Below are 55,909 nucleotides of genomic sequence, written 5' to 3'. Positions count from 1 at the left end.
GCTGGGGATGCTGGTCTACAACCTGTTCATCTACCTGAGCGTGCGCGACACCAGCTACCTGTATTACATCCTCTATATCGCCTCGTTTGGCCTGTACCAACTGTCGGTCAATGGCGTGGCCGTGCAGTACTTCTGGCCGAACAACCCGTGGTGGGCGAATGCGGCGGTGCCGTTGCTGATCGGTTCGGCGGCGCTGTTCGGCAGCCTGTTCGCCCGCAGCTTCCTGCATACCGCGCAGCACAGCCGCTGGCTCAACCGGCTCTTGCTGGCACTGGCGGTATGCGGCGGCGTAGTGATGGCGCTGGCGCTGCTGACCAGCTACGCCCTGGCCTTGCGCCTGGCGACCGGCCTGGCGCTGGTATTCACCGTGACCATCTTCGTCGCCGCCATCAAGGCCTGGTACTGCGGCCAGCGGGTGGCGCGGTATTTCATTATCGCGTGGTCGGCGTTCCTGCTGGGCGGGGTGGTGAACACGCTGATGGTACTGGGCTACCTGCCCAATGTGTTCCTCACCATGTACGCCAGCCAGATCGGCTCGGCGATTGAAGTGGCGCTGCTATCCCTGGCCCTCGCCGACCGTATCAATGCCATGCGTGAGCAGCAGGCGCAGATCCTGTTCGATGCCAGCCAGAAGCTCGAAGTGCTCAACCAGCAACTGGCCCGCAGCAACCGTCTCAAGGATGAATTCCTCGCGACGCTGACCCACGAACTGCGCACGCCCATGAACGGTGTGATCGGCTCCCTTGAGCTGATGCAAACGGTGTCGCTGGACGACGACCTGGCGCAGTACCAGCAAACGGCCGCCGGTTCGGCACGGGACATGATGCGCATGGTCAACGGCATCCTCACCCTCACCGAATTGCAGGCCGGGCGCCTGAGTGCCCAGCCTCGGGTGTTCAGCCTGCGCGGCGTGCTCGACACCTTGCGCCAGCAATTTACCACCAGTGCCCAAGGCAAAGGCCTGGCATTTTCCATCGATGTGGCCGATGAGCTGCCGGACCGCATGGTGGGCGACGCCGACAAACTGCTCCAGTGCCTGGATTGCCTGTTGGACAATGCGTTCAAGTTCACCCGCGAAGGTTCCGTGCGCCTGCGGGTGGTGGGTGTGCCTCACAGTGACGGCGATGTGCGCCTGAGCTTCATTGTGACCGACACCGGTATCGGCTTCGCCTTCCTTGACGAGGCGACCTTGTACCAGCGCTTTTTCCAACTCGATGGCTCCATGACCCGCGAATATGGCGGCCTGGGCATCGGCCTGGCCATCTGCCGGCAATTGATCGAGCTGTTGGGCGGGCGCCTTACCCATCATTCCGAGCCGCACAAGGGCAGCCGCTTCCAGCTGGACGTGAACGTCAGCCCGGTGCCGCCGGAAGCAAAACCGGCGCCCGGCCGGCAACGCGCGCCCCAGGATTGCGCGGTATTGCTGGTGGATGACAACAGCGTCGGCCAGTTGGTGGTGCGCGGCATGTTGCTCAAGCTGGGTTACCGGGTGAAAACCGTGGACAGCGGCCCGGCGGCGTTGGCGGCCTTGCAGGGGCAAAGCTTTGACGCGGTCTTGCTGGATGTGCCCGAAGGCGGCTTCTCGTTGTGTTGTCAGATTCGTGCACTGCCGGGCTGCGGTGAATTGCCCGTGATCGCCTTGAGTACGTCGCTGAATACGTCCGAGCGCGAGCGCGGTCATGGCATCGGCATCACCGACCGCCTGGCCAAGCCGGTGCGCTTCGAGGCGCTGCAGGCGGTACTGGAGCGCCACTTGTTGAGCGCGCTCGAGGGCGAAAGCGCCGGGCATTCGGCGGGTATGCCACTTTTTTAACCCGGATGACGGTGCTTAACTGAAAAAACCGGCCTCAATCGATCTGCGCCTTTCTTTCTGGGTAGGTGTGCATTCGACAGGGCCTTTTTCCAGGAGGCCCGTCATGAACCTGCATCAGTTCGCCGAAACCCACGACGTCACCAACCAGCCGCCCTCCCTGGACGGCACCAACCTGTACCGCATCGACGTGCCCCTGCAAGACTGGTCGCGGCGCTTTGGCGCCGGCTGGGCGCAGGCGCGCATCGATGCCTACGGGGCGTTGGCCGGCGGGCCGCTGATGGCGGCCGGGTTCCTGGCCAACCAGAACAAACCGGTGTTCAGCAGCCATGACCGGTATGGGCATCGCATCGACCTGGTGGAGTTTCACCCGGCCTACCACGAGCTGATGCGCTCCGCGGTCGAGCATGGCCTGCCGTCGTTGCCGTGGGCCCATCCACAGTCCGGTGCCCATGTGGCGCGTGCGGCCATGACCTACCTGCACAGCCAGGCTGAGGCCGGCACCGGCTGCCCGCTGACCATGACCTTCGCTTGCGTCCCGGCCCTGCGCTTGCAACCGGACCTGGCGCAGACCTGGCTGCCGAAAATCCTCAGCACCCACTATGACCCGCGCAATGTCGGCATTGCCCACAAGGCCGGTGCAACCATCGGCATGGCGATGACCGAGAAGCAGGGCGGCACCGACGTGCGCGCCAACACCACCCGCGCCTATCCGGTGGGCGCCGGCGGGCCCGGGCAAGCCTATGAGCTGGTCGGTCACAAGTGGTTCTGCTCCGCGCCGATGTGCGATGCCTTCCTGACCCTGGCCCAGACCGACAAAGGCCTGACCTGTTTCCTGCTGCCCCGGCACCGCCCGGATGACACCCGCAACGAGTTCTATATCCAGCGCCTGAAAAACAAATTGGGCAACTGCTCCAATGCGTCCAGTGAAGTGGAGTTTCGTGGGGCCCTGGCCTGGATGATCGGTGAAGAGGGGCGTGGCGTGGCGACCATCATCGAGATGGTCGCCATGACGCGTTTCGATTGCATGGTCGGTTCCAGTGCGTTGATGCGCCAGGCGCTGACCCAGGCCAGCCATCACTGTGCTCATCGCCGGGTCGGTGGCCGTGTGCTCAGCGAGCAACCGCTGATGCAAAACGTGCTGGCCGACCTCGCTCTGGAAAGCGAAGCCTCGCTCGCCTTGAGCATGCGCATGGGCTGCGCCCTGGACAATCTGGGCGATGAGCGGGAAGCCAAGTTCGCTCGGCTGGTGACGGCGGTGGGCAAGTATTGGATCTGCAAGCGCGCCCCGGCAATGATCAACGAAGCCGCCGAATGCATGGGCGGCGCGGGCTACGTGGAGGACAGCATCCTGCCGCGCTTGTACCGTGAGGCACCGGTGAATTCGACATGGGAAGGTTCCGGCAATGTGCAATGCCTGGACGTGCTGCGCGCACTCTCCAAGGAGCCCGGTGTGCTGGAAGCGCTGTTTGTCGAACTCGGTGACGGGCATGGAGATAAGCAGCTGGCACGGCATATCGAACACCTGAAGTCGGCGTTCATGGACACCCAGGACATCCAGTACCGCGCGCGGCAGTTGACCGAGGATATTGCCGTGGCGCTACAGGCCAAGTTGCTGCTGGAGGCCGGTCATGCGGCGGTCAGCGATGGTTTTATCGCCAGCCGTTTGGGCCAGTCGTCTGGCCGCGTCTACGGCACCTTGCCGCGTGGCGTCGATGTCGGGGCCATCGTCGCGCGCTCAAGCCCCAATGTATCTGAATAAACACGGTCCAAATGTGGGAGGGGGCTTGCAGCCATCTTGAGAGGACACTCCAATTCAAGGTTTGCGTCTGACAGGGATACAGGCAAGATAAAGGCCTGCAAGTCAGAACACAGGATGCTTACCGTGACCGAAGCTTTTGTTGTCGTTCAAACCGCCGAAGAGGCCGTGGATCGGCTGGCGGCCCTGCATGAGCGGGCTACCGGCGCGCTCAATCAAGCCCTCAAGCAATACCTCAAGGACCGCGTCGAACCCGACGCCGAACAACGCGCGCTGTTTCGCTATCCGGAACTGCGCCTGACTTACCACTGCCACGGCGAAGTCCCACAGACTACCCGGGCGTATGCCAAGGTCCAGTTACCTGGGACCTACAGCGTAACCGTCACGCATCCGGCGGCGTTCCGTAAGTATTTGCTGGAACAACTGGTGCCGCTGATGCACGACTTCACCGTGACGGTGGAAGTGGGCGTCAGCCAGCAAAACATTCCATACCCTTACGTAGTGGAGCAGGGCGACGAACTGGCCGGCTCCGGTGTGACCGCCGCGACCTTGGCGCGCGTGTTCCCCAGCACCGACCTGTCGGCCGCCACTGACGGCATCGCCGATGGCCTGTATGACTGGGAAAACACCGACCCGCTGCCCCTGGCGCTGTTCGATGCGGCGCGCGTGGACTTTTCCCTGCGTCGGCTGGTGCATTACACCGGCAGCGACTGGCGCCATGTGCAGCCGTGGATCCTGCTGACCAACTACCACCGCTATGTCGACCAGTTCATCCTGCATGGCCTGGAACAATTGCGCAGCGACCCGCGTTTTATCCGCATGGTGCTGCCGGGCAACGTCATCATCGACAAGAGCATGGACCACGGCGAAGCCTCGGCGATTGCCGCCGGCGTAGTGTGGCACCGCTACCAGATGCCGGCCTATCACCTGCAGGCCAGCGATGGCCACGGCGTGACCCTGGTGAACATCGGTGTCGGCCCGTCCAACGCCAAGAACATCACCGACCACCTGGCGGTGCTGCGTCCGCATTGCTGGCTGATGATTGGCCACTGTGGCGGCCTGCGCCAATCCCAGACCATCGGCGACTACGTACTGGCCCACGCTTATATGCGCCGCGATGGGATTCTCGACCGGGTGGTACCGCCGAACATCCCGATCCCGGCCCTGGCCGAAGTGCAGATGGCCTTGCAGCAGGCGGCGGCGAATGTCACCGGTGAGAAAGGCGAAGAGCTGAAAAAACGCCTGCGTACCGGCACCGTGCTGACCTACGACGACCGCAACTGGGAACTGCGCTGGGCCCAGGAACGGCCGTTGATCAACCTGTCCCGCGCCGTGGCGGTGGACATGGAAAGCGGCACCATCGCTGCCCAGGGCTACCGCTTGCGCGTACCGTACGGCACGTTGTTGTGTGTGTCGGACAAGCCGCTGCACAGCGAGATCAAGCTGCCGGGTTCGGCCAACGCGTTCTACGAACGTGCGGTCAGCCAGCACTTGAAGATCGGCATCGAGGCGGTGGACCTGTTGCGTACCGAACTCAACTCGCTGCACTCGCGCAAACTGCGCAGCTTCGACGAGCCGCCGTTCCGCTAAGCGGTTGGGATGGTCATTTAGCGGTCAGGCCACTAGCATTGTCGGTCCTGACCGTTAGATGTTCCTTTGCCATGTCCCGTCCCACCCGTCCCGATTCGCGCCGCCCTGGCGTGAAACCTCCGTATTCTGCCGCGCGCCGTGTTGCCAAGGCGCCACCGGCCGAGCCGAAGTTGGTGCTGTTCAATAAACCCTTCGATGTGCTGACCCAGTTCAGCGACGAAGGCGGGCGCGCGACGCTCAAGGACTTTATCGACATCCCCGGCATCTACCCGGCAGGCCGCCTGGACCGTGACAGCGAAGGTCTGTTGTTGCTGACCAACGACGGCCAGTTGCAGGCGCGTATTGCCGACCCCAAGCACAAGCTGGCGAAAACCTACTGGGTGCAGGTGGAAGGCGAACCCACCGAAGCATTGCTGCAACGCCTGCGCGACGGGGTGGAACTCAACGACGGCAAAACCTTGCCCGCCGAGGCCCGGCGTCTGGATGAACCGGCGTTATGGCCGCGCAACCCGCCGGTGCGCTTTCGCAAAAACCTACCGACGTACTGGCTTGAACTGGTGATTCGAGAGGGGCGTAATCGCCAGGTTCGGCGCATGACCGCCGCCGTGGGCCTGCCGACCTTGCGCCTGGTGCGGGTGCGTATTGGCGATTGGACAATCGACGGCCTGGACCAAGGCCAATGGAAGGAAGTACCTGCGCGTTTATAAAGCGCCAGACTCGATGAGGCCGATCACCACGCTCTTGATGATGAACGCGGCCACGCCCAGGCCCAATACGAAAAACAGGATGAACGAACCAAAGCGCCCGGCCTTGGATTTCTTCGCCAGGTCCCAGACGATAAAGCCCATGAAAATGATCAGGATAGTGACCAGGCCGGTCATCATCCATTCTTCGAACAGGGCGGGGTCGATGTTGTTCATGGGCTCTTCCAACGGGGCAGGCGGCAAGTATACGGCAGCGTCACAGGCGCAACATTGACCTGCGTCGGTGCGTCGCACGCAGACTTCACTGTTGAAACACAGGCCAAATGTGGGAGGGGGCTTGCCCCCGATAGCGGTGTGTCAGGCTGTGTATCTGGTGACTGATACTCCATCGGGGTGTAAGCCCCCTCCCACATTTGATCTTCATTGTTCATGGGATCAGGTGCGCAGGTGGGTCAGCGGCAGCTCGGTGCTGTTGAGCACCTGGTTCAGCACAAAGCTCGAGCGCACGCTGGTCACGCCTTCGATCCGAGTGAGGTGGCCCAGCAGCAGTTTCTGATAGTGGTCCATGTCCGGCACCACCACTTTCAACTGATAGTCAGCATCCATCCCCGTCACCAAACTGCATTCCAGCACCTGGGGCAGGGTGCGGATGGCTGCTTCGAAGTTCTCGAAACGCTCGGGGGTGTGGCGGTCCATGCCGATCAGCACATAGGCCGTGAGGCTCAGGCCGAGCATCTTGCGGTCGAGCAGGGCGACCTGGCGCGCGATGTAGCCGTCGTCCTCCAACTGCTTGACCCGGCGTGAGCAGGGCGAAGGCGACAGGCCGATACGCTCGGCCAACTCCTGGTTGGAGATCCTCGCGTCGCGCTGCAATTCCGCCAAAATACTCAGGTCGTATCGGTCAAGCTTGCTCATCGGGTTGGCCTTTGTCGTAACTATTGCGGTGAATTATCCATGAAGGGTTAAAAATTGCGCAAGCACTGTTTATTGACGCAATCTTCGCAATCATCTGTCCGGCGCTGGCCTGTATCTTTATCAACAGAATCACCGCCTGGACAACAGTCCACAGCAGCTCGCCCAATCAGGCGTGCTGCGGCCGCCACCCCAGCAGGGTCGAGCCGGCCTCCAGGCTGCACACTGTCCACAAGACGGCGTGAGGTGAGCCAACGTCAAAAGCGTTGAGCATGGACGAAGTTCTCAAGGGGTGGCCGACGGGTCACCCCTTTTCTTTTGCCTTAAGAAAATTGTTCTTGTGACTGATAACCTGTCTCAGAACCGGGTGAGGCTTTTCCAGTCTTATCTATGAGGCCGGACCTTCCAGGCCCTTATCCGCAGTGAGGAATAGCATGAAGCGCATCTGGCGTATGGCAGGTGTAGGTTTGCTGATAGTCACCGTCGGCACGCAAGTGATGGCCGACGAGCCGCGCCCTGAGGGGGGCGGCCAGCATGAAAGAGGGCCGGAGGGTAACGAACAGCCGCGCCCGCAGAATAACCAGCCGCGTCCACAGAACAATCAACCCCGGCCGGAAAACAATCAGCCCCGTCCACAGAACCCGCATTTTGATCGTGCCGAGCAACCGCCCCACGGCGGGCAATGGCAAGGTCGCCCGCCAGGTGCCGAACAGCCTCGGCCAGCCCCGCAGCCTGCGAATAACCTGCCGATCCAGAGTCGCCCCGATACCGTGCGCCAGACCCAGGAGCCGCGTCAGGGTTACTACCGTGACATTCCTCGACGCAACGACGACAACCGCAATTGGGAGGCCGGCGGCCCAGGTTCGCGGCCGGGCTACAACGGGCATCCCAACGATAACCGCTGGCCAGGTCGCCCCGATGGCCATGGCAACGGCTGGGGCCCTGGCCCGCAATATCGTCCCGGTTATACCGTCGACCGCTTCCCCGACCGCAATTACCGCGTGCCGTACCGTGGCCAGGATTACTTCTTCTCCGGCGGCTACTGGTACCGCCCCCAAGGCCCGCGCTATGTGGTCGTGGCGCCGCCGTATGGCATCCGCGTGCATTACTTGCCCGACTACGCGCGTGAAGTGTGGGTGGGTGGTTCGCTGCTGTTCCTGGCCGCCGGCGCCTACTACGCCTACGAACAAAGCACCCAGCAATACGTAGTGGTACAACCGCCGACGCAAGTGCTGGCACCGCAGCCAGCACCCCAAGGCAATGGTTATGATGTGGTGGCCTATCCCGCCAACGGGCAGTCACCGGCGCAAGTGCAGCAGGACGGCTACGACTGTTATCGCTGGGCAGTGCAACAAAGCGGCTTCGACCCGCAGGCCGTCACCTACGCGCCTGACCCGGCGGTGGTGCAAACCTACCGCCAGGCCCAGGGCAACTGCCTGAGCAGTCGCGGGTATCAGGTGCAATAGGGGCAGCTGCAAGCTTCAAGCTTCAAGCTTGCGGCTTATAGCTTGCAGCTTGTACCTGATCCGCAGGATCCGCATGCACCAGCACTTCGGCGCGCGGGTAGGCTGCGTGAATGGCATCGGCGGCCTGGTCGCTGATGCCGTGGGCCACTGACAGCGTCAGCTCCCCCGGTAGTTCCAGGTGCAACTGCACGAACCAGTGGTTGCCGGAGATGCGCGTGCGCAGGTCATGGGCACCCAACACCCCCGGTACGCTTCGCGCCAGTTCCAGCATGTGCTGGCTGACGTCCGGCGGCAGTTCCTCGTCCATCAACACCGCAAAGCTTTCCCTGGCGATCTGGATTGCGCTCCACAAAATGTAGGCGGCGATGCCCAGGCCGAACCAGGCGTCGACTTGATGAAAGCCTATGCCCGCCAGCACCAGCGCCACCAGGATGCTGCCGTTGAGCAGCAGGTCCGAGCGGTAGTGCAACGAGTCCGCTCGCACGGCATTGGAGCCGGTTTCGCGCACAACCCGGTGTTGCAGCATCAGCAGCGCCACGGTCAGTACCAGGGAAAACACGATCACCCCAATGCTCAGCCACGGCGCGCCAACCGGTTCCGGATGCTGCAGGCGCTCGTAGGCCTGCAAGGCGATCAACACCGCACTGCCACCAATGAACAACGCCTGGGCCATGCCCGCCAGCGACTCCGCCTTGCCATGGCCGTAACGGTGATCGTCATCGGCCGGGCGCAGGGCGTAATGCACGGCCAGCAGGTTCAGCAGCGAGGTCACGCCATCGAGCAGTGAGTCGGTCAACCCGGCGAGCATGCTCACCGAGCCGCTGAGCCACCAGGCAATCGCCTTGGTGACGATCAACGCACAGGCCACGCCCACCGAGGCGCGGGTGGCCAGGCGTAATAGCCGGGCGTGTTCGGGACTGCTGGTCATAAACGATCCTTAGGCGGCGGGTTGCAGGCCCAGGAGCGCAAGTTGTTGCACGCTGCCCTTGAACTGGATCATGCGTGGATCGTCCAGCGGCAGGGTGCGACCGGTTTCCTTCTGGATGATGCTTTGCAGCTTGGCGTTGTCGACCTTGCCGTCGGCGCCGATGGCTTCGTGGAGTTTTTCCGGGTCAACCTGGGCAGTCTTGCCGGGTTCGAAATAGATCGCGCCCGTGGCGAAGTCGACGCCGAATGCGATCAGGCCAGGGATCACGTAGAACAACAGGCCCACGGCATCGAGCACGGCAATGGTCGGGTCGATCTTGCCATCGATCTGGCCACGGCGGTCGGGGTAGAAAATCGACCCGCAGGCGGTGAGTTGGCTCAGCAGGGTGACGGCGAGGACACCGCCGATGACACGGGAAGCGATACGCATGGAAAATCTCCTGTAAGAGCGAGCTTGCTCGCAAAAGAGGCTAAAAATAACGCTTGGGCTTGAATGTGCGTGGTGCTCTTGGACTTATGCCGTCGGCATCAACATCTGATACTTGGAACGCCGTAAACAATCTGAAACGTCACAAATAATTATATGCAGTAGCAATCTACTGCTTGCTTGGTATGCAGGCCGTGACATATATTGCTGCAACATTACAGAAGAGCTCTACAGCGTTGACCTTATGAAGCTTACCAAAATTCGCACCGCAGTGGTTTTTAGAAGCAACCCACCTCAGGAAAATCCAGACGGCAATGTGCGTGCGGTAGCGATCAGAGACCTGGTATCAAGCAAGCCACTGCATTGGCATGAACTCCCTCGCGTGTGGCTGGATGAAAAATATCTGTCCCATTGCCTGCGTCCAGGCGACGTTGTCCTGCCCTCACGCGGAGACTATTACAAAGCCTGGTTTTTTGAGGGCGCTGAAGAGCCTGTGTTTCCAATGGGGCAGTTGAACGTAATTACCCCCGAAGCCAACTTGAATGGTCGTTTCCTTGCCTGGTATCTCAATCAGCCCGCAACGCAGGTAAAGATAAGTGTGATGTTGACGGGTACCAGCATTAAGGCACTCACCAAATCGGCCCTGCTTTCCTTGGAAATCGAAGTTCCGGCGATGGACAGGCAAAAGCAAATTGCTGAAATGGACGAGACCACGGAAAAGATGGCCGCTATCAGGCACCGTTTGAGCGAGCTTGATCGATTGGAAACGACATTTCTCACTAACCTCATTTTGCGAGAGGGGGTTCGCCATGCTTGATCAAGACAGGAAAGGTGAAATTGACGAGGCTGTTTTGCGAAGTGCCGATGTCTTTCGCGGGTACGGTGATCCGATTGAAAGCGTCAGCTTCACCATGGCGCTGCTCTTGCTCAAGTACTTGTCCGATGTGCTTCTTGACGAGCCTCGCAAAGAACATAAAGCGATGGAGGACGCGCGCTTTATTGTGCCTGAGAAAGCGGACTTCTATCGATTACTGAGCAATGCTCGCGAGCCGGGAAATGGCAATCGTCTGAACCAGGCTCTTGCTGCATTGCAGAGTGCTAATTACGAATTGAAAGATGCCTTTCTGGGCATAGATTTCGACTCCATCGTACTGGGTAATGAGACGCCAAAAGACCGTGCCCTGGGTAGCCTGCTTCACGCATTAAATTGTGACGCGCTGGATTTTCGCCCTGTTCGAGATGGCGCGAAAGAGGCTGCAGCTTGGGCGTGTGACGCGGTTTTGACGCATGCCTCAAGCAACAGTGGTAAGCGAGGTGGTGAGTTTTTCACGACGCCGCAGATTTCCAGGTTGATGGCTCGTTTGATGCGGCCCGTAGGGGGTGAACGCATAAGTGATCCGTTTTGTGGCGTGGCTTCCACACTGATTGCCTGCAACGAATATGCTCTGAAATCGCCTTGCACGTGGGGGTGTTCACTCTATGGGCAAGAAGCTAACGGCAGTACTTTATCGTTGGCGCGGATGAGTATGATCCTTCACGGTGAAACCCATTTTCGGCTGGAGTGGGGAGATACGCTACGCAATCCAAAGTTGGTGGAGGCGAACGGCGATCTGATTAAGTTTCAGGTGGTGGTCTCTCATCCTCCCTTTTCCGTTCGGGACTGGGGCCATGAAGATGCTGAGAGAGATGGATATCGGCGTTTTTGGCGAGGTGTTCCTCCGCGCACTTCGGGTGACTACGCGTACATAAGCCACATGGTTGAAACGCTCGCATCTGAAGTTGGGCGCATGGCTGTGCTCGTGCCTCTGGGGGTGCTTTTCAGAGGCGCCGCAGAGCTGCAAATCAGAAAGCAATTTATCGAAGAGAATTTGGTTGATGCAGTGATTGGTCTGCCGGCCAAAATGCTGTCGTACACATCAATCCCGTTGGCAATTCTGATTCTGCGTAAGAACAAGTCGGGTGATGATGTGCTCTTTATAGATGCCAGTCGTGATTTCCAGCCAGGAAAGATTTGGAACTCGCTGCGCGATGCTGATCTGGATCGAATTGAGCAGACTTACGATAACCGCCAAAGTGTAGAGCGTTATGCAACGCTGGTTTCACGCACGGAAATTGAAGCGAATGATTACAACCTCAATGTGGCCCGCTATGTCGAGATAGCCGAGGATGAAGAGCAAATTGATTTAGCGATCTTGCGGGCGGAGCGTGCTCAACTCAAAACAGAACTTGAAACACTTGAGGCGAGGTTGACACAGCTTCGTGAGTGGGTCGGTCATGTCTGATCATTAACGGATCGGTGAAAATCATCAGAAACAAAAAAGCCCACCGAAGGGTGGGCCTTTTTTTGAATCACTTTCGTACGTCCGTGGGGGGAGGCTTTCGCCAACAAGTCCCTCGGCTAGTGAGTCGACTATAGGGAAGTACTGGGATGTCGTCAATGTCATTGTCATCGACAGCTACGTGCGCCGTCCAGCCAGAGATGGCTGCGGCGGCGCAGATTGCGGGCTTGGAGCCTATTCTCTTTATGGGAGCTTTACCCGAGATGCGCCACCTTCAAGCCTTGCGAGCGTCTCTTTCAGAGGCAAGAATTGCGACGTATGAGTCGGCCACTGTGGGTGCGGGTTTGCCAATAGAGCGTGCAGTAGAGCTTTATGCATGGAATGCGCAAGTATCCGGTGTCTTTCTGATCCCCTTACATATCTGCGAAGTGGTTGTACGAAATGCTGTCTCCGAGGCGCTGATTCTTAGATACGGGTCTGAATGGCCGTGGAGTGTTGGCCTGTTGCGCAGCCTTCCTACTGGCGCAGGGGCGAGATACGACGCGAAGATGGACCTGGGTCGAACCCGTGAAAAGCACCGAACAACGGGTGGCGTTGTTACAGAGCTCAAAAATGTATTTTGGGAAAAACAATTCACCAAGCGAAATGATCAGCGGCTATGGGAGCCCTATCTTTTCCAATTGTTTCCCAACCTTGATCCCAGTGGATCAGTGAAACTCCATCGACAGCGAATTGCTTGCGACTTGGAGACGATACGCCACCTGCGAAATCGAATTGCCCATCACGAGCCTATTTTCAATCGCAATCTCCACAGCGATTTACAGAAAATTTGTGAGCTGGTCGAGTTCCGTTGTTCTGATACGGCATCCATGATGCTCCGGGCTCAGCGTGTAATGGAGGTTCTGAAAGCGCGACCGTTTTGAGTCGTGCATTAGAAAGGGCATTGTTATCATTCCCGACCTATTCGGGAGCCAGTATGAATTCGTTGCCCATTGATGATGTTTTACCCGCCCTGCGTGACGCCTTGGCGAATCGCCATGAAGCCGTGCTGGAAGCGCCGCCCGGCGCCGGTAAAACCACCCGCGTGCCCTTGGCCTTGTTGAATGAGTCTTGGCTGGCGGGGCAGACCATCCTGATGCTCGAACCCCGGCGCCTGGCCGCCCGTGCCGCCGCGGAACGCCTGGCCAGCGAACTGGGGGAGAAAGTCGGTGAAACCGTCGGCTATCGCATCCGTCTCGACAGCAAGGTCGGGCCCAACACGCGCATCGAAGTGGTCACCGAAGGCATCCTCACCCGTCGTTTGCAGGACGATCCGGCACTGGACGGTGTCGGTCTGCTGATCTTCGACGAATTCCACGAGCGCAGCCTCGACGCCGACCTGGCACTGGCCTTGAGCCTGAACGGCCGCGACCTGTTTCGCGACGAGCAACCGCTGAAAATCCTGCTGATGTCCGCCACCCTTGAAGGCGAGCGCCTGGCCAGCCTGCTGGACGATGCGCCGATCCTGCGCAGCGAGGGGCGCATGTTCCCGGTGCAGATGCGTTGGGGGCGGCCGTACCAGGCCGGTGAATTTATCGAGCCGCGCGTGGTGCAAACCATCCTCGAAGCCCTGCACGATGAAACCGGCAGCGTGCTGGTGTTCCTGCCGGGCCAGGCGGAAATTCGCCGGGTCAACCAGCAACTGGCCGACGCCCTGGGGAATAGCCCTGACGTGTTGCTTTGCCCGCTGCATGGCGAGCTGGACCTCAACGCCCAGCGCGCGGCCATCGATCCGGCACCGGCCGGTAAACGCAAAGTGGTGCTCGCCACCAACATCGCCGAGACCAGCCTGACCATCAACGGCGTGCGTGTGGTGATCGATGCCGGGTTGGCGCGGGTGCCGCGTTTCGACCCCGGCAGCGGCATGACCCGCCTCGACACCCAGCGCATCTCCCGCGCCAGCGCCACCCAGCGCGCGGGCCGGGCCGGGCGGTTGGAGCCGGGGGTGTGTTATCGGTTGTGGTCCGAAGACCAGCATGAAGGGCTGGCCGCGTATGGCAGTGCGGAAATCCTCGCCGCCGACCTCGCTGGCCTGGCCTTGCAGCTGGCGCGCTGGGGCGTCACGCCCCCACAGCTCGTGTGGCTCGATGTGCCACCCACCGCCGCCTATGCCCAGGCCCAGGATTTGCTGGTACGCCTCGGGGCCTTGAATGACGAAAAACTCACGGCACATGGCCAGAAGATGGCCGAGCTGCCGGCCCATCCACGCATCGCCCATTTGTTGCTGCGCGGGCAGGACCTGGGGCTGGCGGCCACGGCCTGTGATGTCGCGGCACTGTTGGGCGAGCGCGATATTTTGCGTGGTGGCGGCGCGGATTTGCACAGCCGCCTGGCGCTGATGTCCGGTGAAGAGCGTGCGCGCGGTACTCAAGGCGGCGTGCAACGCGCCAAGCAACTGGCGCGGCAATACCGTGGCCATTTGAGAGGCCAGGCGACCCGGCCGGTGGCCGACCCCGACCACCCGCGCTGGCTCGGCGCCTTGCTGGCGCTGGCCTACCCGGACCGTGTCGCCCAGCAACGTCGCCCCGGCGGTGCCGAATATCGCCTGGCCAATGGCCGCGCGGCATTATTCGCCGAGGCCGACAGCCTGATGAAACAACCTTGGCTGGTGATCGCCGACCTCGGCAGCCGCCAGGGCCAGCGTGAAGAGCGTATTTATCTGGCGGCGGACTTCGATCCGGCGCTGTTCGACACGGTGCTCGCGGAACAAGTGCGCAACGTCGATCAACTGGACTGGGACGAGCGCGAAGGCGTGCTGCGCGCCGAACGCCAGCGCAAAGTCGGTGAACTGGTGCTCAGCCGCGAACCGCTCACCGGCCTCGACGAAGCCGCGCGCAGCCAGGCGCTGGTCAACCTGGTGCGGCGCAAAGGCCTGGAGCTGCTGCCCTGGACCCCGGAACTGCGCCAATGGCAATCCCGCGTCCTGCTGTTGCGCCAGTTGGACGCCGGCAAAACCAGCGAATGGCCCGACGTCAGCGACAGCGCCCTGCTCGCCGGCCTGGAGCACTGGCTGATGCCCTACCTGGGCAAAGTCTCGCGCCTGAGTCACTTCGCCAACCTGGATATCTCCAGCTACCTGCACAACCTGCTGCCCTGGCCGCTGCCCCAGCGCCTGGACGAACTGGCACCGCAGCATGTGAAGGTGCCATCGGGTTCATCGGTGCGGTTGGACTACAGCGAACAGCCGCCGATCCTGGCGGTGCGCTTGCAGGAACTGTTCGGCCTGGCCGACACCCCGCGCATTGCCGGCGGGCGCCAAGTGGTGAAGTTGCACCTGCTGTCCCCGGCGCGGCGGCCGGTGCAGGTGACCCAGGATCTGGCGAACTTCTGGCGCAGTACCTACGCCGAAGTGAAGAAGGATCTGAAGGGCAGGTATCCCAAGCATTACTGGCCGGATGATCCGCTGATAGCCGAGCCGACCGCGCGGATCAAACCCCGAAAGTAAGCGTGGCAGAGATTCAAATGTGGGAGGGGGCAAGTCGAATCGTCGCACCGGCCCTCCCACATTAATCTTGTTGTGTGGGTTATTGCGCGGCGGGCAACAGGAACCGCGCAATCACCGGCAGATGGTTGGAAATACGCAACGTATCCTCCTGCCGCACCTTGGCCTCCACCCGCTTGATCCGCGGGCTGTAGAACAGGTAATCGACGGTGCGATCCGGGCCATCGATGCTCGGGTCATTGGGAAAGTACGTCAGCCATTTCTCACGATCAATCCCACTGGATTGGCTGTTGCTCGGGATCATCGGGTACTTGTCCCACAGTAAATGCAGCTCGCTGTCCGGCGAATACTGCCCGCGCTTACCCGCCTCCAAACGCAGGAACTGCCCCAGGGGCAGCAGGTTGAAATCGCCGCCGATCAGCCAGGGCGTGCCACGGCCTTCGAATTTATCCAACAGCTTGACCGTGCTGATGACCTGTTCCTGCACCGCACTGCGCCCCGGCGCGTCGCCATCCAGGCGGGTGTTGAGCACCGCCAGTTGGCCGCCATCGCTCAGCGGCAGGTAGGTCAGCAGCAAGGCCGGCTTGGGTTGGAACTGGCGGCTGATGATATTGGCCTCGGGCGCCGGCAATTGCAGGCGTTCGGCGTGTTCGATCTGGTAGCGGCTCAGGGTGGCCAGCTTGCGGCCGACGCTGCCGAAGATATGCCGGTCGGGCACGAAGTCGGCTTTCCAGTCGAAGGCCTGGGCACTGCACGGGTAGAGGTCGACCAGGCGCTCCTGCAAAAGCGCCAGTTGGTCCTGATAGTGGGAAGGCTTGGCGTTTTCGTCGAGTTCCTGCAACAGCAGGATGTCGGGTTGTTCATCGCGAACCACCCGCGCCACTTCGTCGAGGCTGGCGGCCATGTCCTCTACGGTGGGGCGGTCGTCCGGGCCGCTGCCGTCGGCAGTGTCGTACCAGAACACGTAGTTCTTGCCGGCCAGGTATTGCACGTTCCAGGTCATGACCTTGAGCGCCTGCCCGGGCAACAGGGTTGGCGCACGGGGCGCGACGCAGCTGACGGGCAGGGTCTCCTTGGCGGCGGGGCGCCAGGTCAGGCTGTAGATCAGGGCCGTCAGCAGGCTTGCGACGATCAGCAGGCCCAGCAGGGTGATGCGCAATAAACGGGTCATCGGCTCGGCTTATGGCGTTTCAGGAGTGGCGTGGAGCATATCACCGCGCGTCGGCATCGCCACCGATCAGCATGAATAAACGGAACAGCACCACGCTGGTGAACAGTTGCAGGAAGCTGTGGGCGCTGTCCATCAACAGCCCCAGCAACGGCGCGGGGTTGGGATAGGCCGCGACGCTGGCGCCCTTGAGCAGCCACAGGGGCGTCATGACACACAGCAGGCACACCAGGATTCGCCAGAAATGCCCACGGGTCAGGCGCAGACTTTCCTTCATCGCCTCCAGCGCCGGCATGCCGCGCAATACCAGCAGGTACTCGGCGAACGCCAACACCACCATCAGCCACAGGCCCGGCAGGAAATACAGCGACAGGCCTAGCAGAATCAGGAGGGTACTCATGGCGGTCAGCAGGGCGAAGCGCGGCCACAGGGTCAGGGCCATGGCCCAGATGTCCTTGGTGCGCGGCGACTCGCCACGGGTGCGGGCGTCGAGAAACAGGATCAAGGCACCGGTGTACAGCGGGTACACCAGCAAGCCCACCACCACGCTGTAGCCGGGGAACGCATCCGCGCCGAGCGTGTGGTCGAGCAGCTGTTGCAACAGGGCTTCGAGGATCACCAATGGCAGGCACAGTTGGACGATTGCGCCCAGGTTACCTCGGGTAAAACGGAAGGAGTCACGCAATACGTCTAACGGATTCATCGGGTTCATCGCAGGCCTGAAAGCAAGGGCAACACTTTAACCGATCATGGTCAGCGGTAAGCAAATGTAAACCTTGAGTAAAGACCATTGAAACAACTCGTAACACCCCCATAACGGTTAAGCACCTGGCCTGATCACAGGCAAGGCCACGATTTCTACCGGCAATCTAACGAGGTCGCCATGAACAGCGAAGAGCAAACCCTGATCGATGGACTGTTTTCACGGTTGCAGCAAGCCGAAACGGACTCAGCCCCCCGCGACGCCCAGGCCGAAGCGCGGATCAAGGAGCATATGACTCGCCAACCGGCCGCCGGGTACTACATGACCCAGTCGATCCTTGTTCAGGAACACGCGCTCAAGAGTCTCGACGCGCAGAACAAGCAACAGGCGCAGCAGATCCAGCAATTGCAGGATGAGTTGCAGCGGGCCAAGTCCGCACAAGCGGCCCCGGCGAGCGGCGGTGGTTTCCTGTCGAGCATCTTTGGCGGCGGTTCCCGTGATCCGCAACCGGCCCAGACCGCTCCGGCCTCTTCCGGCGGCGGCTGGCGTGAACCGGCGCGGCCGTCCTTTGGCCAGCCAGCGCCGCAACAGAACTATCAGCAGCCGCAGCAACCTACCGCCGCGCCCATTGGCAGCGGATTCCTCGGTGGCGCGATGAAAACCGCCGCGGGCGTGGCCGGTGGTGTGTTGCTGGCCGAAGGCATCAGCAGCCTGTTCAACCACAACTCGCAACAGCCGCAGGTGGTGGAAGAGATCATCCGTGAAGAGCCGGCGCCCGCCAGTGACAACGGCAACTGGGGCAACGACGACCAGAAGTTCGCCGGCAATGACAGCTGGGGCAGCGACAATGCCTCGGACAGCTTTGCCGACAGCGACTATTCCGACGATTCCTCTTCCTTCGGCGACGACGATTCCTTTGTCTGACCCTTCCGGCCCGGGGCGCTGAGCCGCCCCGGTCTGATTTTTCCCGGCAACCTTCTCGCGGCTGGCATACTGGCACCCTTTCCGGGCCCTGGCGCCTGGCTGTCATGGGGAAGTGCGGTGAAGAAAATTGCAGTGTTCGCCGATGTACAAAACCTCTACTACACCGTCCGCCAGGCCTATGGTTGCCATTTCAACTACGCCGCCCTGTGGGCTGATATCAGTTCGCGTGGGCAGATCGTCGAGGCCTATGCGTATGCCATCGACCGCGGTGACAGCAAGCAGCAGCAGTTCCAGCAGATCCTGCGCAACCTGGGGTTCACGGTAAAGCTCAAGCCGTATATCCAGCGCAGCGACGGTTCGGCCAAGGGTGACTGGGACGTGGGCATCACCATCGACATCATGGACGCCGCCGACCACGTCGACGAAATTGTGCTGGCCTCCGGTGACGGCGATTTCGACATGCTGCTCGACCGCATCATCCACAAGCACGGCGTCGAAGCCGTGGCCTACGGTGTACCGGGGCTGACGGCCAACTCATTGATACGTGCCGCCAGCCGCTACGTGCCGATCGAAGGCGCGTTGCTGCTCAAATAAGCACAGCGGCTTAATAAATAAAGGGTTAGACGGAGTTGGAACAGGTTTGGAACGTATAGCGGTCATCGACTTTGAAACCACCGGCATCACCCCGAGCAGCCACTGCCGGGCCACGGAAATCGCGGTGGTTATCCTCGAACGCGGCCAGATCGTGGACCGCTACCAGAGCCTGATGAACGCCGGTGTGCGCGTGCCCGGTTTTATCGAGCAACTCACCGGCATCAGCAACGCCATGCTGCGCAGCGCCCCGCCGGCCGAGCGGGTGATGAACGAAGTCAACGAATTCGTCGGCACCACGCCGCTGATGGCGCACAACGCCGCGTTCGACCAGAAGTTCTGGGATTTCGAACTGGGCTTGATCCGCCGCACCCGCCTGCAAAAATTCGCCTGCTCCCTGCTGCTGGCCCGCCGCCTGATGCCGGCTGCGCCCAACCACAAGCTCGGCACCCTCAACGCCTACGCGAAACTGCCCCACACCGGCCAGGCCCACCGCGCGCTGGCGGATGCGGAAATGGCCGCCAACCTCACGGCGCACCTGGCCCAGGAACTGCGCCGTACCCACGGCTTGCGCGAACTGTCCCACGACCTGCTGTGCACCTTGCAGAAAGTGCCGGCGGCGAAGATCAATGAGCATCTTAAGAAGCATCGCGGGTTCTGACAGAACAACGCCGTTCAAAAAAATGTGGGAGGGGGCTTGCTCCCGATGGCGGCGGGTCAGTCACACATAAGCTGACTGATCCACTGCTATCGGAAGCAAGCCCCTCCCACATTGGTTATCTGTCGTTCATCGAGGCTGCACACACTCCAACGCCCGATCCACCACCCCCTTCGCCATCTCCACCAAATGCATCGCCGCCCGCTGCTGCACATCCATCCCCTCACCCGACGCGTGCGCAGTGCCCACCGCGCAATGCAGCAAATCCGCCGCATGGGCGAGTGCATCCTCGAGGCTCAGGTTGTCATTCAGGATGAAGGGCGGGGCATCCGGGGCGCAGGCTTTGAGGTAGTAGTCGATGGCTCGGCGATTGAGCAGGGCGTCTTCGCTGAGGAAACTGGGTGGATCGGGGGTGACTTTGACCATGTTGTAAATCCTTCCGCTAGGTTTGAAGCTGCAACCGTTCGCTTGCACACGAATTAGGGTGGCAGCAGTACGCGGGTGTGCAAGACCGGGGCGGAAAACCCAGCAGGCCGAATGGCCTCCCGCGCACAACTGCCATAGCATGCCAATGCCTGAAAAGCTGGCATAGGACGGTAAGGCTTTTGCGCATTTTCCACTGATCGGACTTGCACGTCCGGTCATCGAACATTCGATGACTGGGCGAGACTAGCTACCTGATCCGACGGAAACAAGGCCGTGGGATTCTCTCGGAAACGTCCCGCAAATGAAAGGGACCGGTCTTGCTGGCCACTTAAAAGTCAGACCTTTGAGAGGGGTTATACAAATTCTCGGAGCAGTCAGTAGGTTGAGTCTTATCGCTCCGTCAGACCCTTCGGCACAGTCTTTTCCATTATTCACTCTGTCGAGTAAGAACATGTCTGATCGCCGTCGCGTACGGTAAGTGTGCAGCGTTACTCACCTCCTGCTGTAACTCCTGTATCCATTCCTCGTCTTCGGGAAATGCTTCGGCGATTTCAACAAAATAATCCATGGTCTGGAGGTAGCCGCTAAGTTCCGCGCGCCGAATTTCATTCAGCGCGCCGTCCAGACCGAGAATACGGATTGTCTCGCGTGCACGAAGATGATCGCGTGCGCTCAAGCCTGCCCGTGGTTCCACCGTTCCACCGGGTGTGAATACTAGAAAAGCATCGGGGTCTTCTATATCCGGTTTAATCAGAACGTCCGGTGGGTAGATTCCACATCGGTCTTTGGCCTTCCCGCAGGTGCCGGCGCGCTCGCATGAGCCGAACAGATTGTTCCAGTCATAAGTACCTTGCGGATACCGATCCCGTTGGCGGAAGTGCTCAATATGACGGTTTCCTGGGCTGATCGGTCCTTCACAGTAGGCGCACCGTGGACCTTGCATGAGCTCTAAAGATGCCCAAATACCGTCGCGTTCCTCTTGCGTTGGGCATGTGCGAGTCCATCTGTCTCGGCCGTGTCGGTAACGCTTCAGCCCCGAGGGAGGTTCATCCTGCCGACGTAGACGACGCATCTCAATACTCCCGGTTGCCGAGGTCGCGCGGAAGACGCTGCTTAATGACCTGCAATCGAATTTGCCGCTCACATTCGCGAATAACTGGATGGTCAGCGCCGAAATGAGACTCCAGCTTTGTTCTCAACGCGAGTCCGGCAGTCTGCTCGTGGAGATTTTGCTGAATCAGTGCCTGATAGTCAGAAACCCATGATGCCTCAGGCACATCAGGAACGGGGTCCACACCCATGATACGAGCGAGCAGGTCGGAACTGGCAACCCCTCGGGTCTGCCACTGTGGCTCGCTGACGCTGGTAATTCGACTAGAGGTCTCAGGATCGATTTCGGTACGCAAGATTCGGACGCTGTCCGAGGATACGGTGCTCAACACCTGAGGACTGTGGGTAGTAACGATAAGCTGCATGGCCGGAAATGCTTCGGTCAGGTTGAGCAGCACCACTTGCTGCCATTCCGGATGCAGATGCATGTCGACTTCGTCTATCAGCAACACGCCGGGAGTCTCTTGAGCTGCCTGTGCACCAAGGTGCCCGTTGAGCTTGGTCGCACGGAACGCGATATCGGCAACCATGCCAATCATGTTGCGAATGCCGTCGCTAAGCCACTCGACCGGCAACTCTCCAAATTGCTCATGGCGAGCGACCAATGCGTCACGAGTGAACGAATATTGAATGCCGCTCCAACCTGCTGGTTGGATACACGCATTCACCGCGCGACTAACTGACTGGATGTAGTCGTCGAATTCAGTTTTGGCAATGCTGGCCCCAGCTTCAAGAGCTTTGAGTTGGGCCTCCTTGGCATTCAGGCTCCAGTAGCGAAACCACTGCACAAACGATTTATAGCTAGAGGCCGGATCCAGGCAATCGGTATAGCCCACGGTTCTGGAGGTGCGTTGAATGTTCTTTGCGTCTGTCAGTTTCTTCTGCTGCCACAGTCGCCCCGTACCGTAGTACGCGATGAGTGGCAGAACAACTTCGGTGCCCGGAGTGCGCGCCGCTTCCTGCATGCGCTTGCCGTAGCTCACCAGCTCCTTGGCATCCTTGATCGAGGTCTTGGTCTTGGTCGTGCTTGATAAATGACGGCGCCAAATGGTCGATAGATCATCGGACAACTGATCCATCAAGCTTCCAGGAATGACCCCTGTCGCCTCGATCCGAGCCCCTTGGGGCGCGTATTCCATTTCGTTGGTTGTGGTTCGCCTGGCACGAAACTGGCGGATATCGCTGGGTTCAAGGTGTTTGCCTACCGCCTCATCGAACGCTCCCACGTAGGGGCCGAAGGCGACAGCGATGGCGTCCAGGATGGACGTCTTACCCGTACCGTTGGCCGCGACCAGCACGGTCAACTGCGGATGGAAGTCTATATCCATTGTTTCGAAGCAGCGGAAATCACGTAGCCGCAACCGCGAAAGCCGAAGCGAATTTATTCCGGCACTCGCCATATTTTTCTGCGTGCCCATGAGATCTCCAGACCGGCGCCTAAAGCCCTAGTCTACCTGTTGACCAACCCCCCAGCGTAGTTACTGGAGGAAATCCTGAATAGACTTTTTGATTCGGTAAAGTGCCAGTCTTCCCCTGAACATTCCAAATCCCAAGGGAGAGAACAAGCGGGTCCCTCGGCAGTGCGGCAACTGGCATCATCGGGGGCAAGCCCCCTCCGGTCACCGAACATTCGATGGCGGAGCGAGACTGGCTACCTGATCCGACGGAAACAAGGCCGTTGGATTCTCTAGGAAACGTCCTGCAACTGAAAAGGATCGGTTTTGCTGGCCATGAAACAACAGCTCTTTTTGGGGAGCTTTTAGCTGCTTTCTGAATAGCCAGTAGGCTTAGCCCTACTGGCTCGTCGGACCTTTCTGGATTTTCCCTTCTGCCGCCTATCGCCTTGCGCGGCCACCTAACATCCCGCCTGTCATTTACGTAAAAGGATTACGTCATGCAGGAAAGCGATCTTCACACAGCAATCATGCACAGCCAGTTTGAGCTCCAACGCAATGGAATTGATTTCGGCTCAACTTCAAGCATGGCGTTTCATTTGGGAAACACGATGACAAGTTGCCCGGCAGTCATGGTTTTACCTAATTCGCCAGGCTGGACCCATGGCGCCAGTTACCAGTTACTCAAGCCCGTTCATGCTGACTCCTCGGTGCCGAACACCACGTTTGACGAACTCTGGAAATGTACACAGCAACACTATGGCTTGACGGCCGCAACGGTTCTCACTGGCGCCGCGGGCATACCTATAAGCAAAATTGCCGTGGGCACTTGGGTTCATGTTGGCTCCAGCAAAACGACGAACCTGGCGAGTCTCATTGGAATGCGCTTTTTCCCTCGTACACTGATCAGGCAACCCACGGTGGCCAGAATGGCGAAAGCAACGTTTGGCACCGTCCGGGTATTTGGCATTATTGGACGGGGCATTCCTTTCGTTGCTGCGGGGTTGGCTGTCTTTGATCTAATCAGTATTGGTAAGTGCGCCTATGAGGCAAGAAATGGAAGGTAGCCCGACTAGAGCCGAGATCAGCGAAAAGGTGATTCAGCTATTCGTCGATATCATCGGTTTCATCGACCGAAGTCAGGTCACGGAGCAAACGGACTTCATCCATGACTTCAAGATTATTGATGATGATTTGACCTGCTTTGTCATGCAGATCAAGTGGCAATTCAACTTGCAAGCGACCCAGGAAGATTGGGATCACATCACCACCCTTGAGCAAGTGGTCGATTTGATTGTTCAACGCTCACAGCTGTGTTGAAGCAACTGACGTCATCGCGGGCAAGCCCTAATGCCAGTCAATTAAGGAGGAACACTGTAACTGTGGCGAGCGGGCTTGCCCCGCGTTGGGCTGCGCAGCAGCCCCAATAAGAGCACTGCAGTGTGCCAGACAGCTCCGGGGGCTATGTTTTGGGGCTGCTTCGCAGCCCCAGCGCGGGGCAAGCCCGCTCGCCACAGGTGACGAGTTGCCCGGACTGTATGCGGTCTAGTGTGGGAGCTGGCTTGCCTGCGATGGCGTCGGTAGGGTCTACCTGCAAGTCAGGGAATAAATGCCATCACTGAGGCTGGTGATCCCGAACCGCCTTCCAGTCCCAGTACACCTATCACTAACGTGGCGCCCTTGGCCGGAAGCCGGTCGAGGTGGGTCAGGCATTCCAGCACAATCCCATTTCCCGCCAACACGGCATGGTTTGTCGCGAAGGCGGTGCTTTGCCCTGGATCGACCCCGTGGGTATCAATGCCAACCCCGGCAATCTGGCGCTGTTCGAGTAAGAACCGAATCGCCGCTTCACCAATCCCAGGGAAATGTGTGCCTTGCGCGTCCTGCCTAAAAAACGCTATCGGGTCGTTCCAAAGGTGTTGCCAGCCGGTGTACATCAGCACCACCGAGCCAGGTTCGATAAGCCCGTGCTGACGCTCCCACGCTTCAATATCCAGTGGGCTGATTTCGTAATCTGGATTGCTCTGGGTTTTACCGTGCACATCGATCACTACGGCGGGCCGCACCAAGTCTTCGGGTCGATAACCATCAATGCCCATCCCGTCGGCATAAAAACTGTTCGGCGCATTCATGTGCGTGGCGCTGTGTTCACCCATGCTGAAACGCCGTAGGAAATAGCCGTCCTTATCCCGTGACGCGACGCCTTCAAACGCCACCGGCGGATCCCCCGGCCACAGCGGAATAAGCGGGGTGATCGGGTGACTTAGGCTCAAGACCTTGCTGTGCTTATCCACCATTTTTGCCCTCCAACTGCCCCAACGGCACCCGCCGCTCGATCGCGCTCGACAAAATGATCGAGGTCTTGCTGAACCCGAATTTCGCCAGCCGATTGATCAAGTTCTCCAACTCCGGCATCGAGCCCACCGCCGCTTGCATGATCACGCACGGATCGCCCGTCACCCGGTGGCACTCGGTCAGTTCCGGGATTTCGGCCAGTGCGTCATACACCTTCTGGCTGCCATGGTTGGTCAGCCTCAGCTCGATCACGCATTGAATCGGCAAGCCCACTTTCGAAAAATCCACCTTGGCCTGGTACCCGGTGATCACCCCGCTGGCTTCCAGCTTGGCCACGCGTTCGGCCACGGCGGGGGCGGAGAGGTTTACCGTGCGGGCCAGTTGCGCGTAGGAGGCGCGGCCGTCTTCGAGCAGGGCGCTGAGGAGCATGCGGTCGTATTTGTCCATCGGAAGGCTCCAGTTGCGCGTGGCTTTCGAAAGCATTGTTTATAGCCATCATAACCATGTTTTGAAAAGTGTATGGGCGGTTTAAACAGGTTTTGTAACTTATGTTTAACAACCTGCCTTTTTAGAATAAGCCTCTCTTATCTCTGCCTTCGAGCCGCCCAATGCCTGGCACACGTCGCTTTCCCTTACCGTTGATCGCCGCCTTTTTTGCACTGTATGTGATTTGGGGTTCCACCTACCTGGTGATTCGCATCGGCGTTGAATACTGGCCACCGCTGATGCTGGGCGGCATTCGCTTTTTGCTGGCGGGTGCGGCGATGTATGGCTTTTTGCGTTGGCGTGGGGCGCCGGCGCCGACCTGGGAGCAGTGGAAGGCCGCTGCCAAGATCGGTATTTTGCTGCTGACCTTCGGCAATGGCGCGGTGAGTGTGGCCGAGCACACTGGGGTGTCGTCCGGCGTGGCGGCGCTGGCGGTGGCGACCGTGCCGTTGTTCACCTTGCTGTGTGGGTATTTCTGGGGCGCGCGCAATACCCGGCTGGAATGGGCCGGGGTGATCCTGGGCATGATCGGCATCGCCATGCTCAACATGGGCAGCACGTTGCAGTCGAGCCCCATGGGCGCCGCTTTATTGTTGTTTGCAGCGGCGTCGTGGGCGTTTGGTTCGGTGTGGAGCCGGCGCCTGCCGTTGCCGCCGGGCGCTATGGCCAGTGCCGCAGAAATGCTGGTGGCCGGGGTGACACTGTTGATCGCCAGCGCGCTGACCGGTGAGCGCCTGCAAGCCATGCCGCCGCTGGAAGGCTGGCTGGCCCTGGCTTACCTGGCCGTGTTCGGCTCGATCATCGCCTTCAACGCCTATATGTACCTGCTCAAGCACGTACGCCCGGCAGCCGCGACCAGCTATGCCTACGTCAACCCCGCCGTCGCAGTGTTGCTGGGGATTGTGTTCATCGGCGAGACCATCGGTCTGGAAGAGGCCCTGGCCATGCTGGTGATTATCAGCGCCGTGCTGTTGATCAGCCTGCCCCAGTGGCGAAAGCCCAAGCCGGAAATAAGGTAAACTGCCGCGCATTACGCCCTTGCGCTGAATTTTTCCTACGGTAACTACATGACTTTCGCCACACTTGGCCTGATCGAACCCTTGCTGCGCGCCCTTGAGACGCTCGGCTACCAGACCCCGACGCCGGTGCAGGCGCAAGCCATTCCGGCGGTGCTCGCCGGTCGCGACCTGATGGCCGCGGCCCAGACCGGCACCGGCAAGACCGCCGGTTTCGCCGTGCCGCTGCTGCAACTGCTGACCATGGAAGGGCCGAAAGTCGCCGCCAACTCGGCGCGCGCGCTGATCCTGTGCCCGACCCGTGAGCTGGCCGAGCAGGTTCACGCCAGCGTTGCCGAATACGCCCAGCACCTGCCGCTCACCACCTACGCGGTGTACGGCGGCGTGAGCATCAACCCGCAGATGATGAAGCTGCGCAAGGGCGTCGACATACTGGTCGCCACGCCAGGCCGCCTGATCGACCTGTTCCGCCAGAACGCGCTGAAACTCAACCAGCTGCAAACCCTGGTGCTGGACGAAGCCGACCGCATGCTCGACCTGGGCTTCTCCGAAGAACTGGCGAACATCTACCGCATGCTGCCGAAAAAGCGCCAGACGTTACTGTTCTCCGCGACCTTCTCCGATGACATTCGCCTGCTGGCCGGGCAGATGCTCAACGACCCGCTGACCATCGAAGTCAGCCCGCGTAACGTCGCCGCCAACACCGTCAAGCAATGGGTAGTGCCGGTGGACAAGAAGCGCAAGGCGGAGCTGTTTGTGCACCTGATGCGCAAAGGCCGCTGGAAGCAGGTGCTGGTGTTTGCCAAGACCCGTAACGGCGTGGATGCGCTGGTGGATAAGTTGCAGGGCCTGGGCATCAACGCCGATGGCATCCATGGCGACAAGCCGCAAGCCACGCGCCAGCGCGCGCTGGACCGTTTCAAATCGAGCGAAGTGCAGATCCTGGTCGCCACCGATGTAGCGGCCCGTGGCCTGGATATCGAAGACCTGCCGCTGGTGGTCAACTTCGACCTGCCGATCGTGGCGGAGGACTACATCCACCGCATCGGCCGGACCGGTCGCGCGGGTAACACCGGTGAGGCGATTTCCCTGGTGTGCGCCGATGAAGTCAACATGCTGTCGGCCATCGAGATGCTGACCCGCCAGACCTTGACCCGCAAGATGGAACAGGACTTCGAGCCGGAACACCGCGTGCCGGATACCGATGCCAGCGGTCAGGTGGTGAAGAAGCCGAAAAAACCGAAGAAGCCCAAGGCGTCCGGTGGTGGCGGTGGTAAACGCAACCTCGGCAAGTGGGTGGACAGTGGTGAAGTGGCGCCGTCGGAGCCTTCGATCAAGCCGGTGCGTAAGGTGCCGGTGTTTAATACCGGGCCGCGTAAGAAGAAGTGATTTTGCGGGGTGGCTGATGGCCTCATCGGGGGCAAGCCCCTCCCACATTTTGAATGTATTCACAAATCAAACTGTGGGGGCTTGCCCCCGATGGCGGCTTTGAATTCACCGCATTGCTCAGCGGTTGAGCCACTCCAACATCCCCCGCCCAGCCGCTCTGCCACTGGCAAAACACCCCGTCAGCAAATACCCCCCGGTCGGCGCTTCCCAGTCCAGCATCTCCCCCGCACAAAACACCCCCGGCAATTGCTTGAGCATCAGCCGCTCATCCAACGCCTCAAAGGGCACACCGCCTGCGGTGCTGATGGCTTCATCCATCGGCCGTGTCTTCACCACTGTCAGCGGCAACGCCTTGATAGCCCCCGCCAACTGCGCCGGGTCGTTGAAGTGTTCGGCGGGTGCCAACTCGCGCAGCAGCGCCGCCTTGACCCCATCGAGGCCCAATTGACTGTGCAAATGCTTGCTCATCGAGCGTGAGCCACGCGGCTTGGTCAAGGCGGCCTGGACCTTGTCCAATGGCTTGCTCGGCAGCAAATCGATATGCACCGTCGCCGAGCCATTACGGTTGATCGCCTCACGAATCGGCGCCGACAGCGCGTAGATCAAACTGCCCTCGATACCGGTGGCGGTGATCACGCATTCGCCGAGTCGCGGCTTGTCATCCCCCAGGCCAATGGCGACGTTTTTCAACGGTGCGCCGGCGAATTTGCTGACCATCAATTCACTCCAGGCCGACACCTCGAAGCCGCAATTGCTGGGTTGCAGTGCCACGTAAGGCACGCCTTTATCCTCCAGCAGCTTGAGCCAGGCGCCGTCGGAACCCAGGCGCGACCAACTGCCGCCGCCCAAGGCCAACAGCACAGCATCGCTGTGAACAACTTTTTCGCCGTCCGGGCTGTGGATAAGTAGATCACCCTCGGCATTCCAGCCCACCCAACGGTGCCGGGTGTGGATAACCACGCCCTGGTCGCGCAGGCGTTTGAGCCAGGCACGTAATAGCGGGGCGGCTTTCATATCGGTAGGAAATACGCGACCGGAGGTGCCGACAAAGGTTTGAATACCCAGACCATGAATCCACTCGCACAACGCCTCGGCCCCAAACCCGCGCAGCATCGGCGCCATATTCGCGGCACGCTCGGCGTAGCGCGACAGGAACGCGGGGTACGCTTCGGAGTGGGTGATGTTCATGCCGCCCACGCCCGCCAGCAGGAATTTGCGCCCCACCGAGGGCATGCCGTCGTACAGGTCTACTCGCACCCCGGCCAGGCTCAAGACTTCGGCGGCCATCAGCCCGGCAGGGCCACCGCCGATGATGGTGACGTGTCGAGAGGAAATATCGGGCATGGGCAGGGCTACGATCGCGGAAATAGGCCGAGCATTCTACCCGAGGCGCGCGGCGCTGCCTGATCAAAAAACGTACAGCTTCCTACAGGCTATACGGATGCAGGCTTTCAGACGCTTACGCTCAAGTTATCCACAGGCCGTTCCACAGGCATTGTGGGTAACGCCCACACTTCAATGACACCCTGATGACGTCCACACCCGCTGCGCGCTGTGGTGCAGGATCCCGTGGCGGCGGGCCAGGGCCGGGCGATCCTTGCTGTAGCCGCCACCGATCACGCCCATCACCGGGATGTCGCGGCCCAGGCAATGGCGCATCACGCTTTCATCGCGGGCGGCCACGCCTGCGTCTGTCAGCTTGAGGTAACCGAGGGCGTCATCCTTGTGCACATCGACGCCGGCGTCGTAGAGCACCAGGTCCGGCTGGTAGAGCGGCAGCAGGTAGTTGAGGGCGTCGTCCACCACCGTGAGGTAGTCGGCATCGCCCATGCCCATGGGCAGCGGGATGTCCCAATCGCTCTGGGCTTTGCGCGCAGGGAAGTTCTTTTCGCAGTGCAGGGACACGGTGATTGCATCCGGCATGTCGTGGAGGATGCGCGCGGTGCCGTCGCCCTGGTGCACGTCGCAGTCGAAGATCAGCACGCGGTTGACCCGGCCGCTGGCCAGCAGGTAATGGCTGATCACCGCCAGGTCATTGAAGATGCAAAAGCCCGCCGGGTAGTCGTAGTGGGCGTGGTGGGTACCGCCCGCCAGGTGGCAGGCCAGGCCATGTTCCAGCGCCTGCTCCGCCGCCAGGATCGAGCCGCCGACCGCGCGCACGGTGCGCCGGGCCAGGGCTTCGCTCCAGGGCAGGCCAAGGCGCCGTTGGTCTTCGCGGGACAACTCGCCGCTCATGTAGCGTTCGATATACCCAGGTTCATGGGCGAGGGCCAGAATCTCCGGTGGGCACAACGATGGGCGCAGCAATTGGCTGTCCTCGGTCAGGCCGCTGGCCACCAGGTGGTCACGCAGCAGGCGGAACTTGTCCATGGGGAACCGGTGGTCTGCCGGGAACTCAGGGCTGTAGTCATCGTGGTAGATCAATGGCAAAGGCATGGGATTTTCTGACGGGGATCTGCGAAGGATCTTAACAGCGCTGTACACTCACGCACATGGCAAGGGGAGGGGACCCATGGAGGAGATATTGCAATTGGAAAGCGCGCGCCTGGTCATGCGCCAGTGGCGCGATGCAGACCTGACGGAATTCGCGCGCATGTGTGCCGACCCGCAGGTGATGCGCTATTTCCCGGCCAGATTGAGCCACCTGGAAAGCGCCGCCCTGATCGGCCGGATTCGCGGCCACTTCGCCGAATACGGTTTTGGCCTGTGGGCCCTGCAACGCAAGGACACGGGTGAGTTCATCGGCCTGACCGGGTTGCAGAACGTCAGCTTCGAAGCGGGCTTTACCCCCGCAGTGGAAATCGGCTGGCGCCTGGCCCGTGAGCATTGGGGCCTGGGTTATGCCAGTGAGGCGGCCTGGACCGCGCTGCGCTGTGGTTTCGACCGTTTGCAGTTGGACGAAATCGTCGCCTTCACCACTCAAGCCAATCTGCCATCACAAAAAGTCATGCAGGCCATCGGTATGCATTACGATCCCCAGGCAGATTTTGCACACCCCAAGGTCGCAGCCGATGACCCGCTGCGCCCCCACGTTTTGTACCGCATCACCCGCGCCCAATGGTTGGACACGCTGCACGGATAAGCAGCCCGGAATGCCCAATAGACCCCCTGTAGGAGCGAGCTTGCTCGCGAAGAACGCAAGAGCGCTGCAGTAAACCAGAAGCGCTGCGTTATCGTTAACGATCTTCGCGAGCAAGCTCGCTCCCACAGGTAGATACCGTTTTGCTCTGAGGAGAGTTTGAATGAGCCAAGTATTGGAAGATCTGGTGGACTTGCTGACCCTGGAGCCGATCGAGGAAAACCTCTTTCGCGGCCGCAGCCAGGACCTGGGTTTTCGCCAACTGTTCGGTGGCCAGGTGCTCGGCCAGTCGCTGTCGGCCGCCAGCCAGACCGTCGAAGAAGCGCGGCATGTGCATTCCCTGCATGGCTATTTCCTGCGCCCCGGCGATGCGAAGTTGCCGGTGGTGTACTCGGTGGACCGTGTACGCGATGGCGGCAGTTTCAGCACCCGCCGCGTGACGGCGATCCAGAAGGGCCACCCGATCTTCACCTGCAGCGCTTCGTTCCAGTACGACGAGGCCGGCTTCGAGCACCAGACCACCATGCCCGTGGTGGTCGGCCCGGAAAACCTGCCGTCGGAGCTGGAGCTGACCCAGCAGCGCGCGCACCTGATCCCCGAGCATATGCGCGACAAGCTGCTGTGCCCCAAGCCCATCGAAGTGCGCCCGGTCACCGAAAAAGACCCGTTCAACCCGCAGCCGTCCGACCCGGTCAAATACGTGTGGTTTCGCGCCGATGGTGCCCTGGCGGATACGCCGGCGCTGCACAAATACCTGCTGGCCTACGCCTCCGACTTCGGCCTGCTGACCACTTCGTTGCTGCCCCACGGCAAGACTGTTTGGCAGAAAGACATGCAGGTCGCCAGCCTCGACCACGCGTTGTGGTTCCACGCCGACCTGCGTGCCGATGACTGGTTGCTGTACGCCATGGACAGCCCATGGGCCGGCAATTCCCGTGGGTTCTCCCGCGGCAGCGTGTACAACCGCGCCGGGCAACTGGTGGCGTCGGTGACCCAGGAAGGTTTGATCCGCCATCGCAAGGATTGGGCATGAGCCTGACGGACGTTAAGCACTGGGTGTTCGACATGGACGGCACCCTGACGGTGGCGGTGCATGACTTTGCGGCGATTCGCGTGGCCCTGGACATTCCCCCCGAGGACGACATCCTCACTCACCTTGCCGCATTACCGGCGGACATCGCAGCGGCCAAGCACGCCTGGTTGCTGGAACATGAGCGCGAGCTGGCGCTGGGCTCCGTCGCGGCGGACGGTGCGGTGGAACTGGTGCGCGAGCTGGCCGGGCGCGGTTATCGCCTGGGCATTTTGACCCGCAATGCGCGGGAGTTGGCGCATATCACCCTGGAGGCGATTGGCCTGGCGGACTGCTTTGCCGTGGACGATGTGCTGGGGCGCGACGATGCGCCGCCCAAGCCCGATCCGGGTGGGTTGTTGAAATTGGCGGCGGCGTGGGATGTATCGCCGAGCGAGATGGTGATGGTCGGCGATTACCGTTTTGACCTGGACTGCGGCCGGGCGGCAGGGGCGCGGACGGTGTTGGTCAACCTGCCGGAGAACCCGTGGCCGGAGCTGGCGGATTGGCATGCTGCAGATTGCGCGGTACTGCGCCGGATGATTTAGGCCAGGCAATAGAGATCAAATGTGGGAGGTGCGGTTTCTTCAGTTAATGCTGGGAAAACAGTACCTTCTGGCCCTCGGGCGACGTAAACATCCTATCCCCGTCATGCCCCACCCCCGGCACTTCCACCAGCGTCTGGCGCAACTGCGGATGGCGCTGCTTGAGGTAGTCAAAGTAGTTGTGCCCGCGAATCAGCCGATACGCGCCCTGGGTCTCGGCTTCGCAGCTTTTATCCAGTGCCGGGTGGTTCGGGTCGGTGTCCTGCTGGCCCAGCAGGTAAGTGATGGTGCGTGATACGTAGGCCTGTTCCAGCTGCTCGGCGCTTTGGCCGTTGGCGTAGGCCGGCAGGTGCTGCATGCCGTACTTCCAGGCGTTGAAGCCCGGGCAACTGGCGGTCTCGAACTTCACCGGCCGCTGTGGGCTGAAGTAGGCATAGGACGAGGGGTTGGCCACCACATAACGCAGGCGGATGCCCTCGGTTTGCAGGGTCGGGTGCGCGTGGCCGGTGAGGGCGAAGCGCTGCACCACCTGGCCGCCGCCGGAATGGCCGGCGACCACGATTTCCTTCAGCGCCGGGAACAGCGTGCGGTTGCCCAGGTGCTTGATGATCTGGTCGAGGGCGCCGAAAGAGCTGATCTGGCCCGGGCCGGTCGAGGCGTCGCCGGCCATCCAGTCATTGCCCTTCCAGCGCAGCACCTGGTTGCCCAGGTGGTTGCGCTTCATGTCGGACCCGTTCAGAAACTGCGGCGCGATTACCAGGGTGTTGGCGGCGACGCCGGCGTGTTCGGCGGCATCCATTCCGCTTTGCAGGTAGGTCTGCGCATTACGCAGGCGCCCGTGCACGATGATCAACGCGCGGGTGACGTCGGGCAGTGGCTGGCGCCAGTCCTGGCTCAGGCCGAGGCTGAGATCGCCGGCCTCCAGATGAAAACGCTCGGGGCTGACCACCTTGACGCCATGCTCGGCGGCCCAGGCGGATGATGAGATGAGCAACAGGCCCAACAGCAGTCCCAATCGTTGATTCATTTATAGGCTCTTGGCAGCGAACGTGTCGCATTGAGTGATCTGGCCCTGGGCGAAGCCGGTCTTGAACCAGCGCACCCGCTGTGCCGAGGTGCCGTGGGTAAACGAGTCCGGCACCACGCGTCCCTGGCCCTGCTGCTGCAAACGGTCATCGCCGATGGCGTTGGCGGCGTTCAGTGCTTCTTCAATATCGCCAGGCTCCAGCCAGTTCAGGCGCTTTTGCGCACGGTTGGCCCACACACCGGCGAAGCAGTCGGCTTGCAGCTCCTGGCGCACCAGCAGGCCACCGTCACCTTGCATTTGTCGGCCTTGCTGGCGTGCGGCCTGGATCTTCGACGAAATGCCCAGCAACGTTTGTACGTGGTGCCCGACTTCGTGGGCGATCACATAGGCCTGGGCGAAATCGCCGGCCGCCTGGAAGCGTTGGGACATTTCCCGGAAGAAATCCAGGTCCAGATAAACCTGCTGATCCGCCGGGCAATAGAACGGGCCGCTGGCCGAGGTGGCGCCACCACAGGCGGAATTGACCCGGCCACGGAACAGGATCAGTTTCGGGTTTTTGTAGACCAGGCCGTTTTCCTTGAACACCTGGCCCCAGGTGTCTTCGGTATCGCCCAGCACCGCGCGTACGAAGTCGGCTTGCTCATCGTTGGCCGGCGGCGCCTGGCGTGACTGCGTACTCACCGAGGGCGCCTGTTCCATCTGGCCGGTCAACTGGCCGAGGATCTGCATCGGGTCCTGGCCGGTCAGCCAGCCGATGCCGACGATCAGCACAATCGCGGTCAGGCTCAGGCCCTTGCCGCCGCCAAAGCGCATCCCGCCACCACCGCCGCCACTGTCATCGCGGGCATCCACCACGTTGTCGCTGCGTCGGCCTTTTTTCCATAGCATGGGGCAATCCTCTTGATCAGCCTTCGGTAGGAGCGAGGGGGACGCCTAGTCCTTGCACGCGAAAAACGCACAAACACCGCGTTTAACCAGATTGCCCGCTTTATCGTTAACGATTTTCGCGAGCAAGCTCGCTCCTACACTAATTTTAGTGTCTGAGTATGGTCGGTATTAACGGCAATAGCCTTCGCCGGTGGCGACGATCAGGCAGTCTTTTTTGTCCGCCAGCCATTTCAGCCCGGTCGCTTCTCCGTCGCCGGCGCGCAGCAATTGGGGGCCGTCCGGACGGGTGAAGGCGATGCCGTCTTCGGCCGCTTCACCCTTGAAGGTGCCCGAGTCGTCGGCGTCGAGGCCGTATCGCATGGTCAGGAGGTAATGGCCACGGCCGACGCTGTCGTCCTTGGCGATGGTCAGGTGCAGGCCTTCGACGCCGATCCATTTGCCGACCCATTTATCCGTGGGCGGGGTTTCGGGTACCAGGGTGGCCTGCACGGAAGGCGGCGCAGGTTTGGGCGCTGGCGTGGACGCCTGGTCGCAGGCGGTCAGCAGGGCAAGGGCAGAAAGAACAAAGAGGAATTTTTTCATAGCGACGAGGCCTTGGTTAAAAAGTATGCAATGCGCAGGCTAAGGTGCTGCGTTGGACTCGAATGCGGTGATTTAGTGCGCTGTTCGCCCGCTGTTTGGTTATGCTCTTGGGGCAGGCGCCAGCCCGGCTGCTAGATTACCGGGTTGAGCGCTGTTTCGTTCAGTGCTCAGCGTTCCGCTCGCCACGCAAGAGAATTCCATGACTGTCAGCACCCCCCTTTCCGGCGTCAACCATCCTTTCAAAGGCATTTTGCTGATCGTGTTGGCGACATTCCTGTTCTCCAGCCACGATGCCTTGTCCAAATACCTGGCCGGGTTCTACCCGATCGTGATGGTGGTGTGGGTGCGCTACGTGGTGCACACCTTGCTGATGGCCGGGATTTTCCTGCCGCAATCAGGGCTGCGCGTGCTGCGCAGTAAACGCCCGGGGATGCAGGTGGTGCGGGCCTTGTGCCTGTTGGGCACCAGCCTGTTTTTCACCACGGCGCTGCATTACATCCCGTTGGCGGAAGCCACGGCGGTGAACTTCCTCGCGCCGATCCTGGTGACGGCACTGTCGGTGCCGCTGCTTGGCGAACACGTGACACGCGGCCAATGGCTGGCGGTGATCTGCGGTTTCGTCGGCGTGCTGGTGATCATTCACCCAGGCGGTGAGTTGTTCACGCCCGCGGTGTTACTGCCGCTGTGCTCGGCGCTGTTCTTCTGCTTCTACCAACTGCTTACGCGCATCCTCAGCCAATACGACACGCCCACCACCAGCAACTTCTTCGCCGGGCTGTGCAATACCTTGGTGATGAGTGCGATGGTGCCGTTCTTCTGGCAGGTTCCCACGCTGTGGCATGGCGTGTTGATGCTGGCGCTGGGCACCTGTGGGATGACCGCGCACTTGATGCTGACCCAGGCGTTTCGCTTCGCGGCACCGGCCTTGCTGGCGCCGTTCGGCTATTGCCAGATCGTCTTCGCGGGGTTGTTGGGCTGGCTGGTGTTCAACCATACCCCCGATGTGACCACGGTGGTCGGCATCGGGGTGATCTGCATGAGCGGTCTGGCCGCTGCCTGGCAGCAGCGGCGCAGGTGATCAGGCGTCTACGGTCGGAATCTTGCGCGGTGCCATGAAGTACATCCAGGTCAGCGCAATGAAGTACATCGCCGGGATCAGGGTGAACAACACGGTGTAGTTGTTGTTGGTGACGGTGAGGATGTGACCGACGATCTGGGTCATGAACATGCCGCCGATGGCTGCACACATGCCGCCGAAACCGAACACCGTGCTCATCATGTGCTTGGGCGTGTAGTCCATCACCAGGCTCCAGATGTTGGCGGTCCACGCCTGGTGCGCACCGATGGCCAGGGAAATGGCAAACACCGCGACCCACAGCTGGCTGGAACCGGCCGCCATGATCACGCCGACGATGCAGCAGGCAAACAGCAGCATTGACAGCAACCGCGCCTTGATCGAGTTCATCCCCCGACCGATCAGGAACGAAGACAGAATCCCCCCGCCCACACTGCCGAAGTCGGCGGTCAGATAGATGATGATCAGCGGGATACCCATCTGGGTCACGTTGATGCCCAGGTTGTATTGCTGGTTCAGGAACGGCGGCAGCCAATACAGGTAGAACCAGAACACCGGTGCGGTGAGTGCATAAGCGATGGCAAAGGCCCAGGTGCCGCGCATGCGCAGGATGCGGCTGAACGGTACGCCGGGTTGTTCCGGTTCGACTTCCCGTTGCACGTAGTCCAGTTCGGATTGTTTAACGCTCGGGTGGTCTTCCGGGTTGTAGTACTTCAAGCCCCAGAACACCAGCCAGATCGCGCCCAGCGACGCCATGCACAGGAACGCAGCCTGCCAGCCCCACACATGCAGGATCAACGGCAGCAGCATCGGCGTCATCATCGCGCCGACGTTGGTACCGGCGTTGAAGATACCGGTGGCCACCGCACGCTCGCCGGCGGGGAACCACAGGCGGGTGGTCTTCACGCAGGCCGGGTAGTTGGCGGCTTCGGTCAGCCCGAGGATAAAGCGGCAGACCATAAAACCGACCGCCGAAGTGGCCAGACCATGGGCACCGGTGGCCAGGCTCCACAGCAGTACTGCGCAGAAGAACACGCGCTTGACGCCCACGCGGTCGATCAGGCGGCCTTGCAGCACGAAGCCGATGGCGTAGCCGACCTGGAACCAGAAGTTGATGTTGGCGTAGTCCATCGCCGTCCAGCTCATTTCCTTGGCCAGGATCGGTTGCATCACGCCCAGGGCGGCGCGGTCGATGTAGTTGAGGGTGGTGGCGAAGAACACCAGGGCCAGCATGCCCCAGCGGGTTTTACCCACGGCCATGGCGCCGCGGATCTTGTCGCCGATGCCGGCGTGCGGGGTGCCCGGGCGCGCGGCCAGGGCGGAATTTTGCGAAGGCATGTGGTTGTACCCGTTTTTTGAAATTTTTATGAGGTGTTGTGGGTCTTCTTTTGGGTGTCGCTGCGTGATTGATGGTGCGCAGTGGCTAAAAAATCGTCAATTCGCCAAAGAGGCTTAGTGTTCGATAATCGCACCAAAAACTAACCGGTTCGTACATTTTAATTGCTGCGGGTAGTCTGGGGGCGAATAATTTGCCATAAACAACAATTGCCGGGAGTCACCCATGCAACGTTCCATCGCCACCGTGTCTTTGAGCGGTACCCTGCCGGAGAAGCTCGAAGCCATTGCCGCCGCCGGGTTCGATGGGGTTGAGATCTTCGAGAACGACCTGTTGTATTACGACGGCAGCCCTCGGGAAGTTAGGCAGATGTGCGCCGACCTCGGCATTGCCATCACCTTGTTCCAGCCGTTTCGCGACTTTGAAGGCTGCCGCCGCGATCGCTTGGCGCGCAACCTGGAGCGCGCCGAGCGCAAGTTCGACCTGATGCAGGAACTGGGCACCGACCTGGTGCTGGTGTGCAGTAACGCTTCGGCCGATTGCGTCGGGGATGAACGCATCCTGCTCGACGACCTCGGCCTGTTGGCCGAACACGCCGGCCGTCGCGGCCTGCGCATTGGTTATGAAGCGTTGGCCTGGGGCAAGCATGTGAACACCTGGCAGCAGGTGTGGAACCTGGTGCGCCAGGTCGATCACCCGAGCCTTGGGGTGTTGCTCGACAGCTTCCACACGCTGTCGCTCAAGGGCGACCCGAGTGCCATCGCGCAGATCCCCGGCGACAAGATCTTCTTTGTGCAAATGGCCGACGCGCCGATCCTGGCCATGGATGTGCTGGAGTGGAGCCGGCATTTTCGCTGCTTCCCCGGCCAGGGTGAATTCGACTTGGCGGGGTTCCTCGCGCCGATCATCAAGAGCGGCTACACCGGGCCGTTGTCCCTGGAAATTTTCAACGATGGCTTTCGCGCCGCCCCAACCCGCGCGAATGCGGCGGATGGCCTGCGCTCCCTGCTGTACCTGGAAGAGAAAACCCGCGAGCGCCTGCAACAGGAGGCCCCCGCGCAACCTGTCGAGATTCTGTTTGATACCCCGGCGGCCAGCGAATACGACGGTATTGAGTTCCTCGAATTCGCCGTGGATGAAAACCTCGGCGCCAAGCTCACCCATTGGCTGGAACGCCTGGGTTTCGTCAAGGCCGGCCAGCACCGCTCCAAGAGCGTGAGCCTGCTGCGCCAGGGCGACATCAACCTGATCCTCAACTGCGAACCCTATTCCTTCGCGCATAACTTTTTCGAGGCCCATGGGCCGTCGTTGTGCGCCACGGCGATTCGGGTCAAGGACAGCGCCAAGGCCCTGGAACGGGCGGTGGCCTACAAGGGCCAGCCCTATCGCGGCCTGGTCGGGCCCAACGAGTTGGAGCTGGCGGCAGTACGTGCGCCGGACGGTAGCCTGATTTACCTGGTGGATCAGAGTGAGGGGGGGATCTACGACACCGACTTCAATCTGCAAGCGTCCAGCGCTGCCGGCGGTGGTTTGCTGCGCATCGACCATATGGCCATGGCCTTGCCGGCCGACAGCCTCGACAGCTGGGTGCTGTTCTACAAGAGCCTGCTGGATTTCGAAGCCGATGACGAAGTGGTGCTGCCCGACCCTTACGGCCTGGTGAAGAGCCGTGCGCTGCGCAGCCGTTGCAGCTCGATTCGCTTGCCGCTGAATATTTCCGAGAACCGCAACACCGCGATTTCCCACGCGCTGTCGAGCTATCGCGGCTCGGGTGTGCATCACATTGCCTTTGACTGCGCGGATATTTTTGCCGAAGTGCGCCGTGCCAAGGAGGCCGGGGTGCCGCTGCTGGATATTCCGCTCAACTACTACGATGACCTGGCCGCGCGCTTTGATTTCGATGATGAGTTCCTCAGCGAACTGGCGTACTACAACGTGTTGTACGACCGTGACGCCCAGGGCGGTGAGTTGTTTCATGTGTACACCGAGCCCTTCGAAGGACGGTTTTTCTTCGAGATCATCCAACGCAAGAACGGTTACGCCGGCTACGGCGCGGCCAACGTAGCGGTGCGCCTGGCGGCGATGGCCAAATCCCGCAGCGGCGCGGTGCGCCAGGCGCGTTTATAACGGTGGGCCAGGTGCTTCCTTCGTAAGACGCCTCGGCCCATAATCGCGGCCTGCACAATAAAAATGGCCGTGAGCGCACCATGACCTCAAGTCCCGAACTCCCCGCGGTGTCAGACGCACCGCGCAAGAGTCGTAAGAACAACCCGGAAAAGACCCGCGAGAACATTCTCCAGGAAGCCATCGTCGAGTTTGTTCAGCAGGGCCTGTCCGGCGCTCGCGTGGATGCCATCGCCGAGCGCATCCATACCTCCAAACGCATGATCTATTACTACTTCGGCAGCAAGGAGCAGTTGTACGTCGAGGTGCTGGAGAAGCTCTACGGCGATATTCGCAACACCGAAACGCGGATGAACCTCACCTCCCTGGAACCGCGTGAGGCGATCCGGCGGCTGGTGGAGTTCACCTTCGATCACCACGATCAGAACGTCGATTTCGTGCGAATCGTCAGCATCGAAAATATCCACAATGCCGAGTACGTGAAACGCACCGAAACCATCAAGGCGATGAACAGCAAAATCCTCGAGGGGCTAGGGGTGACGTTGCGCCGGGGCGCCGAGATGGGGCTGTTTCGCGAAGGGCTGGAACCGTTGGACGTGCACCTGCTGATCAACTCATTCAGCTTTTACCGGGTGTCCAACCGCCATACGTTCAGTGAGATCTTTCAGATCGACCTGTCGGATGAGGCGGTTAAACAACGGCATCGCGAGATGATTTGCGAATCGGTGCTGCGCTACCTGCAGGCCTGAGTACACCGCCTGACCCAATGGGGGAGGGCGCTTGCCCTCCCACATTTCAGCTGTTCATGCTCTTGAAGTGCGCGAGCATCCGCTGCGCATCCGGCACCTCGCCACTGAACAACTCAAACGCCTTCACCGCCTGGAACACCGCCATGTTGCCGCCATCCAGGGTGCGGCAGCCCAAGGCGCGGGCATCGCGCAGCAGTTCGGTTTCCAGCGGGAAGTACACAATTTCAGCCACCCACAGTTCGGCTCTCAGCAGGGCCGCGGGCACCGGTGTGCCGGGCAGCTTGGCCATGCCTATGGGCGTGGTGTTGACCAAGCCATCGGCTTCGGCCATGGCGTTTTCAAGGTGGGTGCCGACCTGGGCGCGGCCGGCGCCGAAACGCTGGGCGAGGTTGTCCACAAGGTCGCGGGCGCGGCTGGCGTCCACGTCGAAAATACTCAAGTGTTCCACACCTTCTGCCAATAGCGCATGTGCCACCGCTGCGCCGGCACCGCCCGCGCCCATCTGCACCACGCGTTGGCGCGGCACATCGTTGAGGTTGCGGCGAAAGCCTTCGGCAAATCCCAGGCAGTCGGTGTTATGGCCGATGCGCTTGCCGTCCTTGAACACCACGGTGTTGACCGCGCCGATGCCTCGGGCCTCGTCGGACAAATCATCGAGCAACGGCAGGATTGCCTGCTTGCACGGGTAGGTAATGTTCAACCCGGTGAAGTGCATCAACTCGGCAGCCTCCAGCAGGTCGGGCAGGGCGTTGATGTCCAGGTGCAGGGGCTCAAGGTCAATCAGGCGATACAGGTAGCGCAAGCCTTGGGCGTCGCCTTCCTGCTCATGCAGCGCAGGGGTGCGGGAAGCCTGGATGCCGGCGCCGATCAGGCCGGCGAGGATGCGCGGTTTCATCGGGCCGACCCCTTCAACAACTGGCTGAAATGTTCCAGGGCCAAGTGGTAGCCATGGCTGCCAAAGCCCGCGAGCACCGCCTTGGCGATGGGCGACACAAACGAGTGATGCCGAAACGCCTCGCGCGCATGCACATTGGATAAGTGCACCTCGATCACCGGCACTTCACTGGCCACCAAGGCGTCGCGAATGGCCACCGAGGTGTGGGTCCAGGCTGCCGGGTTGATCACGATACCGGCGCAGCGGGCGCGGGCGCCGTGGATCCAGTCGAGCAGTTCGCCTTCGTGGTTGGTCTGGCGGAATTCGATTTTGAGCCCCAGTTGTTCAGCGCTGCGGCCGCACAGGGCAGCGACGTCGGCCAGGGTTTCGTGGCCGTAGGTCGCAGGCTCGCGGGTGCCGAGCAGGTTGAGGTTGGGGCCGTTGAGCACCAGCACGATGGGCGGCATACGGGGGATCTCCACAGTTCTTGTTGGTTGTGGGGATAAAATGTACTGGTTAGTTAATTTGGTCAATTGATGACGGCAGATGTGTTCGATTACCGAACCGTTAATCAGACGTGTCCGGCGCTCGAATCAGATTAGATATCAATTGAAAATCATTCTCGACAACGCTTAAGATGCCCGCCTGTTTCCTTTACATTCCAGGGAGTCGGTTTGTCGGACGTGGATCTCAAAGGCCTGTTTCTCAAGCACGCCGATACCCTGCGCGGGTATCTGGCGCGCAAGGTACGGGACCCGCAGTTGGCGGCCGACCTGGTGCAGGAGAGCTTCCTGCGCCTGGCGGAAAAACCCGCCGGCGAGCGTATCGACAACTCCCAGGGCTATCTCTATCGAACGGCGAGCAATCTGCTGATCGACCATATTCGCCAGGAAGCGCGGCGCAAGACAGACTCCGTGCCCCATGAGGCGCTGGCCGAGATTGAAGATGAAGTGGCCGGGTTGGAGGCTCAGGCAATGGCGCAGCAACAGCGACAGGCATTGAAGCAGGCGTTGGCGGAATTGCCGGAACGCACCCAGCAGATCTTCCGTCTGAACCGTATAGAGGGCATGACCCACGCCCAGGTCGCCCGGCATTTGGATATCTCCGACAGCTCCGTGCAAAAGCACCTGGCCAAGGCGCTGGCATATGTGATGCAGCGCTTGCAGGACGGCGAGGTGGAGCCAGCCGACGAATGAATTACGGAAAAACCTCAGCTCAGACGTCACAGCGTCATATAACGAAAAATTCGAGATTCACACGTGAATAGCCAGGGTCCGCAACAGCACAGCATTACCGAGGAGGCCGCCGAGTGGGCGGTGCGCCTGCACGCCGGTGCCCTGACCGACCAGGAGCAGGCCGAGCTGCGCCAGTGGATCGCCTGCGACAGCCGCCACGAAGCGGCGCTGCGCTTTGCCGAACAGACCTGGGCGGCGTTGGGCGAGGTGCATAAGGACGAGACCGTTCACCGCCAGCGCCCCGCGACCGCAGCGCTGCCTGTGCGTCGCTCCCTGCGGCGCAGGCCCTGGCAGCGTGCGGCGGCGGTCGCGCTGGTCGTGGTGGTGGCCGGCGTCGGCTGGCTGCGCGGGCCGGACGCCTGGCTGCGCATGCAGGCCGACTATGTCACCCAAAAGGGCGAGGTACGCACCGTGCACTTGGCCGATGGCAGCACGGTGGAGCTGGATTCCGCCAGTGCCATCCGCCTGGATTACGACGGCGTGCAGCGGCGTATCAGCCTGATCCAGGGCTCGGCGATTTTTGATGTGGCGCCGATGGTGGGTCAGGAGACCCGTCCGTTCGTGGTACAGAGCGCCGGCGGGCAGACGCGGGCGCTGGGCACGCGGTTTGTGGTGGAGCGCGAGGCCGACCGCCGTGCTTGGGTGGGCGTGTTGCAGCACAGCGTCGAGGTGTCTTTGCACGCTTCGCCGAAAAAAGGCCCGAGCGATCGGGTGCTCCAGGAGGGCCAGGCTGCTAGCTACAACGCCCAGGAGGGGGTGGTGCCCCTGGATCAATTCGATGTAGACCGTGCCACCAGTTGGCGACGCGGCGTGCTGATCTTTGATCGCCAGCCCCTGGCCAAGGTTATTGAGCAGCTCAATCGCTACCGTCCGGGGCGGGTGGTGTTGACCCATTCCGATTTGGGCGAGCGCGAAGTCAGCGGCGTCTTCCGTCTCGACATGCTCGACAGCGCCCTCGGAACGCTCACCCAGGAACTCCAAGTGCAACGCTTGGACCTGGCAGGCCTCAGCCTGATCTATTGATGACCCGGTGGGAGGCCTGCTCTCACCCGCTTAAAACCCCCTGCGCAAAAACTTTTTAAAAAACCTTACTGACTTCCTGCGCCTCGTACGTCTTGCTAGGTGAGAAGCATTCGCATAAACAAACATACGATCAGCGCAGGGAAACCAGAAATGTCAGCACTCACCAAGGGGCGTATCACCGGTAGCCGGTTAGCCCTGGCCATCCACTTGGGGCTGTTCGCCGCGGCCGCTCCCGTGTATGCGGTGCAGCCTCAGGTGGACGCTTCCCAGTCGGCGGTGCGGGTGTTCGATGTCCCGGCGCAATCCTTGGGCAGTGCCGTATTGGCCTTTGCCGACCAGGCCGGTCTGCAGGTGCTGTTCGACAGCCCGCGCCTGCAAGGCTTGAGCAGCACCGCGCTCAAAGGCAGCTTCAGCGTGCAGGAAGGGCTTGGCCGTTTGCTCGGTGCCACGCCGGTGGAATATCGCTTTACCGGTGAGCGCCAGGTCACCCTCAACCGTGTCAGCGACGACCACGACGGCGCCATGACCGTGGGCACCACCACCATCACCGGCAACACCAACGGCCAGGCCAGCGACTGGGTGTACCAGACCCCAAAGTCCGTGGCGGTGATCAGCCGCGACATGATCGATAAACGTCCGCCCCGTCATGCCGCCGACATGCTCGAAGAAACCGCCGGCGTCTACACCGCCGTCAACCAGCGCGACCCTGGTCTGTCGGTGAATATTCGCGGTGTGCAGGACTATGGCCGGGTGAACATGAACATCGACGGCATGCGCCAGAACTTCAACGTCAACGGCCACCAGCAGCGCAACGGCACCATGCTGATCGACCCGGAGTTCATCTCCAGCATCGAGATCGACAAGGGCAGCCAGTCGGGGCAAGGCGGTGCGGCCGTGCTGGGCGGCATTGCTTCGTTCAAGACCCTGGATGCCAGTGAGTTCCTCAAGGACGGCAAGGACTACGGCGGCCGCCTTCGCGCCGGCAGCGGCATCGGTGAGCTGGGTAACGGCACCGACTTCAACGGCAGTGGCGTGTTTGCCTTTGGTGATGAGCGCGGCGATGTCGTGCTGGGCTACAGCGAGCGGCATTTCGGTAACTACCGCGCCGGCAGGCACAACGACGACAACCTGGGCACCAACCTGCGCGCCAGGTCATCTGCCCCTGCGGCCTTCGACGACTGGTTGAACAGCGAAGTCGGCGACACCGGCAGCGTGACCCGCTCGCAGATCGTCAAGTTCGGCCTGAACCTGCCCAACGACCAGCGCGTGCAGTTGAGCTACCTGGAAACCGACACCGACAGTAACGATGCCTGGGGCTATATCGCCAACGACCTTCAGAGCACCTACTACGTACGCACCAGCAAAAACAACCTCAACGCCAAAAACGTCGCGCTGGACTACAGCTATAGCCCGGACAACCCGCTGATCGATCTCAAGGCCAAGCTCTATTACGTCACCACCCAGATGGATCGCAGCAACGCCCCCAACCTGTCGTCGCCAGGTACCGGTAACTACGTCGGCGCCTACACCGATCACTTTCAGACCGACACCTGGGGCCTGCAGGGTGACAACACCTCGCGGTTTGATTTCGGCGAACAGGGGCATGTCACCTGGAACTACGGGGTGGAGCTGTATCAGGACGAGTTCAAGCCCCGCACCAACAAAGTTGAAGCCACCAACAACCTGGGCTTGTTGCCTTACGCAGAGGGCAGCACGCCAGGGGGCAAACGCACCATCGCCAGCCTGTTCAACAACGCGCAGTACGAATATGGCGGCTGGCTGGCCCTGGATGCGGGCTTGCGTTATGACCGCTATCGGCTCGAAGGCGAAACCGGCATGACCCTGTACCGGCGTGATCGCTTCTACAACAGCCTTGTCGGCGCCAGGCGTGTCTCGGAAGTGATGGAGGTCGACCGTGAAGAAGGCCAGTTTTCCCCCACCTTCGGTCTCGCGGTGAAACCGGGCGTGGACTGGCTGCAGCTCTATACCCGGTGGGGCAAGGGCTGGCGGCCACCGGCGGTGACCGAAACCTTCATGACCGGCCGACCCCACGGTGGCGGTTCGGGAGAGCGCGTATTTCCCAACCCCTACCTCAAGCCTGAAGAGTCACGGGATTGGGAAGTGGGCATGAATGTTTTCAAGGAAGGCTTGTTTTTCAGTGACGATCGCCTCGGCATGAAGGTGGCGTACTTCGATACCCGGATCGAAAACTTCTCTTTCCTCAACACCAGCGTCAGCTTGCCGGAAACCCAGGTGGGTGGATTCCTCGGGACCATGGCTTACGTCAATAACACCAACCCGACACGTTTTCGCGGGGTTGAATACCAGCTCAATTACGACATGGGCCGCGCGTACGCCAACCTCAGCTACACCCACATGATCGGCAGCAATGAGTTCTGCTCGAAGAACTATTACATGGGCGGTGCCAAGACCACCGGGCCAAGGACTACTCGCCTGGAGCGTTTCACCCTGCCGGATGGGCGCATCGGCATACGGCCGGTCACCACCTATGAGGTGTTGGATGACGACGTCGCCAACAACAAGGAAAGCTGCGGGCGAATCATGGGTAACGCCACGTACATGCCGGCCGATCGCGGCTCGCTGACCCTGGGTACGCGCTTCATGGAAAAACGCCTGGATACGGGTGTGCGTGTGCGCTACAGCTCGGGCAACGGCGAAAACCTCAATCAGCAGGGCTACGAGCTGATGGATCAGGCGATGTGGCCCAAGTACACGCTCTATGACCTGTACGCCAGTTACTGGATGACGGATCAACTGAACATTGCACTGGCGTTGGAAAACGCCACCGATGAAGCCTATTTCGTCGCCATGGGCGACGCCAACAACCTCAGCCTGGCGCGCGGGCGAACCCTGAGCGGCATGTTGGAATACAAATTCTGATCAGCGTGCGCAGGCACCTGATCAACGGTTTTGCCCATGGGTGGGCAAAAAGGCGCGCCGCACCGGCGTGCTCATCAACAACGTTGTTTAACGAGGTTTAGCGATGACTATTTCTGTTAGCTACGATTCGGGCCTGGGTTCTCTGTCGGTATCAGACTACCTGAGCTCCTGGGCAGTGGGGTTCAACACTGCAGGGCACGGCACCAGCAACACCGGCGGTTTCAGCAACGGCACCCTCAGCGGCGACCAGTATTCGACCCACGGCGCCAACAACTCCGAGTACGCGTTCATCGCCGACAGCGACACCAGCAATGGCCTGCACTATGTGTTCAACCCGTCGTTGCCCGCCAGCAGCAACCTGAACCACTACCTGTGGGGCGACCTGGATAACGTGCAACTGGGTACAGGCCTGGGCGGCGGCAGTGGCAGCGACTTCTCCCTGAGCGACTTCAAGGTCGCGTTCAACGGCCTCGACCTGAGCGCCGCCGAGGGCGCCGGCCGGGCTGGCAACGACGTACAGAGCGTGATCTACGGTTTGATGCAGGGCAACACCGCCGCGCTGGAAACCGTGCTCAACAACCTGCTCGACGACTTCGGCCTGTCCACTGCCAGCACCTTCGACGAAGTGTCTGCGGGCCTGGCGGCACACGCCAGCGCAGTGTCCACCGATGTTGCCCTGGTGGGCGTGCAGGACGTGGCACAGGACTGGGCACTCGCTGCCTGAACCTGCTGCTGCATGAAAAAGCGAATGGAAGATCGCTCTCCCATTCGCTGCATTACACCGCCGTCGCCCAAGCCTTCTAACTCTTCCGGCGACGGCGGTGCCGAATTCTGCGCAGCGTCGTATCGGCTGTCAACGCGGCGACGCTGCACGTTCAACCCCACGAGAATCCCCAGATGCGCCACGCCGGCAACGAAACCCTGGCCGCCCTCACGGCCTATAAAAGTGGCTTCTTCAACATCGGCCTGTTTTCGGCGGTGATCAACCTGCTGATGCTGGCCCCGGCGTTGTACATGCTGCAGGTGTACGACCGGGTGCTGGCCTCGGGCAATCAGATGACCCTGCTCATGCTGACGTTGATGATCCTCGGCCTGTTCGGCCTGATGGGCGCGCTGGAGTGGGTGCGCAGCCAGGTGGTGATCCGCCTCGGCACGCAGATGGACATGCGCCTGAACCAGCGGGTCTACGACGCCGCGTTCGAAGCGCAACTCAAGGGCGGCACCCAGGCGGCAGGCCAGGCGTTGCATGACCTGACCACCTTGCGCCAGTTTGCCACCGGCCAGGCGCTGTTCGCGTTTTTCGATGCGCCGTGGTTTCCGGTGTACCTGCTGGTGATCTTCCTGTTCCACCCCTGGCTTGGCCTGCTGGCGCTGGGCGGCGCGGTGATGCTGATCGCGTTGGCGTGGATCAACCACCATGTCAGCCAGGCGCCGATGGCCGAGGCCAGCCAACTGTCCATCCACGCCAGCCAGCAGGCCACGGCCAACCTGCGCAATGCCGACAGCATCGAAGCCATGGGCATGCTCGCCACCTTGCGCGGGCGTTGGTTCCACCAGCACCAGGCGTTCCTCGCCGAGCAAAACCTCGCCAGTGAAAAGACCGCCGCCGTCACCGCCTGGTCCAAGGGCGTGCGCCTGGCGTTGCAATCGCTGGTACTCGGCCTGGGCGCGTTGCTGGCGGTGCAGGGCGATATCACGCCGGGGATGATGATTGCCGGCTCGATCCTGATGGGGCGGGTGCTGAGCCCCATCGACCAACTGATCGGCGTCTGGAAGCAATGGGGCTCGGCGCGCCTGGCCTACGAGCGCTTGTCGCAGTTGCTGGCGGCCAACCCGGCGCGACCGCCGCGCATGAGCCTGCCGGTGCCCAAGGGCCAGTTGAGCGTCGAGCACATCAGCGCCTGCGCCCCCGGCAGCCGTCGGCCGGCGCTGGTGAACCTGGGGTTCAACCTGCCAGCGGGGGACGTGCTCGGCGTGATCGGACCTTCCGGCTGCGGCAAATCCACCCTGGCGCGGGTGCTGGTGGGCGCCTGGGCACCGCTGGCCGGCAAGGTGCGGCTGGACGGCGCCGACCTGGCCCAGTGGGACAAACAGCAACTCGGCCCGCACATCGGCTACCTGCCCCAGGACATTCAATTGTTCGCCGGCAGCATCGCCGACAACATCGCACGGTTTGCCGAGCTGGATACCGACAACGTCCTGGCCGCCGCGCAAATGGCCGGCGTACATGACCTGATCCTGCAACTGCCCCAAGGCTACGACACGCAGTTAGGGGAGGGCGGCGCGGGGTTGTCCGGTGGGCAAAAGCAACGCGTGGCCCTGGCCCGTGCGCTGTACGGCCTGCCGGCGTTGATCGTGCTGGATGAGCCCAACGCCAACCTTGACGAAGTGGGCGAGCAGGCGCTGCTCCAGGCCATCACCCAGCTTAAGCAGCAGCGCCGCACGGTGATCCTGATTACCCACAAAGCCAATGTACTGAGCCTGACCGACCAGTTGCTGATCCTCAAGGACGGCCAGTTGCAGGCCTTTGGTCCGACGGCGCGGGTGCTGGAGGCGCGGCAGAAACCGGCAGCCTCCAAACCGGTGTCGACCCTGAGCATGAGCTACCGCCTCGGTGAAGGAAAACAGGCATGAGTATGAGTAAGCCGGTGCTGGTCAGCGACCGCCCTCACACGGTGTTGGCGCTGGATGACAAAAACTATTCGCGCCTGGGCTGGTGGCTGGTGCTCGGCGGCTTTGCCGGATTTATCGGCTGGGCCGCGTTGGCGCCGCTGGACAAGGGCGTGGCGGTGTCGGGCAAGGTCATGGTCTCTGGCCATCGCAAGACCGTGCAGCATCCTGCCGGGGGCATCGTCGAGCGTATCGAGGTGCGTGACGGTGATGTGGTCAACGCCGGCCAGGTGCTGTTGCGCTTGAAGGAGACGCCCTTGCGCGGGCAGATGCAGTCGCTGCGCAGCCAGTACCTGGCGTCCCTGGCCAGTGAGGCGCGCTTGAGTGCGGAAAGCGAAGGTCTGCCCGCCATCACCTTCGGTCCTGAATTGCTCAACGAGCCGGAGGCCGCCAACACCCTGAATCTGCAACGGCAACTGTTCACCAGCCGCGCCCAGGCGCTGGCCACCGAGCAGCAAGGCCTGCGCGAAACCATCGCTGGCGCCGAGGCGCAGTTGCGCGGCACGCGGGATTCCCAGGCGAGTAAGCTGCAGCAACGCGCGGCATTGAATGAGCAACTGCAAGGGCTGCGCGAGTTGGCGCGCGATGGCTATATCCCGCGCAATCGCCTGCTCGACAGCGAGCGCCTGTACGCCCAGGTCGACGGCGCGATTGCCGAAGACTACGGACGCATCGGCCAGTTGCAGCGCCAGGTTCTGGAACTGCGCCTGCGCATCCGCCAGCTCGGCGAAGACTTCCAGAAAGACCTGCGCGGTCAGTTGGCCGAGACCCGCACCCGCAGCGACGACCTGCGCAACCGCCTGGCCTCGGCCGAGTTCGAACTGGCCAACAGCCTGGTGCGGGCGCCGGCCTCGGGGGTGGTGGTGGGGTTGGAGGTGTACACCGAAGGCGGGGTGATCAAGCCCGGCCAGGCGCTGATGGACATCGTGCCCCAGGGCGAAGCGTTGTGGGTGGAAGCGCGGGTGCCGGTGCAAATGATCGACAAAGTGCATCCGGGCCTACCGGTGGAGTTGCTGTTCTCGGCCTTCAACCAGGCCACCACCCCACGGGTGGCCGGTGAGGTGACGCTGGTCTCCGCCGACCGCCAGGTCGATGAGCGCACCGACGAGCCTTATTACACCGTGCGTGCCCAGGTCAGTGCGGCGGGCATGCAACAACTGGACGGCGTGCGGATTCGTCCGGGCATGCCGGTGGAAACCTTCATCAAGACCGGTGAGCGTTCGATGCTCAACTACCTGTTCAAACCCTTGCTGGACCGTACCCACATGGCCCTGGTGGAAGAATGAAGGCACTGTTTTTTACCCTGTGCCTGAGCGTTACACCGGCGGCACATGCCTTGGGTTTGCTCGACGCCTACGACCTCGCCCTGCGCAATGACCCGACCTTCCAGGCCGCCATCCAGGAGCGCGAGGCCGGTGAAGAGAACCGCGTGATCGGCCGTGCAGCGTTATTGCCGAACTTGTCCTGGAGCTATAACAACTCGCGCAATGAATCCGAAGTCACCCAAAGCACCGCTGTCGGCGATGTCACCAGCGACCGTGATTACCGCAGCTACGCCTCGACCCTGACCTTGCAGCAGCCGTTGCTGGATTACGAAGCCTACGCGCGCTTTCGCCAAGGCACCGCCCAGGCGCTGATGGCCGATGAGCGTTTTCGCGGCAAGAGCCAGGAACTGGCCGTGCGCGTGCTCAGCGCCTACAGCCAGGCGCTGCTGGCGCAGGAACGCATCGAGTTGAGCCGTGCGCAGAAGCGGGCATTTGCCGAGCGCCTGCAACTCAATGATCGTCTACTCAAAGGCGGCGAAGGCACGCGCACCGATGTCTTGGAGACCCAAGCGCGATTGAGCCTGGCCCAGGCAGAGGAAATCGAAGCGCTGGACGCCCAGGACAGCGCCTTGCGCGAGCTGGAAGCGATTGTCGGCCAACCGTTGCAGATCGAAGCGCTGGCACCCCTGGCCCGTCCATTCGACATCCCGCCCCTGGAGCCCAACCGCTTCGAAACCTGGCGCGAACTGGCCATGGCCAACAACCCCGAACTCAAGTCCCAGCACCACGCGCTGGACGTGGCGTCCTACGAAGTGGAGCGCAAACGCGCCGGGCACATGCCCAAGGTCAGCCTGTACGCCAGCAGCCGCCAGACCAGCTCCGATTCGGAAAGCAGCTACAACCAGAAGTACGACACCAACAGCGTCGGTATCCAGGTCAGCCTGCCGTTGTTTGCCGGCGGGTCGGTATCGGCCTCTACGCGCCAGGCGGCCAATCAACTGTCCCAGGCCCAATACGAGCTGGACGCACATACCTCGGCGACGCTGGTGGAGCTGCGCAAGCAGTTCAACCTCAACACCAGTGGCGCGGCGAAAGTGCGTGCCTACGAGATGGCTGTCAGCTCCGCCACCGCGCTGGTCACTGCGACCAAAAAGAGCGTCAGCGGCGGTGAGCGGGTCAACCTCGACGTGCTCGACGCCGAGCAACAACTGTTCACCGCCCGCCGCGACCTGGCGAATGCGCGACATGCCTATCTGCTGGCCAGGATTCAGTTGAAGTATTACGCGGGGTTGCTGAGTGAGCAGGACTTGCGGGCGTTGGCGGGGTATTTCCAGCCTTCGGCATGAGTGGTTACAACCCGGCATTCGCCGGGTTTTTTGTGGTTACTAATCTGTGAAACAGCTTCGAGACGATGGAGCCGGTTGTCGGGTGGCAGGAGGGAAATTGTTACCTGGCGGAAAATAACCTAACGGATGGGTTACGATGAAAGTAGGTGCTTACAAGGGGTATGTCATCTCGGTGTTTATCAGGGACGAGCATTGCCCGCCTCATGTACATGTCAGGGGCAAGGGGTGGGATGCGCGGTTTCGTTTCAGTTTTTTGGATGGGGACGTTGAGTTGTGGGATGTAGAGCCTGAACGGAGGCGGCCACCCACTGCGGTTCTGAAGGAAATACGCGAGGTAATCATGCAGCGACATTATCTGGCACGGGCGCGCAGGATTTGGTGGGAAAAACTGCAAACGGTTTGCCTGGAGAACCATTCCTGGAACTGGGACACCAGTGAATTGGTTCCAGGGTTAGTCATTCGACGTGGTGTCTACGTTATCGCAAGCGCCTGGCACGACGCCTTAGCGCAACGGACCATTTTGAATCTGGTAAGAGCGCCAGATTGCGTAGGGATTAATTTATGAAAATCGTAAAAGCCAAAGTCATACCTTATGTACCTCTCACTGACGCCGACGTCGACAAGGCAATCGCCCGTGGCCGCAGGCTAAAGCGCCTGTACGCCAACGCCAGCAATGTGCGTTACGAAAACGATTGCATCTCCATCGGCTTCAGCGACGGCAGCCGCGTCATGTTGCCGGTGGCCGGCCTGCCGGAGTTCGAAGGGTTTTCAGAGGAAGATTTCCAGCAGTTGGAAGTCAGTTTCGGTGGCAAGGCCATTAGCTGTGAGGCCCAGGATCTGGATGTTTCGATCACGGGCCTGATCGCCACAAGCCAGCCGCTGATGGACCTGGCTACCAGCCTGGTAGCATCACGCAACGGTCGCAAGAGCAGCGCTGCCAAATCCGCCGCCGCCCGCGCCAATGGCAAGAAGGGCGGCCGGCCACGCAAGAAGGAACCTGAGGACGCTGAATTACCGCCGGGTCAATAACACCCCGGATTCCATATGGTGCGTCCACGGGAACTGGTCAAACATCGCACACTGGGTAATGCGGTGGGTGTCATGCAGTTGCGCAATATTCGCTGCCAGCGTCTCCGGGTTGCAGGAGATGTACAGGATGTTGTCGAAGCGCCGGGTCAGTTCGCAGGTGTCCGGGTCCATGCCGGCGCGGGGCGGGTCGACGAACACGCTACCGAATTCGTAGCTTTTGAGGTCGATGCCGTGCAGGCGGCGGAATGGGCGCACTTCGTTCAGCGCTTCGGTAAGTTCTTCGGCGGAGAGGCGCACCAGGGTGACGTTACCCACCGCGTTTTCCTCGAGGTTGCTCAGGGCCGCATTCACCGAGGTCTTGCTGATCTCGGTAGCCAGCACTTTACGCACACGGGTGGCCAGGGGCAGGGTGAAGTTGCCGTTGCCGCAATACAGCTCCAGCAAGTCATCCGGGCGATCGCCCAAGGCTTCGTATGCCCAGTTGAGCATCTTCTGGTTCACCGTGCCGTTGGGCTGGGTGAACGCGCCTTCGGGTTGACGGTAGCTGAAGGTGCGGCCGCCGACGTCGAGTTTTTCCACCACGTAGTCGTGGCCGATCACATCGCGCTTGCCCTTGGAGCGGCCGATGATGCTCACATTCAAATCAGCCGCCAGCTTATTCGCCGCGGTGTGCCAGTGCTCGTCCAGCGGGCGGTGATAACACAGGGTGATCATCGCGTCGCCGGCCAGGGTGGTGAGGAACTCCACCTGGAACAGCTTGTGGCTCAGGGCGGCGCTGGCTTGCCAGGCGGCCTTGAGCTGCGGCATCAACTGGTTGATGCGCTGGCTGGCGATGGGGAATTCTTCGATCAGGATCGGCGTGCGCTTGTCGTCCTGGGAAAACATCGCGTAGTGGCGTTCACCGCCTTCGCGCCACAAGCGGAACTCCGCCCGCAGGCGGAAGTTCTGCAGAGACGACTCGAAGACCTGCGGCTCGGGTGCGTCGAACGGTGCCAACAGGTCACGCAAGCGCGTGACCTTGTCTTGCAGTTGAGCGGTGTAGCGTGTGGCGTCAAAAGTCATGCGTTGAACCAGCCCAGCTTGATCACGAACAGAATCGACAGAATCACCAGTGCCGGGTTGAGCTCACGGTAGCGGCCCGAAAGCAGCTTGATGGCGGTCCAGGCGATGAAACCGAAGGCAATGCCGTTGGCGATGGAGTAAGTGAAGGGCATCGCCAGGGCGGTGATCACCACCGGCGCTGCAACGGTAATGTCATCCCAGTCGATTTCGGCCAGGCCTGAGGTCATCAATACGGCGACGAACAGCAGCGCCGGCGCGGTAGCAAAGGCCGGTACGCTGGCGGCCAGCGGCGAGAAGAACAGCGCCAGCAGGAACAGGATCGCCACCACGATGGCGGTCAAGCCGGTACGGCCACCGGCGCTCACGCCCGCAGCTGATTCAATGTAGCTGGTGGTGGTCGACGTACCCAGCAGGGAACCGGCCATGGCGGCGGTACTGTCGGCGATCAGCGCACGGCCCATTTTCGGCATGTGGCCGTCCTTGCCCATCAGCCCGGCGCGCTTGGCCACGCCGATCAGGGTGCCGGAGTTGTCGAACAGGTCGACGAACAGGAAGGCGAAGATCACGCTGACCAGGCCGATGTCCAGCGCGCCCTTGATATCCAGCTGCAGGAAAGTCGGGTCCAGGGACGGCGGCATGGACATCACGCCGCCGAACGCGGTGACGCCCAGCAGAATGGAGACGATGGTCACCGCCAGGATGCCGATCAGCACCGCGCCGCGTACGGCCAGGGCTTCCAGCGCAACGATCAGCATGAAGCCGAGGATGGCCAGGATAGGCGCCGGCTTGGTCAGGTCGCCCATGCCCACCAGGGTGTTGGGGTTGCCGACCACGATCCCGGCGTTGTGCAGGGCGATCAGTGCCAGGAACAGGCCGATACCGGCGGCAATCGCCGAACGCAGGGGCAGGGGAATGCTGTTGATGATCCACTCACGGATACGGAAGATCGACAGCAGGAAGAACAGCACCGCCGAAATGAATACCGCACCCAGCGCAACCTGCCAGGTGTGGCCCATGTGCAACACCACGGTGTAGGTAAAGAAGGCGTTGAGGCCCATGCCCGGTGCCAGCGCGATCGGGTAGTTGGCGATCAGGCCCATCACGGTCGAACCGATGGCCGCCGCCAGGCAGGTCGCGACAAATACCGCGCCCTTGTCCATGCCGGTCTCGCCGAGGATGCTCGGGTTCACGAACAGGATGTAGGCCATGGCCAGGAATGTCGTGATGCCCGCGAGGATCTCGGTGCGCACGTTGGTGTTGTGTGCCTTGAGTTGAAACAGCTTTTCCAGCATGCCTGCTCCCTGTGACGCTATGTTGCGTCGTTATTTGTTGACCTCTAAGTCAAAGCACAAACTGCGCCAAGCGCCTGTGGTTCCAGAGAGGATCGGAAAAAGCGGCGCATCATACCAGCAGCCGAGGCTGTGTGGCGCATGGCCTTGAGGCATACTGCGGCGACGTTCAACAGCAGGTCATCGACAGCATGAAAAAAGCCAACGCGTGGAGTCTAGCCCTGATCCCTTGTCTCGGCCTGTGGTTGGGCGCGGCACCGGTGTGGGGCGCGACTGCACCGCCCTTGAGCGAGGTGCGCGTGTTCAAGGTCGAATCGGCGCACTGCATGGAAACCATCCCGGAACGCGCGCAAAGCACCCAGATGTGCACGCACCGTGGGCCCACCCAAGTGTCGGTGATGGAAGTCGGCCTGGGTAACAACCCGGTGGGTCGCTTCAATGGTGCCGAACTGAACGGGCAACGTACGCCCGTATGCCAGGTCGGCAGCATCAGCGAGGCCTGCAGCGGGGCAGGCACGCTGATGGGCTACATCTATGTATTTGACCTGAATGTCCAGGCCCAAGGCTGGTTCGAATACAGCAACTCGTCGATCAACGGCCCGCGGAATACCTTGAAGACCCTGCTCAATATCCGCTGATCAATCACCTTGAACGCTCAATACCCCGGGAAGTCGTACCCCTGAGACGGCGACTTTCCTGAACGCCGCGGACGTACACCAACCCGTGAGGTGTTTATGAGCGCGACCCCCAATGGCGCGGCGGCCCAGCCGTTCGTCGCCCACTCCATACGCTTGACCCTCAATGGTCAGGACCGCCAACTCGATGTATTGCCCTGGACCACGTTGCTGGACCTGCTGCGCGAGCAACTGGACCTGGTCGGCAGCAAAAAAGGCTGCGACCACGGCCAATGCGGTGCGTGCACAGTATTGCGCGACGGCAAACGCATCAACGCCTGCCTGACCCTGGCGGTGATGTGCGACGGTGCCGAGCTGACCACCATCGAAGGCCTGGCCGACGGCGACCAACTGCACCCGATGCAGCAAGCCTTCATCAAGCACGACGCCTTCCAGTGCGGCTACTGCACGCCCGGTCAGATTTGCTCCGCCGTTGGCCTGGCCAATGAAGGCCGTGCCCACGACAGCGCACAGATCCAGGAGCTGATGAGCGGCAACCTGTGCCGCTGCGGCGCCTACAGCAATATCCGCGATGCCATCGAAGAGGCTTTG

General features: G+C 61.2%; 54 protein-coding genes (2 of these 54 only partly in view). 33 read left to right on the top strand and 21 right to left on the bottom strand.

The window, feature by feature from the left end; genetic code table 11:
- From Q8X51_RS13275 to Q8X51_RS13260, 4 genes are all read left to right on the top strand, one after another.
- Window positions 1-1,813: the 3' portion of a hybrid sensor histidine kinase/response regulator gene (locus Q8X51_RS13275; protein WP_407693833.1), read on the top strand. It extends 578 nt beyond the left edge of the window; the window shows 1,813 of its 2,391 coding nt (coding positions 579-2,391); the start codon falls outside the window, past its left edge; its stop codon occupies window positions 1,811-1,813.
- Between the two features lie 103 nt (window positions 1,814-1,916).
- Window positions 1,917-3,572 carry an acyl-CoA dehydrogenase family protein gene (locus Q8X51_RS13270; RefSeq protein WP_407693832.1) on the top strand — a complete coding sequence of 552 codons (1,656 nt, stop codon included), beginning with the start codon at window positions 1,917-1,919 and terminating at the stop codon, window positions 3,570-3,572.
- Window positions 3,573-3,686: 114 nt separating this feature from the next.
- Window positions 3,687-5,159, top strand: a complete 1,473-nt coding sequence (gene amn / locus Q8X51_RS13265) for an AMP nucleosidase (protein WP_024077553.1) — start codon at window positions 3,687-3,689, stop codon at window positions 5,157-5,159.
- 71 nt (window positions 5,160-5,230) lie between these two features.
- Window positions 5,231-5,866, top strand: coding sequence for a pseudouridine synthase (locus Q8X51_RS13260; RefSeq protein ID WP_027605265.1), 636 nt, complete (start codon window positions 5,231-5,233; stop codon window positions 5,864-5,866).
- Here Q8X51_RS13260 and Q8X51_RS13255 read toward each other — a convergent pair.
- Window positions 5,861-6,070, bottom strand: coding sequence for a DUF2788 domain-containing protein (locus Q8X51_RS13255; protein WP_025999909.1), 210 nt, complete (start codon window positions 6,068-6,070; stop codon window positions 5,861-5,863). The two genes, Q8X51_RS13260 and Q8X51_RS13255, sit on opposite strands and share 6 nt — an antisense overlap.
- 228 nt (window positions 6,071-6,298) lie before the next feature.
- Window positions 6,299-6,778 carry an Lrp/AsnC family transcriptional regulator gene (locus Q8X51_RS13250; protein WP_003194418.1) on the bottom strand — a complete coding sequence of 160 codons (480 nt, stop codon included), beginning with the start codon at window positions 6,776-6,778 and terminating at the stop codon, window positions 6,299-6,301.
- Window positions 6,779-7,209: 431 nt separating this feature from the next.
- Here Q8X51_RS13250 and Q8X51_RS13245 point away from each other — a divergent pair, with 431 nt between their 5' ends.
- On the top strand, window positions 7,210-8,241 hold the full coding sequence (locus tag Q8X51_RS13245; protein ID WP_065924985.1) for a DUF6515 family protein: 1,032 nt from the start codon (window positions 7,210-7,212) through the stop codon (window positions 8,239-8,241).
- Window positions 8,242-8,263: 22 nt separating this feature from the next.
- Here the strand turns inward: Q8X51_RS13245 and Q8X51_RS13240 are convergent, their stop codons facing one another.
- Window positions 8,264-9,169: a cation diffusion facilitator family transporter gene (locus Q8X51_RS13240; RefSeq protein WP_065924986.1), complete on the bottom strand. Its 906-nt coding sequence runs from the start codon at window positions 9,167-9,169 to the stop codon at window positions 8,264-8,266.
- A 9-nt stretch (window positions 9,170-9,178) separates the two neighbouring features.
- Complete coding sequence (locus Q8X51_RS13235; RefSeq protein ID WP_027605268.1) at window positions 9,179-9,598, bottom strand: hypothetical protein; 420 nt, start codon at window positions 9,596-9,598, stop codon at window positions 9,179-9,181.
- 241 nt (window positions 9,599-9,839) lie between these two features.
- Between Q8X51_RS13235 and Q8X51_RS13230 the strand changes: the two genes are divergently transcribed.
- From Q8X51_RS13230 to hrpB, 4 genes are all read left to right on the top strand, one after another.
- Window positions 9,840-10,412 (top strand): restriction endonuclease subunit S, encoded by a 573-nt coding sequence (locus Q8X51_RS13230; RefSeq protein ID WP_407693831.1) that lies wholly within the window; start codon window positions 9,840-9,842, stop codon window positions 10,410-10,412.
- Window positions 10,405-11,877: an HsdM family class I SAM-dependent methyltransferase gene (locus Q8X51_RS13225; RefSeq protein ID WP_065924988.1), complete on the top strand. Its 1,473-nt coding sequence runs from the start codon at window positions 10,405-10,407 to the stop codon at window positions 11,875-11,877. The genes Q8X51_RS13230 and Q8X51_RS13225 overlap by 8 nt, the downstream gene beginning before the upstream one ends.
- Before the next feature lie 155 nt (window positions 11,878-12,032).
- Window positions 12,033-12,797 (top strand): hypothetical protein, encoded by a 765-nt coding sequence (locus Q8X51_RS13220; RefSeq protein ID WP_407693830.1) that lies wholly within the window; start codon window positions 12,033-12,035, stop codon window positions 12,795-12,797.
- A 53-nt stretch (window positions 12,798-12,850) separates the two neighbouring features.
- A complete protein-coding gene (gene hrpB, locus Q8X51_RS13215; protein ID WP_407693829.1) occupies window positions 12,851-15,358 on the top strand; it encodes an ATP-dependent helicase HrpB in 2,508 nt (835 codons plus the stop codon).
- Between the two features lie 79 nt (window positions 15,359-15,437).
- Here the strand turns inward: hrpB and Q8X51_RS13210 are convergent, their stop codons facing one another.
- Together Q8X51_RS13210 and Q8X51_RS13205 are read right to left on the bottom strand one after the other, a co-directional pair.
- Window positions 15,438-16,526, bottom strand: coding sequence for an endonuclease/exonuclease/phosphatase family protein (locus Q8X51_RS13210; RefSeq protein ID WP_330215630.1), 1,089 nt, complete (start codon window positions 16,524-16,526; stop codon window positions 15,438-15,440).
- 40 nt (window positions 16,527-16,566) lie between these two features.
- Window positions 16,567-17,226 carry a YciC family protein gene (locus Q8X51_RS13205; protein WP_065925008.1) on the bottom strand — a complete coding sequence of 220 codons (660 nt, stop codon included), beginning with the start codon at window positions 17,224-17,226 and terminating at the stop codon, window positions 16,567-16,569.
- Between the two features lie 180 nt (window positions 17,227-17,406).
- On the opposite strand from Q8X51_RS13205, the gene Q8X51_RS13200 reads away from it, so the two are divergent.
- The 3 genes from Q8X51_RS13200 (at window position 17,407) to Q8X51_RS13190 (ending at window position 19,402) form a co-directional block, all read left to right on the top strand.
- A complete protein-coding gene (locus tag Q8X51_RS13200; protein WP_407693828.1) occupies window positions 17,407-18,150 on the top strand; it encodes a DUF2076 domain-containing protein in 744 nt (247 codons plus the stop codon).
- Window positions 18,151-18,267: 117 nt separating this feature from the next.
- Complete coding sequence (locus Q8X51_RS13195) at window positions 18,268-18,744, top strand: NYN domain-containing protein (protein WP_024077544.1); 477 nt, start codon at window positions 18,268-18,270, stop codon at window positions 18,742-18,744.
- Window positions 18,745-18,790: 46 nt separating this feature from the next.
- Window positions 18,791-19,402 carry a 3'-5' exonuclease gene (locus Q8X51_RS13190; protein ID WP_065924992.1) on the top strand — a complete coding sequence of 204 codons (612 nt, stop codon included), beginning with the start codon at window positions 18,791-18,793 and terminating at the stop codon, window positions 19,400-19,402.
- A 126-nt stretch (window positions 19,403-19,528) separates the two neighbouring features.
- Here the strand turns inward: Q8X51_RS13190 and Q8X51_RS13185 are convergent, their stop codons facing one another.
- From Q8X51_RS13185 to Q8X51_RS13175, 3 genes are all read right to left on the bottom strand, one after another.
- A complete protein-coding gene (locus tag Q8X51_RS13185) occupies window positions 19,529-19,825 on the bottom strand; it encodes a DUF3077 domain-containing protein (RefSeq protein WP_407693827.1) in 297 nt (98 codons plus the stop codon).
- 427 nt (window positions 19,826-20,252) lie between these two features.
- Window positions 20,253-20,897, bottom strand: coding sequence for a retron Ec78 anti-phage system effector HNH endonuclease PtuB (gene ptuB, locus Q8X51_RS13180; protein ID WP_253492157.1), 645 nt, complete (start codon window positions 20,895-20,897; stop codon window positions 20,253-20,255).
- 1 nt (window position 20,898) lies between these two features.
- Window positions 20,899-22,353, bottom strand: a complete 1,455-nt coding sequence (locus Q8X51_RS13175; protein ID WP_253492155.1) for an AAA family ATPase — start codon at window positions 22,351-22,353, stop codon at window positions 20,899-20,901.
- Between the two features lie 476 nt (window positions 22,354-22,829).
- On the opposite strand from Q8X51_RS13175, the gene Q8X51_RS13170 reads away from it, so the two are divergent.
- Complete coding sequence (locus Q8X51_RS13170) at window positions 22,830-23,396, top strand: hypothetical protein (RefSeq protein ID WP_407693826.1); 567 nt, start codon at window positions 22,830-22,832, stop codon at window positions 23,394-23,396.
- A complete protein-coding gene (locus Q8X51_RS13165) occupies window positions 23,386-23,649 on the top strand; it encodes an acyl carrier protein (protein ID WP_053138035.1) in 264 nt (87 codons plus the stop codon). Before Q8X51_RS13170 ends, Q8X51_RS13165 begins: the two co-directional genes overlap by 11 nt.
- A 278-nt stretch (window positions 23,650-23,927) precedes the next feature.
- On the opposite strand, the gene Q8X51_RS13160 is transcribed toward Q8X51_RS13165, so the two are convergent.
- Window positions 23,928-24,626, bottom strand: coding sequence for a cyclase family protein (locus tag Q8X51_RS13160; protein WP_407693825.1), 699 nt, complete (start codon window positions 24,624-24,626; stop codon window positions 23,928-23,930).
- Window positions 24,616-25,071, bottom strand: coding sequence for an Lrp/AsnC family transcriptional regulator (locus Q8X51_RS13155; protein ID WP_253492153.1), 456 nt, complete (start codon window positions 25,069-25,071; stop codon window positions 24,616-24,618). Before Q8X51_RS13155 ends, Q8X51_RS13160 begins: the two co-directional genes overlap by 11 nt.
- 161 nt (window positions 25,072-25,232) lie before the next feature.
- Between Q8X51_RS13155 and yedA the strand changes: the two genes are divergently transcribed.
- Window positions 25,233-26,129 carry a drug/metabolite exporter YedA gene (gene yedA, locus Q8X51_RS13150; protein WP_065924994.1) on the top strand — a complete coding sequence of 299 codons (897 nt, stop codon included), beginning with the start codon at window positions 25,233-25,235 and terminating at the stop codon, window positions 26,127-26,129.
- A gap of 48 nt (window positions 26,130-26,177) precedes the next feature.
- The gene (locus Q8X51_RS13145; protein ID WP_065924995.1) at window positions 26,178-27,515 is read left to right on the top strand and encodes a DEAD/DEAH box helicase; all 1,338 of its coding nucleotides are present in this window, start codon (window positions 26,178-26,180) and stop codon (window positions 27,513-27,515) included.
- A 117-nt stretch (window positions 27,516-27,632) separates the two neighbouring features.
- On the opposite strand, the gene Q8X51_RS13140 is transcribed toward Q8X51_RS13145, so the two are convergent.
- Both Q8X51_RS13140 and Q8X51_RS13135 read right to left on the bottom strand, forming a co-directional pair.
- Window positions 27,633-28,859, bottom strand: coding sequence for a TIGR03862 family flavoprotein (locus tag Q8X51_RS13140; RefSeq protein ID WP_074847722.1), 1,227 nt, complete (start codon window positions 28,857-28,859; stop codon window positions 27,633-27,635).
- Window positions 28,860-29,030: 171 nt separating this feature from the next.
- Window positions 29,031-29,951: a histone deacetylase family protein gene (locus tag Q8X51_RS13135; RefSeq protein WP_065924997.1), complete on the bottom strand. Its 921-nt coding sequence runs from the start codon at window positions 29,949-29,951 to the stop codon at window positions 29,031-29,033.
- A 76-nt stretch (window positions 29,952-30,027) separates the two neighbouring features.
- Here Q8X51_RS13135 and Q8X51_RS13130 point away from each other — a divergent pair, with 76 nt between their 5' ends.
- The 3 genes from Q8X51_RS13130 (at window position 30,028) to Q8X51_RS13120 (ending at window position 32,211) form a co-directional block, all read left to right on the top strand.
- Window positions 30,028-30,597 (top strand): GNAT family N-acetyltransferase, encoded by a 570-nt coding sequence (locus Q8X51_RS13130; protein ID WP_065924998.1) that lies wholly within the window; start codon window positions 30,028-30,030, stop codon window positions 30,595-30,597.
- 160 nt (window positions 30,598-30,757) lie between these two features.
- Entirely contained in the window at window positions 30,758-31,627 is an 870-nt protein-coding gene (gene tesB / locus Q8X51_RS13125) for an acyl-CoA thioesterase II (protein ID WP_027605282.1), read from the top strand.
- Window positions 31,624-32,211: an HAD family hydrolase gene (locus tag Q8X51_RS13120; protein WP_065924999.1), complete on the top strand. Its 588-nt coding sequence runs from the start codon at window positions 31,624-31,626 to the stop codon at window positions 32,209-32,211. The genes tesB and Q8X51_RS13120 overlap by 4 nt, the downstream gene beginning before the upstream one ends.
- A 43-nt stretch (window positions 32,212-32,254) precedes the next feature.
- Here Q8X51_RS13120 and Q8X51_RS13115 read toward each other — a convergent pair whose 3' ends face one another.
- The 3 genes from Q8X51_RS13115 to Q8X51_RS13105 all read right to left on the bottom strand — a co-directional run bounded on the left by Q8X51_RS13115 (window position 32,255) and on the right by Q8X51_RS13105 (window position 34,705).
- Window positions 32,255-33,235, bottom strand: a complete 981-nt coding sequence (locus Q8X51_RS13115) for a hypothetical protein (RefSeq protein ID WP_065925000.1) — start codon at window positions 33,233-33,235, stop codon at window positions 32,255-32,257.
- Window positions 33,236-34,123 carry a KPN_02809 family neutral zinc metallopeptidase gene (ypfJ, locus tag Q8X51_RS13110; protein WP_065925001.1) on the bottom strand — a complete coding sequence of 296 codons (888 nt, stop codon included), beginning with the start codon at window positions 34,121-34,123 and terminating at the stop codon, window positions 33,236-33,238.
- Between the two features lie 168 nt (window positions 34,124-34,291).
- The gene (locus tag Q8X51_RS13105; RefSeq protein ID WP_407693824.1) at window positions 34,292-34,705 is read right to left on the bottom strand and encodes a lipoprotein; all 414 of its coding nucleotides are present in this window, start codon (window positions 34,703-34,705) and stop codon (window positions 34,292-34,294) included.
- A 199-nt stretch (window positions 34,706-34,904) separates the two neighbouring features.
- Between Q8X51_RS13105 and Q8X51_RS13100 the strand changes: the two genes are divergently transcribed.
- Window positions 34,905-35,783: a DMT family transporter gene (locus tag Q8X51_RS13100; protein ID WP_065925003.1), complete on the top strand. Its 879-nt coding sequence runs from the start codon at window positions 34,905-34,907 to the stop codon at window positions 35,781-35,783.
- Here Q8X51_RS13100 and Q8X51_RS13095 read toward each other — a convergent pair whose 3' ends face one another.
- Complete coding sequence (locus tag Q8X51_RS13095; RefSeq protein WP_065925004.1) at window positions 35,784-37,118, bottom strand: MFS transporter; 1,335 nt, start codon at window positions 37,116-37,118, stop codon at window positions 35,784-35,786.
- A gap of 223 nt (window positions 37,119-37,341) precedes the next feature.
- Here Q8X51_RS13095 and quiC point away from each other — a divergent pair, with 223 nt between their 5' ends.
- Together quiC and Q8X51_RS13085 are read left to right on the top strand one after the other, a co-directional pair.
- Complete coding sequence (gene quiC, locus Q8X51_RS13090; protein WP_027605288.1) at window positions 37,342-39,243, top strand: 3-dehydroshikimate dehydratase QuiC; 1,902 nt, start codon at window positions 37,342-37,344, stop codon at window positions 39,241-39,243.
- Window positions 39,244-39,323: 80 nt separating this feature from the next.
- A complete protein-coding gene (locus tag Q8X51_RS13085; protein WP_407693823.1) occupies window positions 39,324-39,989 on the top strand; it encodes a TetR/AcrR family transcriptional regulator in 666 nt (221 codons plus the stop codon).
- Between the two features lie 46 nt (window positions 39,990-40,035).
- Here the strand turns inward: Q8X51_RS13085 and Q8X51_RS13080 are convergent, their stop codons facing one another.
- Window positions 40,036-40,884 (bottom strand): shikimate dehydrogenase, encoded by an 849-nt coding sequence (locus tag Q8X51_RS13080; RefSeq protein WP_407693822.1) that lies wholly within the window; start codon window positions 40,882-40,884, stop codon window positions 40,036-40,038.
- Window positions 40,881-41,330: a type II 3-dehydroquinate dehydratase gene (gene aroQ, locus Q8X51_RS13075; protein ID WP_010206717.1), complete on the bottom strand. Its 450-nt coding sequence runs from the start codon at window positions 41,328-41,330 to the stop codon at window positions 40,881-40,883. Before aroQ ends, Q8X51_RS13080 begins: the two co-directional genes overlap by 4 nt.
- 207 nt (window positions 41,331-41,537) lie before the next feature.
- Between aroQ and Q8X51_RS13070 the strand changes: the two genes are divergently transcribed.
- The 9 genes from Q8X51_RS13070 (at window position 41,538) to Q8X51_RS13030 (ending at window position 52,332) form a co-directional block, all read left to right on the top strand.
- Window positions 41,538-42,059 carry an RNA polymerase sigma factor gene (locus Q8X51_RS13070; RefSeq protein WP_065925006.1) on the top strand — a complete coding sequence of 174 codons (522 nt, stop codon included), beginning with the start codon at window positions 41,538-41,540 and terminating at the stop codon, window positions 42,057-42,059.
- 63 nt (window positions 42,060-42,122) lie between these two features.
- Window positions 42,123-43,121 (top strand): FecR family protein, encoded by a 999-nt coding sequence (locus Q8X51_RS13065; protein WP_323145668.1) that lies wholly within the window; start codon window positions 42,123-42,125, stop codon window positions 43,119-43,121.
- A 150-nt stretch (window positions 43,122-43,271) separates the two neighbouring features.
- Window positions 43,272-46,022 (top strand): TonB-dependent receptor, encoded by a 2,751-nt coding sequence (locus Q8X51_RS13060; protein ID WP_315872643.1) that lies wholly within the window; start codon window positions 43,272-43,274, stop codon window positions 46,020-46,022.
- Between the two features lie 103 nt (window positions 46,023-46,125).
- Entirely contained in the window at window positions 46,126-46,746 is a 621-nt protein-coding gene (locus tag Q8X51_RS13055) for a heme acquisition protein HasA (RefSeq protein WP_065924157.1), read from the top strand.
- Window positions 46,747-46,919: 173 nt separating this feature from the next.
- Window positions 46,920-48,656, top strand: coding sequence for a type I secretion system permease/ATPase (locus tag Q8X51_RS13050; protein ID WP_137212007.1), 1,737 nt, complete (start codon window positions 46,920-46,922; stop codon window positions 48,654-48,656).
- Complete coding sequence (locus Q8X51_RS13045) at window positions 48,653-49,978, top strand: HlyD family type I secretion periplasmic adaptor subunit (protein WP_315872642.1); 1,326 nt, start codon at window positions 48,653-48,655, stop codon at window positions 49,976-49,978. The genes Q8X51_RS13050 and Q8X51_RS13045 overlap by 4 nt, the downstream gene beginning before the upstream one ends.
- Window positions 49,975-51,303, top strand: coding sequence for a TolC family outer membrane protein (locus tag Q8X51_RS13040; protein WP_407693821.1), 1,329 nt, complete (start codon window positions 49,975-49,977; stop codon window positions 51,301-51,303). Before Q8X51_RS13045 ends, Q8X51_RS13040 begins: the two co-directional genes overlap by 4 nt.
- A 136-nt stretch (window positions 51,304-51,439) precedes the next feature.
- Entirely contained in the window at window positions 51,440-51,868 is a 429-nt protein-coding gene (locus tag Q8X51_RS13035) for a DUF4160 domain-containing protein (protein WP_065924161.1), read from the top strand.
- A complete protein-coding gene (locus Q8X51_RS13030; protein WP_065924162.1) occupies window positions 51,865-52,332 on the top strand; it encodes a DUF2442 domain-containing protein in 468 nt (155 codons plus the stop codon). Before Q8X51_RS13035 ends, Q8X51_RS13030 begins: the two co-directional genes overlap by 4 nt.
- Here Q8X51_RS13030 and trmA read toward each other — a convergent pair.
- Together trmA and Q8X51_RS13020 are read right to left on the bottom strand one after the other, a co-directional pair.
- Window positions 52,315-53,394: a tRNA (uridine(54)-C5)-methyltransferase TrmA gene (gene trmA / locus Q8X51_RS13025; RefSeq protein WP_407693820.1), complete on the bottom strand. Its 1,080-nt coding sequence runs from the start codon at window positions 53,392-53,394 to the stop codon at window positions 52,315-52,317. The two genes, Q8X51_RS13030 and trmA, sit on opposite strands and share 18 nt — an antisense overlap.
- On the bottom strand, window positions 53,391-54,686 hold the full coding sequence (locus tag Q8X51_RS13020; protein WP_407693819.1) for an NCS2 family permease: 1,296 nt from the start codon (window positions 54,684-54,686) through the stop codon (window positions 53,391-53,393). The genes trmA and Q8X51_RS13020 overlap by 4 nt, the downstream gene beginning before the upstream one ends.
- A 188-nt stretch (window positions 54,687-54,874) precedes the next feature.
- On the opposite strand from Q8X51_RS13020, the gene Q8X51_RS13015 reads away from it, so the two are divergent.
- Together Q8X51_RS13015 and Q8X51_RS13010 are read left to right on the top strand one after the other, a co-directional pair.
- Window positions 54,875-55,321: a DUF4879 domain-containing protein gene (locus tag Q8X51_RS13015; RefSeq protein ID WP_407693818.1), complete on the top strand. Its 447-nt coding sequence runs from the start codon at window positions 54,875-54,877 to the stop codon at window positions 55,319-55,321.
- Between the two features lie 96 nt (window positions 55,322-55,417).
- Window positions 55,418-55,909, top strand: partial view of a (2Fe-2S)-binding protein gene (locus Q8X51_RS13010; RefSeq protein WP_065938318.1) — the 5' portion only. It continues 33 nt past the right edge of the window; 492 of the gene's 525 nt are visible here — the first part of the coding sequence; the start codon lies at window positions 55,418-55,420; its stop codon lies off the right edge, out of view.

Source organism: Pseudomonas sp. Yb2C2 (assembly GCF_052112325.1).
GTDB classification, from domain to species: domain Bacteria; phylum Pseudomonadota; class Gammaproteobacteria; order Pseudomonadales; family Pseudomonadaceae; genus Aquipseudomonas; species Aquipseudomonas marginalis.
This window is presented reverse-complemented; position numbering and strand designations above follow the sequence as displayed.

Bases quoted from the DNA above. Each gene is read 5' to 3' on its own strand.
- Q8X51_RS13270 (WP_407693832.1), top strand. From the start codon at position 1,917: ATGAACCTGCATCAGTTCGCCGAAACCCACGACGTCACCAACCAGCCG.
- amn (WP_024077553.1), top strand. From the start codon at position 3,687: ATGCTTACCGTGACCGAAGCTTTTGTTGTCGTTCAAACCGCCGAAGAG.
- Q8X51_RS13260 (WP_027605265.1), top strand. From the start codon at position 5,231: ATGTCCCGTCCCACCCGTCCCGATTCGCGCCGCCCTGGCGTGAAACCT.
- Q8X51_RS13250 (WP_003194418.1), bottom strand. From the start codon at position 6,778: ATGAGCAAGCTTGACCGATACGACCTGAGTATTTTGGCGGAATTGCAG.
- Q8X51_RS13245 (WP_065924985.1), top strand. From the start codon at position 7,210: ATGAAGCGCATCTGGCGTATGGCAGGTGTAGGTTTGCTGATAGTCACC.
- Q8X51_RS13240 (WP_065924986.1), bottom strand. From the start codon at position 9,169: ATGACCAGCAGTCCCGAACACGCCCGGCTATTACGCCTGGCCACCCGC.
- Q8X51_RS13235 (WP_027605268.1), bottom strand. From the start codon at position 9,598: ATGCGTATCGCTTCCCGTGTCATCGGCGGTGTCCTCGCCGTCACCCTG.
- Q8X51_RS13230 (WP_407693831.1), top strand. From the start codon at position 9,840: ATGAAGCTTACCAAAATTCGCACCGCAGTGGTTTTTAGAAGCAACCCA.
- Q8X51_RS13225 (WP_065924988.1), top strand. From the start codon at position 10,405: ATGCTTGATCAAGACAGGAAAGGTGAAATTGACGAGGCTGTTTTGCGA.
- Q8X51_RS13220 (WP_407693830.1), top strand. From the start codon at position 12,033: ATGTCATTGTCATCGACAGCTACGTGCGCCGTCCAGCCAGAGATGGCT.
- hrpB (WP_407693829.1), top strand. From the start codon at position 12,851: ATGAATTCGTTGCCCATTGATGATGTTTTACCCGCCCTGCGTGACGCC.
- Q8X51_RS13210 (WP_330215630.1), bottom strand. From the start codon at position 16,526: ATGACCCGTTTATTGCGCATCACCCTGCTGGGCCTGCTGATCGTCGCA.
- Q8X51_RS13205 (WP_065925008.1), bottom strand. From the start codon at position 17,226: ATGAATCCGTTAGACGTATTGCGTGACTCCTTCCGTTTTACCCGAGGT.
- Q8X51_RS13200 (WP_407693828.1), top strand. From the start codon at position 17,407: ATGAACAGCGAAGAGCAAACCCTGATCGATGGACTGTTTTCACGGTTG.
- Q8X51_RS13185 (WP_407693827.1), bottom strand. From the start codon at position 19,825: ATGGTCAAAGTCACCCCCGATCCACCCAGTTTCCTCAGCGAAGACGCC.
- ptuB (WP_253492157.1), bottom strand. From the start codon at position 20,897: ATGCGTCGTCTACGTCGGCAGGATGAACCTCCCTCGGGGCTGAAGCGT.
- Q8X51_RS13175 (WP_253492155.1), bottom strand. From the start codon at position 22,353: ATGGGCACGCAGAAAAATATGGCGAGTGCCGGAATAAATTCGCTTCGG.
- Q8X51_RS13170 (WP_407693826.1), top strand. From the start codon at position 22,830: ATGCAGGAAAGCGATCTTCACACAGCAATCATGCACAGCCAGTTTGAG.
- Q8X51_RS13165 (WP_053138035.1), top strand. From the start codon at position 23,386: ATGGAAGGTAGCCCGACTAGAGCCGAGATCAGCGAAAAGGTGATTCAG.
- Q8X51_RS13160 (WP_407693825.1), bottom strand. From the start codon at position 24,626: ATGGTGGATAAGCACAGCAAGGTCTTGAGCCTAAGTCACCCGATCACC.
- Q8X51_RS13155 (WP_253492153.1), bottom strand. From the start codon at position 25,071: ATGGACAAATACGACCGCATGCTCCTCAGCGCCCTGCTCGAAGACGGC.
- yedA (WP_065924994.1), top strand. From the start codon at position 25,233: ATGCCTGGCACACGTCGCTTTCCCTTACCGTTGATCGCCGCCTTTTTT.
- Q8X51_RS13145 (WP_065924995.1), top strand. From the start codon at position 26,178: ATGACTTTCGCCACACTTGGCCTGATCGAACCCTTGCTGCGCGCCCTT.
- Q8X51_RS13140 (WP_074847722.1), bottom strand. From the start codon at position 28,859: ATGCCCGATATTTCCTCTCGACACGTCACCATCATCGGCGGTGGCCCT.
- Q8X51_RS13135 (WP_065924997.1), bottom strand. From the start codon at position 29,951: ATGCCTTTGCCATTGATCTACCACGATGACTACAGCCCTGAGTTCCCG.
- Q8X51_RS13130 (WP_065924998.1), top strand. From the start codon at position 30,028: ATGGAGGAGATATTGCAATTGGAAAGCGCGCGCCTGGTCATGCGCCAG.
- tesB (WP_027605282.1), top strand. From the start codon at position 30,758: ATGAGCCAAGTATTGGAAGATCTGGTGGACTTGCTGACCCTGGAGCCG.
- Q8X51_RS13120 (WP_065924999.1), top strand. From the start codon at position 31,624: ATGAGCCTGACGGACGTTAAGCACTGGGTGTTCGACATGGACGGCACC.
- Q8X51_RS13115 (WP_065925000.1), bottom strand. From the start codon at position 33,235: ATGAATCAACGATTGGGACTGCTGTTGGGCCTGTTGCTCATCTCATCA.
- ypfJ (WP_065925001.1), bottom strand. From the start codon at position 34,123: ATGCTATGGAAAAAAGGCCGACGCAGCGACAACGTGGTGGATGCCCGC.
- Q8X51_RS13105 (WP_407693824.1), bottom strand. From the start codon at position 34,705: ATGAAAAAATTCCTCTTTGTTCTTTCTGCCCTTGCCCTGCTGACCGCC.
- Q8X51_RS13100 (WP_065925003.1), top strand. From the start codon at position 34,905: ATGACTGTCAGCACCCCCCTTTCCGGCGTCAACCATCCTTTCAAAGGC.
- Q8X51_RS13095 (WP_065925004.1), bottom strand. From the start codon at position 37,118: ATGCCTTCGCAAAATTCCGCCCTGGCCGCGCGCCCGGGCACCCCGCAC.
- quiC (WP_027605288.1), top strand. From the start codon at position 37,342: ATGCAACGTTCCATCGCCACCGTGTCTTTGAGCGGTACCCTGCCGGAG.
- Q8X51_RS13085 (WP_407693823.1), top strand. From the start codon at position 39,324: ATGACCTCAAGTCCCGAACTCCCCGCGGTGTCAGACGCACCGCGCAAG.
- Q8X51_RS13080 (WP_407693822.1), bottom strand. From the start codon at position 40,884: ATGAAACCGCGCATCCTCGCCGGCCTGATCGGCGCCGGCATCCAGGCT.
- aroQ (WP_010206717.1), bottom strand. From the start codon at position 41,330: ATGCCGCCCATCGTGCTGGTGCTCAACGGCCCCAACCTCAACCTGCTC.
- Q8X51_RS13060 (WP_315872643.1), top strand. From the start codon at position 43,272: ATGTCAGCACTCACCAAGGGGCGTATCACCGGTAGCCGGTTAGCCCTG.
- Q8X51_RS13055 (WP_065924157.1), top strand. From the start codon at position 46,126: ATGACTATTTCTGTTAGCTACGATTCGGGCCTGGGTTCTCTGTCGGTA.
- Q8X51_RS13050 (WP_137212007.1), top strand. From the start codon at position 46,920: ATGCGCCACGCCGGCAACGAAACCCTGGCCGCCCTCACGGCCTATAAA.
- Q8X51_RS13045 (WP_315872642.1), top strand. From the start codon at position 48,653: ATGAGTATGAGTAAGCCGGTGCTGGTCAGCGACCGCCCTCACACGGTG.
- Q8X51_RS13040 (WP_407693821.1), top strand. From the start codon at position 49,975: ATGAAGGCACTGTTTTTTACCCTGTGCCTGAGCGTTACACCGGCGGCA.
- Q8X51_RS13035 (WP_065924161.1), top strand. From the start codon at position 51,440: ATGAAAGTAGGTGCTTACAAGGGGTATGTCATCTCGGTGTTTATCAGG.
- Q8X51_RS13030 (WP_065924162.1), top strand. From the start codon at position 51,865: ATGAAAATCGTAAAAGCCAAAGTCATACCTTATGTACCTCTCACTGAC.
- trmA (WP_407693820.1), bottom strand. From the start codon at position 53,394: ATGACTTTTGACGCCACACGCTACACCGCTCAACTGCAAGACAAGGTC.
- Q8X51_RS13020 (WP_407693819.1), bottom strand. From the start codon at position 54,686: ATGCTGGAAAAGCTGTTTCAACTCAAGGCACACAACACCAACGTGCGC.
- Q8X51_RS13015 (WP_407693818.1), top strand. From the start codon at position 54,875: ATGAAAAAAGCCAACGCGTGGAGTCTAGCCCTGATCCCTTGTCTCGGC.